We start from the raw sequence: 46,496 nt of genomic DNA on the forward strand, positions 1-46,496 counted from the left end.
GCCGAAGCCGAAGCCGAAGCCGAAGCCGAAGCCGAAGCCGAAGCCGAAGCCGAAGCCGAAGCCGAAGCCGAAGCCGAAGCCGAAGCCGAAGCCGAAGCCGAAGCCGAAGCCCGATCCCATGATATGCAGGCAGAACCGCCCAAACAGGAAACCACGCCCCGACGCGGTGGATTTCTGCCGGCCTTGATCGGCGGGGTGGTTGCCGCCGCGATCGGTTTTGCCGCCGGGCGCAGTGATTTGCTCTGGCCTGTCGGGTCGGACCCGTCCGAGGCCATTGCGGCGCTCGAGGCCAAGCTGTCCGGTCAGGCCGAGGAACTGGCCGCCTTGGGCAAGCAGCTGGCTGCAGCCCCGGACCCGACCGCCGAGATTGCCGCGCTGAGCGCCAAATTGGCGCCGATCGAAAGCGAGATCTCCACCATCAAATCCAGCCTCGACGCCCTGTCCGGCAAAATCGACCCGCTGGCCGAGCGGGTCGCCAAGCTCGAGGCGCGCCCATTGACCGAGGCGGCGTCGCCCGAAACGGTTGCCGCAGTCGAGGCCGAGCTGAAGAAACTGCAGGACTCTCTGGCCGGCCAACGCGCCGAGGTCGAAAAGATGGTGGCTGACGCCCAGGCGCAGGAAGCGCAGGCCAAGGCTCAGGCACAGGCGGCCGAAAACCTGGCGACGCTGGCCAAGATCCGGGGCCAACTAGACGCAGGTGGCCCGTATTCGGACCTGGTTGCCCAGTTGCAAGCCGGTGGTGTTTCCGTGCCGGATGCCCTTTCGGGACCGGCCGATGACGGCGTGGCCACCCTTGCCGATCTGCGCGATGGCTTCCCGCCCGCCGCCCGCGCGGCGCTGGCCGATGCCCGCGCGGCGGACAAGGGCACGGGCCTGATCGCGTTTCTGCAACGCCAGACCGGGGCGCGCTCGGTCACGCCGAAAGAGGGCAGCGACCCCGACGCCATCCTGTCGCGCGCGCAGGCCGCGATGGGCAAGGGCGATCTGGCGGCGGCCCTTACCGAGCTGGACGCGCTGCCCGAGGCTGCGAAACCGGCCATGGCCGAATGGATACAGGCGGCAAAGACCCGGCTGGAGGCCGAGACTGCCGTCAATGCGCTGGTTTCCGGCGTGAACTCGAACTGAAGGGCCTGTCATGCTGTGGTCATTGTTGAAGATCCTTGTTTTTGTTGTGATCGTCGGCCTGCTGGCGATGGGCGCCGGTTACCTGATGGAATCCAGCGGCGGCGTTCAGATCACCGCCCTTGGGCTGGAAATCACGCTTAGCCCGCTGCAGTCGGTCATCGCGCTGGGGGTTCTGGTCTTTGCCGTCTGGCTGGGGCTGAAGCTGTTGGGCCTGCTGATCGCCACGCTGAAATTCATCAATGGTGACGAAACCGCCCTGTCACGCTATTTCGACCGCAGCCGCGAGCAGCGCGGATACCAGGCGCTGGCCGACGGGCTGATGGCGCTGGCCTCGGGCGAGGGGCGCATCGCGCTGACCAAGGCTCGCAAGGCCGAGAAGCTGCTGAACAAGCCTGAACTGACCAACCTGCTGGTGGCCCAGGCGGCCGAGATGACCGGCGACACGAAAAAGGCGGCCGAGACCTACAAGAAGCTGGTGAGCGATCCGGCGACGCGTTTCGTCGGGGTGCGGGGCATTCTGAAGCAGAAGCTGGCCGAGGGGGACGAGAACACAGCCCGCAAGCTGGCCGAGAAGGCGTTGCAGCTGAAGCCGCGGCACGAAGAAACGCAGGACGTTCTGCTGAACCTGCAGACCAAGGCGCAAGACTGGGCCGGGGCCCGGTCGACCCTGACCGCCAAGCTGAAGGCGGGATACCTGCCGCGCGACGTCTATCGCCGCCGCGACGCGGTGCTGGCCCTGTCCGAGGCCAAGGACATTCTGGACGAGTCCGCCTCCGTCGAACAGCAGGAGCGTGCGATCGAGGCCAACCGCCTGTCACCCGATCTGGTGCCCGCCGCCGCGATGTCCGCGCGGGCCTATATCGCCAAGGGCAAGCCGCGCGCGGCGACCAAAATTCTGAAAAAGGCATGGGAGGCGCAGCCGCATCCCGACCTGGCCCATGCCTTTGCCGAGATCGCCCCGGACGAGACACCCGAAGAGCGGATCAAGCGCTTTGCCACCCTGACCCGCATCCACCCCGACCACCCCGAGACCCGCCTGATCCGGGCCGAGCTGAACATCGTGGCCGAGGATTTCCCCGAAGCCCGCCGTGTGCTGGGCGATCTGGTTGAGAAGGGCGCCGACGCGCGGGCCTATACGCTGATGGCCGCGATCGAACGGGGCGAGGGGGCGTCGGACGCGGTGGTTCAGGGCTGGCTGGCCAAGGCGCTGAACGCGCCGCGCGGGCCACAATGGGTCTGCGAGAACTGCCACGACATCCATGCCGAATGGGCGCCGGTCTGTTCCACCTGCCACAGCTTCGATACGCTGAGTTGGCAGAGGCCGAAAACGCCCGAGATTGCCACCGCGACCGGCGTTCACATGCTGCCGCTGATCGTGGGTGCGCTCGAGGATCAATCGAACGAGGTCGAGGAGGCCGAGATCGAAGATGCCGAAGCGCCAGAGGTCATCGAACCCGAGCCCGAAGGCGCGGCGGCACCGGACGAAGGCGGCGCAGAGCCGGTTCCTGAGAATACCGGCAAAACCTCCTAGCGGGCGGTTTCCACGTCGAAGGCGTCATTCCACAGGTTGAACAGTTCGGCCCGGCGGTTCGGGTCGCTGGCCACCAGCAGGGCGGGTGACAGGGGAATGAATCGGCGCGCGCTGGGCGCAAGGCCGGTTTCGGCCGCATCCATCCGCGCCACCAACCCCGATCGGGCCAGCAGATCCTGCGCCGTCGGCGACAGCAGGAAATCCAGCAGCCGCTGCCCGCCCGCGCTGTTGCCCGCGTTTCTCGGGATCATGAAGGCGCGGGACAGCACCAGCGTGTAATCCTCGGGCAGGATCACCCCAACCGCGGGGTCCTGCGCGTTGGCCACGTATGAGCCAAGCACGTTGTAGGCGATCAGGAACCGTCCCCGGGCCACGTCGCGGATGATCTCGGCCGAACAACAGGTGGCCACCGCGTCGATCCGGGCAAAGCCCTCTATCAACGAGCCAAAGGTGGTGGCCTCGAGACTGTCGCCATAGGCAAACAGGAAGCCCAGCCCCGAGGCCGCGATGTCATAGGTCGCTACCCGGCCGCGAAGCAGGTCGGGGCGGGTGCGCATCGCGTCCAGCAGGGCAAAGCGGCTGCGCGGCACCTCCAGATCGTCCAGACGGTCCTTGTTGTAGACGATGACGGCGGGTTCGGTGGTAATCCCCCACAGCTCGTCCCGCCAGCGCCGGGCCGGGGGCAGCGCCTGCGTCAGGGCCGAGCTGTAGCGATGGGCGCAGGCGGCATTGACCAGCCAGACCATCTGCTGAACGGCCGAGGAAAACACCGCATCCGCCGGGCTGTCGCCGGTCTTGCAGGCCGTCTTGCTGTGCTGAAACAGCGCGTTCGAGCCCCATTGTTCATAGGTGATGGTCAGGTCGGGGTTTTGCACCGCGAACTGCTCCATCACCGGGCGGATGATGCCGATATCCGTGGTCGAGCGCACCAGCAGGGGGGCAGGCCCGGTGCCGAATTCGGTCACCGCCTCCTGCGCTGCAGTGCGGGTAGCAGGCATCAGCAGACACAGGGCCAGCGGGATCAGAAACCGTATCATGCGCCTGTTCCTTCGGTGGCCGCCGGAAAGCTGAGCGATACGCGAAACCCGTCATCGGTGCGGGTCATCTCGACGGTGCCGTCAAAGGCCTCGGCGGTGGATTTGACGATCGACAGGCCCAGCCCGCTGCTGTCCTCGCCCGAGCCTGCGTTGCGGTTGAACCGGTCGCCCAGCCGGGCGGATACCGACTTGTCCGGCCCCGGGCCGCTGTCGCGCACCCACAGAACGGCGCGGCCACCGTCCAGGCTGGCCCCGATGCTGACCGGGGCCTTGCCATGGCGGAGCGCGTTGCCCAGCAGGTTCTTGGTGGCTTCGCCCAGCGAAAACGCATCGCCCCGCACCCAGACCGGGTCTTCCCCGATTTTCAGATGCACCTCGACGCCGGGGGCGATCACCTCGTGGTCGCTCTGCTCCAGCGCCTCGAGCGCCACTTCGCGCAGATCGACCGGCAAGCGCGGGGCGCTGTCGATGCGGTGGATGACCATCGCGCGCGACAAAAGCTGATCCAGTAGCGTGCCCAATGACCGGGTACGGGTCAGCAACCGGTCCAGCGCCCGGCGCCCGGCGGGGCTGTCGGGGTCGGCTTGGGCGATCTCTGCCTGCACCCGGATCGCTGCGACTGGGGTGCGCAACTGATGCGCGGTGTCGGCGATCAAGTTACGCATCGACAGAACCTGCCGGTCCAGCCGCCCCATGAACCGATTCATCGCCGCGATCATGACCTGCAGTTCGCGCGGCAGCCCGTCGCTGGCCACGGGCGTCAGGTCATAGGGGTCTCGGCGGATCAGGTCATCCGACATCGCCTCGAGCGGGTGCAGCGCCGAACGGGTGACGAACCACGACATGATCAGCAGCAACGCGCCGGCCACCGCCATCGGCAGCAGGGCATCCAGCATCAGGCCGGTGGTCATCGCGCGCCGTGCCAGCAAGGTCTGCCCGACCACGATTTCGACTTCGCCGGAAAAGTCCCGCTCGGCGAACAGGCGGGGCAGTCGGACGAACCGGGCCGGTTCCCCGTTCAAGTCGGCCGCGAAATACTGGGCCGACTGGTTGACGGGCTGCGGGGGCGCGATCACCGTGTCCGGGTCCAGCCCGGTGATAAAGCGCCCGTCGGGCCCGCGCACCGCGTAATAGATCCGGTCATCCGGGGCTTGGGCCAGCAGCTCAAATGCCGAAACCGGCAGGTCGACGATGGGCTGGCCGTCCTGGATGCGCACGGATTCGGCGATGTCGCTGGCCGCGCCCAGCAGCAGCCTGTCATAGGCCTGACGCGCCGCCAGCCGGCCGTTGGCCCAGATCGACAGGCCGACCAGCACGCCGCCCAGAACAAGGATCAGCATCACCGCGCTCAGCACCCGGGCGGTCAGGCTGTGGGGCAGGGGCAGCCTAACCATGCAGGCCGATCCGGTACCCGACCCCGCGCTGGGTGGTGATGGCCACGCCGCTACCCAAGAATTTCTTGCGCAGCCGGGCGATATACAGCTCGATCGCGTTCACGCCCACATCGGCATCCTCGAACCCATAGAGCGAGTCGTACAGTCGCGCCTTGGACAGGAACTGCCCCTCGTGCCGGATCAGGGCGTCCAGCACGGCGGCCTCGCGCGCGGTCAGGTTCAGGCGTTTGCCGCCCAGCGTGGCGCTGCGGTCCTTGGGGGCATAGACCAGCGGGCCCAGCGTGATCTGCTCGCTCTTGCGGTCAGCATCGCGGCGCACCAGCGCGCGCAGCCGCGCCTCGAGCTCGCGCTGGTCGAACGGCTTGCCCAGATAATCGTCGGCCCCTTTGTCCAGCGCGGCGACCCGGTCCTCGACTGCGGTCAGCGCGGTCAGCATCAGAACCGGCGTGCGGTCTCCGGCGGCGCGAATCCGGTCCAGAAAACCCAGGCCCGACCCATCGGGCAGATTGATGTCCAGCAGGATCGCGTCATAGGACTGGACCGCGCGGAAATCATGGGCCGCCTCGACCGAGGTCGCCAGATCGCACACCACACCGGACCGACCCAGATGGGCCACGACGCCCTCGGCCAGATCCTCGGCATCCTCGATCATCAATACACGCATGGCCTCCCCCGATCGCCCGTCGCACCGTGACAGGTTCGTGACAGCATTATTCGGTAAAGAAAACCAACCTGCAAGAAAGGGCTGCGCCACGCGGCCCCTGCGGGGATCGGTTTCGGCCGCACACAAGACGGCCAGAATGACCTGAGGAGGAGAACCGAATGAAACTGTTTGGAACCGGCGGCGTCGTAGCCGCCGCAGTCTTTGCCCTGACTGGCTTTGCCGCCAACGCGACGGAATGCATCGCTCCGGCCAACCCGGGTGGGGGTTGGGACTTTACCTGCCGTCAGGTGGGCAAGTCGCTGCAGGATCTGGGCCTGATCGACCAGACCATGCAGGTGGTGAACCTGGCCGGTGGCGGCGGGGGCGTGGCCTTTGCCGAGGTGGTGAACAAGCGCAATGACGACAACGAACTGATTGTCGCCGCAAGCGCCGCAACCGCAACTCGTCTGGCCCAGGGCGCCTATCCGGGCAACACCATGGATCAGGTCCGCTGGCTGGCCGCGATCGGCGCCGATTATGGCGTGATCGCCGTGGCTGCCGACAGCCCGGTCAATACCCTGCCCGAGCTGCTGGACCAGATCAAAGCCGACCCGTCCTCGGTTTCGGTCGCGGGCGGCTCGGCCGTGGGCGGCTGGGACCACCTGAAGGTGCTGATCGCGGCCAACGCCTATGGCATCGACGATGTCCGCTCGGTCAAATACATCGCGTTTGACGGCGGCGGCGAGGCGGTGACCCAGCTGCTGGCCGGCTCGGTCCAGGCCTTCACCGGCGATATCTCCGAGGCCAAGGGCTTCGTGGATTCCGGCGACATCAAGGTGATCGCTGTTCTGGCGCCTGAACGTCTGCCCGGCGAATTCGCCGATTTCCCGACCGCCAAGGAACAGGGTGTGGACGCTATCGGTGCGAACTGGCGCGGTTTCTATGCCCCCGGCGGCATGTCGGACGAGGCCTACAATGACTGGGTGTCCAAGATCGGTCAGCTCTATGCCTCGGACGAGTGGAAAGAAGTGATGGCCGCCAACGGCCTGGCCCCGCTGGACCTGCAGGGCGATGACTTCCAGAACTTCGTCGCTGACTCGGTGGCCCAGATCCAGGCGATCTCGAAAGAGATCGGGATCATCAAGTAACCGCACCACTCACGTGCAGGCGGGTGCCGCAACCGTGTGGCGCCCGCACTTTTTCATCCCGAACAACAGGAGACACCGATGAGTGACCGCATCTTCGGGGTCGTCGGGCTGCTTCTCGCCATCGGATTCGCGATATCCGCCCTGGCGATCGAAGAAAGCTTTCTGTCCGATGCCGTTGGGCCCAAGGCCTTTCCTTTGATCATCGCCGCCATTCTGGGCGTGTCCAGCGCCATCATCGCGCTGCGCCCGGATGCCGAACCCGAATGGCCCGCGCTGGGCCGGCTGGTCGAGGTCGGCGCCGCCGTGGTCGTTCTGATCCTGTATGCCGAACTGCTGCCGGTGGCGGGGTTCGTCATCGCCACGGCCTTTGCCGCCACCTATCTGGCTTGGCGGCTGGGTTCGGGCCCGATCGAGTGCATCCTTGTCGGAATTGGCACTTCGCTGGGCATCTATGTCATTTTCCACCTGGTTCTGGGCCTGTCACTGGCCAAAGGGCCGCTGGGGTTCTAGGGGGGCATCATGGAAACTCTTGCATCCTTGGGCGATGGGTTCGCCATCGCGCTGACCTGGCAGAACCTGATGCTGGCCCTGCTGGGCTGCTTTCTGGGTACGGTCATGGGCGCGCTGCCGGGGCTGGGCCCGTCGAACGGCGTGGCTATCCTGATCCCGCTGGCCTTCACGCTGGGGCTGGGCGCGACGCCCTCGCTGATCCTGCTGACCAGTGTCTATTACGGGGCGATGTACGGGGGGCGGATCTCGTCGATCCTGCTGAACATCCCCGGTGACGAGCCCGCGATGATGACCTGTCTTGACGGGCACCCCATGGCCAAGAAGGGCCTGGCGGGCGAGGCGCTGTCGTTGTCGGGAATCGCCTCGTTCGTGGGTGCGTTCCTGGCGACCTGGGGCCTAATCGTGCTGGCGCCGCAGCTGGTCAAGATCGCACTGCTGTTCGGCCCGGCTGAATATTTCGCCCTGTTCGCGCTGGCCTTCATGACGTTGGGCGGCGTGTCTTCGACCAACCAGGCGAAATCGGCCTTTGCCGCCGCGCTGGGCCTTGGGCTTGCGACCATCGGGGTGGACACCCAGACCGGCGTGCCGCGCTTTACCTTCGGCGAAGTGCATCTGTATGACGGGCTGGATTTTCTGGTGGCCATCGTCGGCCTGTTCGCCCTGTCCGAGGTGTTCATCTTTCTGGAACATCGCCATGGAGGGTCCGATGCCGAGGGCCGCAAGCTGAACATCGGCAAGCTGTATCCGCCGATGTCGATGATCAAAAGCTGCACGCCCACGATGCTGCGCACCTCGTTTCTGGGCTTCATCGCGGGGGTTCTGCCGGGCGCGGGCGCCTCTTTGGGGTCGTTCATTTCCTACACGATGGAAAAGCGGCTGGTGGACAAGGAGAACACCTTCGGCACCGGCGATCCGCGCGGCGTGGCCGCGCCCGAGGCCGGCAACAACGCCGCCGCCGGGGGCGCATTGGTGCCGATGCTGGCGCTGGGCGTGCCGGGGTCGGGCACCACGGCGGTGCTGCTGGCGGTGCTGCTGGCGTTGAACATCACGCCGGGGCCGCTGCTGTTCACCCAGAACCCGGATGTGGTCTGGGGGCTGGTGGCCGCGCTGTTCATCGCCAACTTCATGCTGCTGGCCATGAATATCCCGATGGTGGGCCTGTTCACCCGCGTGCTGATGATCCCGTCGCGCATCCTGATGCCGATCGTGGCCATGGTCAGCTTTGTCGGCATCTACGGCATTTCGGGGTCCACCTTCGATCTGCTGGTGATGATCGGGTTCGGCGTGATGGGCTGGGTCCTACGCAAGCTGGACGTGCCGCTGGTCCCGATCATCCTGGGCACCCTGCTGGGCAACGCGATGGAGAACAACCTGCGCCGCGCCGTGACCATCGACAATGGCAACTGGTGGACCCTGATCGACAGCCCGTTGTCCATCGGGTTGTGGACCATCGCCGTGATCGGCTTCATCCTGCCGCTGATCGTGGGTGCGCGGGTCAAGGCCCGGATGCACCAGCGCCGCGACGAAGAAGGCGCGATCAGCGACTGACCGCCGCGCCATCCCGCCCTCCGCCCATCCGGGCGGGCGGCGGCCCTCGGGGGTCGGGTTGCGCTGTTGACGATTTTCTCGTGCAGGTTAGGCAGGACGGGTCCGCAGACGCAGGCAGCAGGCGAAGCCAGTGCCACAGGCAGCGCAGATTCTCGAATTGGAACAGTGTCTGACGGTCCGCCCGGATGACCGTCAGGCCATCCACCAACTCGTCACCGCGCTGGAATTCGCGCCTCCGGGTATGGTGCCTGTCGGGCCATATTCGGACGCACAGGCCCAACTTGCGGCCCTGCGGGGCCCCGACTGCCACGAGGACCTGCTGGTGCCCGACCCGCCTGAACAAACGGTGAGCCGAGTGGATGCGGATCCTGTCGGCGCACGGTCTGCACCACGCGGTTTCGATCGGGCAGGTCATTTCGGGCCGGGTTCTGACGATCAACGGAACGGTTGCGGGCTCGGTGCTGCTGTTTGTGCTGGGGCCCGTCAGCTACCTGGCCCCGGTGACTGGGTTGGGCATCCTGCTGGCCACTTTCACGTCGTCGATGCCCCAGTTCGGCCTGCTGGCGCTGCCGGTGCTGATCGTGATGAACCTGCTGTCGGGCAGCACGACCCCGATGGAAAGCATGCCGGACTGGCAGCGCATGGCGATGTAGGTGTCTCCCTCGACCCATTTCGTGGGTTTTGCCCAGGCCATCCTCTATCGCGGGGGCGGTCCTGCGATTGTCTGGCCGCAGATGGCGATCATGGCCGGTCTGGGGGCGGCCTTCTTCGCGCTGGCCTTGCGCCGGTTTCGTCAGTCGATGCCCTCGGCCCGTTAACCCGGCTCCGAGCCGAACCGTCCTGCGGAATGGCCGAGACCAATGTGTCCCACCGCGCGATCTGCCGAGTATTCTTGGTTCCAAAGAAGAATGGTGCCGGTGAAGGGACTCGAACCCCCGACCCCATCATTACGAATGACGTGCTCTACCAGCTGAGCTACACCGGCATCCTTCTTGCGTCATGGGCCGTGATGGCCCTGCGGATCCCTGCACCTTGTCCGACCGGGGCAATTGTGACCCGACGCGTCGGTGGAGGCGACCTCGGGGCGTCCCTTAAACCAAGGCTTGCCGCCTTGCAAGAGCGATTGGCGGCCTGACCCGCGACCTTGGGTCGGTGGCGCGGCGCAATCGGCCGCTTGATGAAAGACGCCCGGATTCAGGCGCGCCGTTCACCTATCGAAGCCACACCCAGCACCGATAGAACCTTGGCCTCGATATGCTCGGCGTTCATGCCTGCGACTGCGTACATGTCGGTGGGGCTGGCCTGGTCGATGAAAATGTCCGGCAGCACCATCGAGCGGTATTTCAGGCCGCGATCGAACACGCCCTCATCCGCCAGCAGTTGCGCCACGTGGCTGCCGAACCCGCCGATGGCGCCTTCCTCGATGGTGATCAGCGCCTCGTGGTTGGCGGCCAGGTCCAGGATCAGGTCGCGGTCCAACGGCTTGGCGAACCGGGCGTCGGCGATGGTCGGGGTGATACCGCGGGCGGCCAGCGATTCTGCGGCCTTCTGCACTTCGGCCAAGCGCGTCCCGAAGGACAAGATCGCCACCCGCGCCCCCGACTGGATCAGGCGGCCCTTGCCGATTTCCAGAAGCTGCCCACGTTCGGGCAGATCGACCCCCACGCCCTCGCCCCGCGGATAGCGGAATGCGATGGGGCCGTCGTCGTGGGCGGCGGCTGTGGCGACCATGTGCACCAGCTCGGCCTCGTCGGCGGCGGCCATCACCACCATGCCCGGCAGGTTGGACAGGTACGCGATGTCGAACGACCCGGCATGAGTCGCGCCATCAGCACCCACCAGCCCCGCGCGGTCGATGGCAAAGCGCACTGGCAGGCGCTGGATCGCCACGTCGTGCACCACCTGGTCATAGCCGCGCTGCAAAAACGTGGAATACATCGCGCAGAACGGTTTCAGCCCGCCCGCCGCCAGCGCGGCCGAGAACGTGACCCCGTGCTGCTCGGCAATCGCCACGTCGAAACAGCGCGATGGGTAGCGTTCGGCGAACAGGTTCAGCCCGGTACCGTCGGGCATCGCCGCGGTCACCGCCACGATCTTGTCGTCGCGGCTGGCCTCGTCCACCAGGGTCTTGCCGAAGACCGAGGTGTAGGACGGCGCGTTCGACGGCGCCTTCTGCTGCTTGCCGGTGACCACGTCGAACTTGGCGGTGGCATGGCCCTTGTCGCGGGCCTGCTCGGCCGGGGCATAGCCCTTGCCCTTTTTGGTCAGCGCGTGGATCAGTATTGGCCCGGTCGCCCGCGCCTTGACCGTGCGCAGAACCGGCAGCAGCTGGTCCAGGTCATGCCCGTCGATCGGGCCAACATAGGAGAATCCCAGCTCTTCGAACAGGGTGCCGCCCACCGCCATTCCTTTGAGCATTTCTTTGGCGCGCTTGGCGCCTTCGCGGAACGGTTCGGGCAGCAGAGACACCGCCCCCTTGGCCGCTGCTTTCAGATCGTGGAACGGCTCTTCGGCATAGATGCGCGAGAGATAGTTTGACATCGCACCCACGGGCGGGGCGATGCTCATCTCGTTGTCGTTCAGGATCACGATCAGGCGTTTTTTCAGGTGGCCGGCGTTGTTCATCGCCTCGAAGGCCATGCCGGCCGACATCGACCCGTCGCCGATCACCGCGATCGCGTCGCCCAGCCCCTCGGGTGTGACCCCGCCCAGTTCGCGGGCCACGGCAAAGCCCAGCGCCGCGCTGATCGAGGTCGAACTGTGCGCCGCGCCGAATGGGTCATAGGGGCTTTCGCTGCGTTTGGTGAACCCGCTGAGGCCGCCTTTCTGACGCAGGGTGCGGATACGGTCGCGCCGCTCGGTCAGGATCTTGTGGGGATAGCACTGGTGCCCGACATCCCAGATGATCTTGTCGCGCGGCGTGTCGAACACCGCGTGCAGGGCCACGGTCAGCTCAACCACGCCTAGCCCCGCGCCCAGATGCCCGCCGGTCACCGACACGGCCGAGATCGTCTCGGCCCGCAACTCGTTTGCCAGCTGATGCAACTGCGCGTCCGAAAACTGCTTGAGATCCGCCGGGCGGTTCACAAGGTCCAGAAGCGGGGTGTTCGGACGGTCTGACATGGCATCCCTTACGGTTCAGCTTTCACGCGCAATAACGAAGCGGGCGGCTTCCTTCAAGGTTTCAGCCCGCTCTCCGTAACTGTCGAGGGCGGCGCAGGCTTCATCCACCAGCTCGGCCGCGCGCGCCTTGGCCGCATCCAGACCCAGCAGCGAAACGAAAGTGGCCTTGCCCGCCTTGGCATCCTTTTGCAGGCGCTTTCCCGCCTTTTCGGCATCGCCCTCGACATCCAAGATGTCGTCGGCGATCTGGAAAGCAAGACCCAGCGCCCGGGAATAACGACGCATGCGTTCGGGATTTTCGCCGGCCAGCCGGGCCCCGGCGCAGCCGGACCATTCGATCAAGGCCCCGGTCTTGCCCGCCTGCAGCCGGGTGATTTCCGCAAGCGACAGGGGTCGCTGCGCCGTTTCGGCGGCGATGTCCAGCGCCTGTCCCAGCACCATGCCCTGCGCGCCCGCGGCCTGCGCCAGCGTCAGGGTCAGGTCTGCGCGGATCTCCGCCGGCCCTACCTCTGGCCGGGCGCACAGCTCAAAGGCCAGCGTCTGTAGCGCGTCACCGGCCAGAACCGCGATGCCCTCGTTCCATTTCACATGCACCGTCGGGCGGCCGCGCCGAAGGTCGTCGTCGTCCATGCAGGGCAGGTCGTCATGCACGAGGCTGTAGGCATGCAGCGCCTCGATGGCCGTCGCGGGCCAGATCGCCGAGGTTTCGTCGATGCCATGCAGGCGCGCGCTTTCCAGCACCAGGAATCCGCGCAACCTTTTGCCGCCTTCGGTGGCATAGGCCATCGCCCGCGTCACATCGAGATCGTCGTAGGCGCCAAGAACCAGGTCGAACTGCGCCTGGATCTGCCTGGCGTCCCGCGCCAACTGTTCCCGAAACATCAGAGATCTTCGACGGGCTTGGTTCCGGTGGGCTGGCCATTCGCGTCCAGCGTGATCGCGGCCACTTTTTCTTCCGCGCGCTTCAGCTCGTCCTCGCAGCGCTTCTTCAGCTTGGCGCCGCGCTCGTACAGGGCGATCGATTGGTCCAGCGCCACGTCGCCGCGCTCCAGTTGGCCGACCACGGCCTCCAGCTCTTTCATCGCCTGCTCGAATGTCATCTGTTCAACGGGGGTCTCGGTCATCGGGCTGCCTTCATCAGTTCTTCAACATGGGCGCGTGTGGCTTTGGCCAGTGCGTTCAGATCATACCCACCTTCCAGAGTCGAGACGATACGGCCGTTACACAGCTCGTCGGCGATCCGGCAAAGCTGAGCGGTGATCCAGGCGAAATCGTCGGTGGACCAGTTCAGATTGGCCAGCGGATCGTCCTGATGGGCGTCGAAGCCGGCAGAGATGATGATCAGCTCGGGCTTGAACGCGCGCAGCCGGGGAAAGGCCTGTGCCTCGTAGGCCGCGCGCATCTCGGCCCCGCCGGTGCCGGGGGCCAGCGGGATGTTCACGATGGTGTCATGCGCCCCGGTTTCATCCGGCCGTCCCGAGCCCGGCCACAGCGGCATCTGCTGGCTGGTGATCACCAGCGCGCGGGCCTTTTCCCACAGCAGATCCTGCGTGCCATTGCCGTGATGCACGTCGAAATCCACCACCGCGACCCGACCCAGACCGTGATGATCCAGCGCATGCTTCGCCGCCAAAGCGGCATTGCCGAACAGGCAGAATCCCATGGCGGTTTCCCGTTCGGCGTGGTGGCCCGGCGGCCGAATGGCGCAGAACGCATTCGGCGCCTCACCGCCCAGCACCATGTCCACCGCCCGAACAACGGCCCCCGCCGCCCGATAGGCCGCATCGACCGAGCCGGGTGACATGAACGTATCCCCGTCGATCTGGCGGAACCCCTCGGTCGGGCGGCTGTCACGGATTTCGCGGATATAGCTCTCGGGATGGATACGCAGCAGGTCGTCATCCGCCGCCAGCGGCGCCGCCACCCTGTTCAGATCCAGCGGTTGCAGCACGTGCAGGATGTGCTCCAGCCGCGCGACGCGCTCGGGGTGACCATCTGGTGTGACATGCCCGAGGCAATCTGCATGGGTCAGAAGTGCAGTTTTCATGGCTGTCCCCTGTTCATCTGGCCAACAAATATCCTCGCCGAAGGCAAGAATCGCCGCGCAGCGGCAAAATCAATCCGGCGCCAGCATATAGCCCGCGCCCCGCACCGTCTGCAGATAGCGCGGCTGCTTGGGGTCTTGCTCGATCTTGCGGCGCAGGCGCGTGATCTGCACGTCCACCGCACGCTCCTGCGCCTGCCCCTTGTCGCGCCCCAGATCCTCGACCAGCTTCGACCGGCTGATCGGCTCGCCCGGCTGGGCCGAGAAGATCTTCATCAACTGACTTTCGGTGGCGGTCAGCCGCACCGGCTCTTCGCCCTGCCACATCTCGCCGCGTTCGATGTCATAGCGGATCGGCCCCAAATGCAGGATCTTGGTGGCCGTGTCCTGCGCTGTGGTTTCCGGCATCCGCCGCAGGATCGCGTTGATCCGCAGCAGCAGTTCCTTGGGTTCGAACGGCTTGGCCAGGTAATCGTCTGCTCCGGCTTCCAACCCGGCGATCCGGTGCTCGGTCTCGCCGCGTGCCGTCAGCAGCAGAATCGGCGTGTCATGCGTCTCGCGCAGGGCACGGGTCAGGCTGACACCATCCTCGCCCGGCATCATCACATCCATCACGATCAGGTCGAAATCCAGCCCCGACAGGACCCGCCGCGCATGGGCGGCATCACGCGCCGCGGTCACAAGAAATCCGCTGCGCATCAAGAATTTCTTGAGCAGATCACGGATGCGTTCGTCGTCATCGACGATCAGAAGATGGGCGTCCACGTCGCTCATGAAGTTGAATCCCGCAGTTTCGTGTAAGCCCGACGCATATCAGCATCCATCATCGCTTCAAGAACCTTGCGGAACCCGGCAACCGCCTCGGGGCCGGCTTCCTTGTAGGCCGCGCGCATCCGGGCGCGCTGGGCGTCCGACAGCTGCGCCTCGAGCGCCTTGCCCTTTTCAGTCAGGTACAGGTGGCGTTCGCGCTTGTCGACGGTGCCGACCCGGCTCTCGACAAGGCCGTCGTCGATCAGCGTGCGCAGCACCCGGTTCAGCGACTGCTTGGTCACCCCCAGGATCGCCAGCAGGTTGTTCACCGTGGTGCCCGGCGCACGGTTGATGAAATGGATCGCCCGGTGATGCGCCCGGCCATAGGCCATTTCGCTCAGAATGCGGTCGGGGTCGGCGGTAAAGCCGCGATAGGCAAAGAACATCGCCTCGATCCCCTGCCGAAGCTGTTCATCCGTCAGAAACAACAGGCTTTCTCCGCCAAAGACCGGGGCGGGGCGGATCTCGGACATATCGGGCCTCATTCGTTACACGCTCCGACTTTAAGTCAGCGTTATTGACATTCCAAGGGCGGACAGGTATCGAATCGCAGTTTTTGCGCAATTTTGTGTCCGGGTCGGACCTAAGTGGCGCAACAATCGGAAATGTGACCCGGGTCAGGAGGTTTCGGATGGCGGGATATGACGATCGTGACGGTGTCATCTGGATGGATGGCGAATTTGTGCCCTGGCGCGATGCCAAGGTGCATGTCCTGACCCATGCGATGCACTATGCCAGCTCGGTCTTCGAAGGCGAGCGTGCCTATAACGGCAAGATCTTCAAAAGCCGCGAACATTCCGAGCGGTTGATCAAATCGGCCGAGGCGCTGGACATGCCGATGCCTTACACGGTTGATCAGATCGAGGCGGCCAAGGCCGAAACGCTCGAGAAAAGCGGCCTCAAGGACGCTTACGTGCGCGCGCTGGTCTGGCGCGGCTCCGGCGAGGATATGGGCGTAGCCTCGGCGCGCAACCCGGTGCGCATGGCCATCGCGGTCTGGCCCTGGGGCGCCTATTATGGCGATGCCAAGATGCAGGGCGCCAAGCTGGACATCGCCGAGTGGAAGCGGCCCAGCCCGGAAACCATCCCGGTCCATGCCAAGGCGGCGGGGCTGTACATGATCTGCACCATCTCCAAGCACAAGGCCGAGGCCAAGGGCTGTTCCGATGCCTTGTTCATGGATTACCGCGGCTATGTGGCCGAGGCGACCGGCGCCAACGTGTTTTTCGTAAAGGATGGCGAAGTGCATACGCCGCTGGCCGACTGCTTCCTGAACGGCATCACCCGCCAGACGGTGATCCAGATGCTGAAAGACAAAGGCATCACCGTACACGAACGCCACATCCTGCCCGAGGAGATGGCCGATTTCGAACAGTGCTGGTTGACCGGCACCGCGGCTGAGGTCACGCCGGTGGGCCAGATCGGCGAGTACACCTTCGAGGTCGGCGACCTGACCCGCGAGATCGCCAACGACTACGAACAGCTGGTCCGCAGCTGATGCATACGAAAAACGGGCGCCGTTGAAGGGCGTCCGTTTTTTCTTTCGCGTCGAAATATTCAGAAATCAATGCCGCGCTGGGCCTTGATGCCGGCCTGAAACGGGTGCTTTTCCTCGGTCATTTCGGTGACCAGATCGGCATAGTCACGCAGCGCCTGCGGCGCGTCGCGCCCGGTCAGAAACACGCTGGTCCGGTCCGAGCGCGCCTTCAGCCCCTCGATCACCGCGTCCACCGACAGGTATTCATAGCGCAGAGCGATGTTGATCTCGTCCAGCACCACAAGGTCATAGTCGCCGCTGGCCATCAGGTCGCGCGCCTTGTCGAAGGCGGCGGTGGCGGCGGCGATGTCGCGGTCGCGGTCCTGGGTGTCCCAGGTGAAGCCTTCGCCCATCGTGTGCCAGGTGACCAGTTCGCGCTCTTCGAAGAACCGCCGTTCGCCAGTCTTCCATTTGCCCTTGATGAACTGCACCACGGCGACCTTCTGGCCCCAGCCCAATGCGCGGATCACCACGCCGAACGCGGCCGAGGATTTGCCCTTGCCCTTGCCGGTGTTGATCAGCACCAGCCCGCGGCCGGGATCCACGGCCTCGGACACTTTCTTGCGGTGCTGGGCCTGCACCTGTTGCATCTTCTGTTTGTGGTCCTGTGCGTCGCTCATGGCAAAACCTCGTTGATTGTCCGTGCCAACCTAGGCGATGGGCGCGAAAGGTAAAGTCAGGGTTTGTGATCGGTCAGCGACCGCGCCTTGCCGCGTTCCAGACCCAGCTGGTGTTCGCGCCAGATCACCACCGCATTGCCGGCGATCACCAGCGCCGCCCCCAGCAGGATCGCCAGGGTCGGCAGTTCGTCAAACCAGACATAGCCGATGAAGATGGCAAACAGCATCGATGTATAGTCATAGGGCGCCAGCATCGAGGCCTGCCCGAACCGGTAGGACGAGGTCACCAGAATCTGCGCGACGCCGCCGATCAACCCCATCGTGATCAGTATCAGCAGCTGGTTCAGGGTGGGCGCGGTCCAGCCCCAGAACACGGTCAGCGCCGACAGCAGCGTGGCGGTCATCGAGAAATAGAAGACGATCGCGGCGGGATGGTCGACCTGCACCAATTGCCGAATGTGGATCTGCACGAAGCCGCGGGCCACGGTCGCGCCCAGCACGCACAGCGCGCCGATCGTGGCGCCGGTGCCCAGATCGGCCGAGCCCAGCCGCGGCCAGATCATGATCAGCACGCCCAAAAGCCCGATCGCCACCGCGCCGATGCGGATCAGGCGGATGCGCTCGCCCAGCAGCAGCGCCGCCAGGATCAGGGTGAAGATCGGGGTGGCATAGCCGATCGCCGTAACCTCGGGCAGGGGCAGCAGGCTGAGCCCGGTAAAGGTCAGACCCATGGCGGTGGTGCCCAGCACTCCGCGCCAGAAATGGCCCATGGGCTTCCTGACGACAAAGCCCTGCGCGAGTTCCCCGCGCGAGATCAGCCAGGCCACGATCACCGGCACCGCGAACAAGGAACGAAAAAAAACCATCTGGCCCGGCGGGAAATCGGCTGACAGCGCCTTGACCAGCGCCGACATCGCCGTGAACAGGAACAGGGCGCTGAGTTTCAGCGTCACGGCAAGCACGGGGCGGTGAGAGGTCAGGGATTGGGCCATCGGCGCGACCCTGCGCCTTTGCGCGGCAAAGATCAACGGGTCGGATTGGGGCGTGTCCAGCTGTCGGGCAGGGGGCTGCCGATCTCTTCGGCGAATTCGGTCAGAAACCGGATCATGCGCCGGACCCGTTGCTGCGCGATCTGCCGTCCGGCCTCGGTCAGCATGTCGTCGGGCAGGGCCAGCAGCTTCACCTTCCAGTGGTCGATCGAATAGTGCAGATCGTCCAGCGGCCGGTGGGCTGCGAACGGATCGGCCGGATCATAGAGCGTCCGCCCCAAAGCGCCGGACACCGAGAAATTCCGCGCGATCCCGATAGCGCCCAGCGCATCCAGCCGGTCTGCATCGCGCAGGATGCGCGCCTCGGGCGTCTCGGGCGGGATGTTGGCGGAAAAACTGTGCGCCTCGATCGCGTGGCGGGTGGCGTCGATCTGGGCGTCGCTCAGGCCTAGTTCCCGCAGAACAGGCTCGGATTCCGCGGCCGACCGGCGCGAGGCCAGGTGCCGGTCGGGGTCGTTCTTGGGCAGGTTGACCAGATCGTGCAGATAGCAGGCCGCCAGCAGTACGGTCCTGTCGGTTTGCGCATCGGCGATGGTGCGGGCATTGACCCAGACACGGTCTAGATGGGCCAGGTCATGGGCCGGGTCGGTGATCATCCGTTGCGCGACGACCGCGCGCAGGCGGTCGCGCAGCTCAGCCAATCCGTCCACGGTTTTCACCGATCTGGCCGCGATGCAGCAGCAGGTGGTCCAAGATCACGCAGGCCATCATCGCCTCGCCCACCGGAACGGCGCGGATGCCGACGCAGGGGTCGTGGCGGCCCTTGGTGATGATCTCGGTCTCTTCGCCCGATTTGGTGATGGTCTTGCGCGTGGTCAGGATCGATGAGGTGGGCTTGACCGCGAAACGTACCACGATGTCCTGCCCGGTCGAGATGCCGCCCAGGATGCCGCCCGCGTGGTTCGAGCTGTATTGCGGGCCGTCTTGGCCCATGAAGATCTCGTCGGCATTGGCCTCGCCGGTCAGCTGGGCGGCGGCCATGCCTTCGCCGATTTCCACGCCCTTGACAGCGTTGATCGACATCATCGCCGCGGCCAGATCGGTGTCGAGCTTGCCATAGACCGGCGCGCCGAGGCCCGCGGGGACGCCGCGCGCCACCACTTCGACCACCGCGCCGACCGAATTGCCGGATTTGCGCAAATCGTCCAGATAGGCTGCCCAGTCCTCGGCGGCTTTTGCATCTGGGGTCCAGAACGGGTTCTGTTCGATCTGCGCCCAATCAAAGTTGGTCCGGTCGATCCGGTGCGGGCCGATCTGGGTCATGTAGCCGGTGATCTGGACGTTGGGCGCGATCTGCTTGATCGCCTCGCGCGCCAGCCCGCCCGCGGCCACCCGCGCCGCCGTTTCGCGGGCCGAGCTGCGCCCGCCGCCGCGATAGTCGCGGATGCCGTATTTCTGCCAATAGGTGATGTCAGCATGGCCGGGGCGGAACTTGTCCATGATGTCCCCGTAATCCTTCGAGCGTTGATCGGTGTTCTCGATCATCAGCTGGACCGGGGTGCCGGTGGTCTGGCCCTCGAACACGCCCGACAGGATTTTCACCTGATCGGGCTCGCGCCGCTGGGTGGTGAACTTGTTCTGCCCCGGTTTGCGCTTGTCCAGCCAGTGCTGGATCATGCCCTCGTCGATCCGAACGCCGGGCGGGCAGCCATCCACAGTGGCGCCCAGCGCGGGGCCGTGGCTTTCACCCCAGGTGGTGACGCGGAAAAGGTGTCCAAAGCTGTTCATCGACATGGGGCATGCTCCTTTGAGGGTCGTGATTAACGGCGAGAGCCTGCCGCCTCAAGCGGATTTGCGGTTGGGGCTCCGCTGCCCCAACCCAGTGTGCCTAGGCCGCACGGGTCAGTGCGGCGCGGGTTTCGATGATTTTCAGCGCCGCCCGGGCTGCCTCGCGCCCCTTTTCCACGAAATGCGCGCGGTAGATAGCGTTGTGATGGTCGGTTTCCTGGTACTGGTGCGGCGTCAGCGACACCGACAGGACCGGCACGCCGCTTTCGAGCCCTGCGCGCATCAGCCCGTCAACGACGGCCTGCGCCACGAAATCGTGCCGGTAGATGCCGCCATCGACGACAAAGGCCGCGCAGGCCACGGCGGCATAGCGGCCCGTCTGGGCCAGGTCGCGGGCCAGCAGGGGCATTTCGAACGCGCCCGGCACGTCGAACACATCGACCTGATCGGCGGGGATCAACTCCAGAAATCCGTCCAGCGCGCGGTCGACGATATCGGCATGCCAGTTGGCTTTGACGAAAGCATAGCGGGTGTGTGTCATCATGATCTCCTTTCAGCTTGGTGGCCTGCTGGCGGGTGCGAATGGTTTCGCGGCCAGCGCGGCATGACACGTCACCCAAGGCGATCACGGACAGACGCGCCCTTGGCGGGGCGCGCTGCTCGTTCTCTTTCATCCGGACTGTAACCGTCGGCTCTGGCCTCTCACCAGATCTGCTGACACTCTGCCGGTTGGACGGCAGAGCCGCTCGCGGGCTGGCGGGCCTGGGCCCGCATACCGCCGGTGGGGAATTCCGCCCCGCCCTGAGAACGGCGCGACCTTGCCAAGCGCACGCGCGATCTGCAAGACCTGTCGACAGGAGGACGGCCATGCACCCCAACCCAGCCTTTCGCGCCGAGGACCGCGCGCGCCATGTGGAGTTTGCCCGCAGTCGGGGATTCGGCGTACTGGCGCTGTCGATCGACGGCCCGCCATTGATCAGCCATGTGCCCTTTCTGCTGTCCGAGGATGGCGCGGTGGCCGAGCTGCATCTGGTGCGGTCGAACCCGATCGTGCGGGTGCTGGCCGACCCGAAGGAGGCGCGGATCGCGGTTCAGGGCCCCGACGGCTATGTCTCGCCCGATTGGTACGGGGTCGCGGATCAGGTACCCACATGGAATTACGTGGCGGTCCACCTGACTGGCCGGCTGGAATTGCAGCCCCAGGACCGGCTGCGCGATCTTCTGGATCGGCAATCGGCCTTTTTCGAAGAGCGGCTGAAGCCCAAGCCGCTCTGGCGCGCCGACAAGATGGACCCGGCAGCGCTGGAGCGCATGATGCGCATGATCGTGCCCTGCCAGCTGCAGATCACTCAGATCGACGGCACCTGGAAACTGAACCAGAACAAGCCCGAGGCGGCGCGGCTGGCCGCCGCCGGGCATGTCGAGCAATACGGGATCGGCACCGAGCTTGGTCAACTGGCCGCCCTCATGCGCGAAGTCTGATCCGATTTCGCTTCAGTCGCTGAACTTGGCCAGATAGGCGGCGATGTCCTCGGCGCCTTGCTTCAGCTTGATGCTCATGTTCGGGCGGGCGGTGTCGTCGTTCAGGAAGTCCCGGATGAACCCGATCGGGTCGCGGGCGTAGGCGGCGATGTTCTCTTGCGTCCAGACCAGGCCGTTTTCACCAGCGCGGATCATGTCATCGGTGAACATGCCGATGGGCAGCCGTTCACTGCCGTTCAGATAATCGTTTTCGGTTCCTGCGGTTCTGCCGACCACGCCATAGAGATTCGGGCCCGTGATGCCGCCTTTGACCAGAACCTCGCCATCCTTGATGATGGCGTGGCAGGGCGAGCAGCGGTTGTAGAGTTTCTCGCCGCGCGCGGGGTCGCCTTCAGCCCAGGCTTGATGGGTGGCGGCGACCGTGACCAGCAGGACGGCGGTTCTGAATAATGTCATGGGACTCCTCGATCACTGCGTTCGCGCGCGCGCCGAATTGCGTCAAATCTGACTGGTCCGCAACCCAAAAATGCGCGCCATGGTTGTTGAAAAAATGACTTGAAAATAAAAATTTGGCGGATTCTCGGTCGGCCACTGCCCCGGATGCTCGAGGGCCTGCCGGTCCGTATGGTGATGCCCGGCGCTCATTGTGCGCGGGCCCGGATCACCGCCCGGCCGGAGCGACGACGCCCCGGGATTCGCCTGCCGCGTGATTCGCGCGTTCACCCAGGGATTTCCGCCGTTTCGGGGCAAAGATCTTGAAAAATGACCCCCGCATTGTGACATGAATGCCCAGATGCGGCGTAGTGCGCGCCTATGACCGCTGGACGAACCGTTTTCTCCCGGCTAGATACCCGCGATGAGACGCCGCTTTGATGCGGTGCTGATGCATGTTTGCCCGAAAGCCGGGCGCTGGAATCGGAGAAAACCTCGTGTCCCACGCAGAAGACCACGAAGGCACCCGCAGAGATTTCCTCTACTACGCCGCCGGCGGCGCAGGTGTCGTTGCGACGGGTGCCGCCGTATGGCCCCTGATCAACCAAATGAACCCCTCGGCGGACGTTCAGGCGCTGTCCTCGATCCGCGTGGATGTCAGCGGTGTCGAGGTCGGCACCCAGATCACCGTCAAATGGCTGGGCAAGCCGGTGTTCATCCGCCGCCGTACCGAAGAAGAAATCCAGCTGGCACGCGAAGTGTCGCTGGACGAGTTGCCGGATCCGATCGACCGCAACGCCAACAAGCCGGGCCTGCCGGCCACAGACGAGAACCGCACCTTGGACGAGGCTGGCGAATGGCTGGTGATGATGGGGGTGTGCACTCATCTGGGCTGTGTGCCGCTGGGTGACGGTGCAGGCGACTTCCAAGGCTGGTTCTGCCCGTGCCACGGGTCGCACTATGACACCGCGGGCCGCATCCGCAAGGGCCCGGCCCCCGAGAACCTGCATGTTCCGGTTGCCGAGTTCCTCGACGAAACCACCATCAAGCTGGGTTAAGGAGGCGCGCTGATGTCCGGTATCCCGCACGACCATTACGAGCCGAAGACCAAGGGCGAAAAGTGGCTGAACAGCCGCCTGCCCATCGTCGGCCTTCTATACGACACCCTCATGATTCCCACACCCAAGAACTTGAACTGGATGTGGATCTGGGGGATTGTGCTGGTCTTCTGCCTGGCACTGCAGATCATCACGGGTATCGTCCTGGTGATGCACTACACCCCGCATGTCGATCTGGCCTTTGCCAGCATTGAACACATCATGCGCAACGTAAATGGCGGCTTCATGTTGCGGTACCTGCACATGAACGGCGCCTCGCTGTTCTTTGTGGCCGTCTATATCCACATTTTCCGCGGTCTGTACTACGGTTCCTACAAGGCCCCGCGCGAGGTGACCTGGATCATCGGCATGCTGATCTATTTGCTGATGATGGCCACCGCCTTCATGGGCTATGTTCTGCCTTGGGGGCAGATGTCCTTCTGGGGCGCAACCGTGATCACCGGCCTGTTTGGCGCGATCCCCTTCGTTGGCGACGCGATCCAGACCTGGCTGCTGGGCGGACCCGCCGTGGACAACGCCACGCTGAACCGTTTCTTCTCGCTGCATTACCTGCTGCCCTTCGTGATTGCGGGGCTGGTCATCGTGCATGTCTGGGCCTTCCACACCACCGGCAACAACAACCCCACCGGGGTTGAGGTTCGTCGTGGATCGAAAGCAGAGGCCGAGAAAGACACCTTGCCGTTCTGGCCCTATTTCGTGATCAAGGACCTGTTTGCGCTGGCTGTCGTGCTGGTCGTGTTCTGGGCAATCGTCGGCTTCATGCCGAACTACCTGGGCCACCCGGACAACTACATCGAAGCCAACCCGCTGGTTACGCCCGCGCACATCGTGCCCGAATGGTACTTCCTGCCGTTCTACGCGATCCTGCGTGCCTTCACCAGCGAAGTATGGGTCGTGCAGTTCGCCAGTTTCATCACCGGTGGCATCATCGACGCCAAGTTCTTTGGTGTTCTGGCGATGTTCGGTGCAATCCTGGCCATGGCGCTGGCGCCCTGGCTGGACACTTCGAGTGTGCGGTCGGGCAAGTACCGCCCCATGTTCAAATGGTGGTTCTACCTTCTGGTCATCGACTTCTTTGCCCTGATGTGGCTGGGAGCCATGCCCGCAGAGGAACCCTATGCGACCTTCTCGCTGATCGCCTCCGCCTACTGGTTCGCCTATTTCTTCGTGATCCTGCCGATCCTCGGCGTGATCGAGAAGCCCGAGCCGCAGCCGGAAACCATCGAAGAAGACTTCAACGCGCATTACGGCAAGGCTGACGCCGAAGCCACGCCGGCCGAGTAAGAAGAGGGACGGGAAACCATGTTCAAGAAACTTGCAATCGGCGCCGCGTTTGCCATCGCTCTTGCTCCTGCTGCGGTTTCCGCAGCCGGGGGCGGCGAACAGCACATCGAAGACTTCGCGTTCTCGTTCGAAGGGCCATTCGGCACCTGGGATCAGAACCAGCTGCAGCGCGGCCTGCAGATCTATACCGAGGTCTGCGCGGCCTGCCACGGCCTGAAATACGTGCCGCTGCGCGATCTTACGGCGTTGGGTTACTCGGAAGAAGAAGTCATCGCCTATGCGGCTGGAACCTTTGAGGTGTTCGACCCCGAGCTGGACGATTTCCGTCCGGCCAAACCGACAGACCATTTCCCCGAAAATGACGGTGTGGGCGCACCAGACCTGAGCCTGATGGCCAAGGCGCGTGCGGGCTTCCACGGGCCTTACGGTCTGGGAATCAACCAGCTGGTCAAGGGCATGGGTGGTGCGGAGTACATCGCCTCGTTGCTGGACGGTTATACCGGCAAGGAAAAGGAAGAGGCCGGGACGGTTCTGTATGAAAACACTGCCTTCCCCGGCGGCTGGATCTCGATGGCCCCGCCCCTGTCGGACGATCAGGTCGAATTCGCCGATGGTCACGAAGCCACCGTCGAATCCATGTCACAGGACGTTGCTGCGTTCCTGATGTGGACGGCCGAGCCGAAGATGATGGAGCGTAAGCAAGCCGGCTTTGTCGGCGTGCTGTTCCTGACCATCCTGTCGGTGCTGTTGTACCTGGTGAACAAGCGCCTGTGGGCGCCGGTCAAGGGTAAGAAATCCGCCTGATCCGTCAGGGACCATACCAAAGACACCAAGGGCCCCGCGCATCGTGCGGGGCCCTTTTTCTTGCCGGTCCGTTGGCAAGTTCCTGCCGTCAGCGTCGGCTTATCCCGGCCATCTAAGCCCAAAGAATATGGTGCCGCGTGCCACCTGCCGGCAGTTTCCGTTTAGCGCCGGACTGCATGGCGCGTTCACCTGAACCGAGGAGACCACCACATGAAATTCCCTTTCATCGCAGCCGCTTTGCTTGTTGCCGCCCCCGCGCTGGCCGCCGATCTGGCGCCCGACATGGAACTTGGCAAAACCGAAGACGCCGTGCGCAGCGCACTGACCGAGCTTGGCTATGACGTGCGCAAGATCGAGGAGGAAGACGGCGAGATCGAAGCCTATGTCGTCAAGGACGGCGAAATGGCCGAGGTCTATGTGGATCCGGCAACCGGCAAGGTCTCGAAGGTCAAGGGGTGAAGTCGGACATGCCCGGTTTCAACCTGGCCGAGGGTGGGCGCGACAGCGTCCGCCTGGTGCACGTTTGGGACCCGTTGGTGCGCGTGATTCACTGGTCTGTGCTGGCCGGTGTGTTGTTGAATGCGGTCGTCACGGACCCCGAAGGGGACCTGCATGAAATCATTGGATATGCCACCCTGGGTCTTGTCTTGCTGCGGCTTGTCTGGGGTTTTCTGGGGGTCCAGACGGCGCGGTTCACGGCGTTTCCGCCCAACCCCCGGGCCGCGCTGGCCCATACGGGCGAGATCCTGCGTGGAGACCGGACCGTTCACCTGTCGCACAACCCGCTGGGGGCGTGGATGGCCTACAACATCTGGGCCACGCTGATTGTGATCTGCATCACGGGGATCATGATGGGCACCGTTCAGTTCTTTGGGTTCGAATGGGTCGAAGAACTGCACGAGCTTGCGTTCAACTGGCTGATGGTCTCGGTCGTACTGCACGTCTGCGGGGTTGTGCTGGACCAACGCAGGACCGGTGTTGCTTTGGTCAAAGCCATGATAACAGGAAGCAAGAACATTCCTGATGGAATTTCGACAAAATGAAGAAACACATTCTCGAAACTCTTTGGCCCGGGGATACGGATGTGCGCCGGGCCAAGATTCTGACCGCGATGATCATTGTCCAGGTCTTGTGTGCCACGTTCTTTCTGATCGATGTCATTCTCGATTTCGATGCGGGCGGGCACCCGACGCATCTGGCGCTGGAAACCTTCGTTGCGGTTGTTCTGGGCGCTGGAATCTGGGTTCTGATGGTCGAACTGCGGGCGCTGCTGGTTCGGATGGAGCAGGCAAGGCAGGGCTTGCGCGTGGCACGGGGGGAATTGGCCCAAGTGATCGATGGCTTCTTTGATCGCTGGGGCCTGACCGGCGCGGAACGTGACGTTGGCCTGCTGATCCTCAAAGGATTCGACAACGAAAACATCGCGCGTATCCGGGGCCGGGCGGTCGGAACCGTGCGCGCGCAATCCGCGTCAATTTATGCCAAGGCAGGTGTGGATGGCCGGGCCCAGTTGATCAGCGTGTTCTTCGAAGAGCTTCTGGCCAATGATACCCCAACCGGGGACGCCGGTCAGGCGGTCAGCCGTTGACCATCCAGTCCGATGATCCGGGCCGTCACGATCTGTCCTTCGGGTTGCGGAGTCGTGAATGAAACCTCGGTGAACTGCTCGGTCCGGCCCATGTGGGGATTCTCCATCAGGATGTGATGGGTCTTGCCCAGCTGTGCCGCCAAGTGCTTGGCAACCTGCGCGTCGCCGGCCGCCCGTAGCCGCGCGGCACGATCCTTGATGACGGCGCCGTTGACCTGCTGCGGAATGCGCGCGGCGGGGGTGCCTTCGCGTTTGGAATAGGGAAAGACGTGCAGCCAGGTCAGGTCGCAGTCGGTCACCAGTTTCAGCGAGTTCTGGAAATGCGCCTCGGTTTCCGTCGGAAAGCCCGCGATGATGTCGGCGCCAAAGGTGATCTCGGGGCGCAGTTTGCGGACCTCTTCGGTGAACCGGATGGCATCGTCGCGCAGGTGGCGGCGCTTCATCCGTTTCAGGATCAGGTCGTCGCCATGCTGCAGGGACAGGTGCAGATGCGGCATCAGGCGCGGCTCGGTCGCGATGGCCTGCATCAGATTCTCGTCCACCTCGATCGAATCGATCGAGCTGATGCGCAGGCGCGGCAGATCGGGCACCAGTTTCAGGATGCGCATGACCAGATCGCCCAGCTTGGGGCTTGCGGGCAGGTCGGCCCCCCAGGATGTCAGGTCGACGCCAGTCAGCACGACCTCGTTATAGCCCCGGTCCACCAGCCGCTTGATCTGGTCCACCACCACGCCCGCCGGGACGCTGCGCGAGTTGCCGCGGCCATAGGGGATGATGCAGAAGGTGCAACGATGGTCACAGCCGTTCTGGACCTGCACATAGGCGCGCGAGCGGGTGCCGAACCCGTCGATCAGGTGGCCGGCGGTTTCGGTGACCGACATGATGTCGTCGACCTGAACCGCCTCGGTTTCGCCGATGAAATCGGCGGCCATGCCCTTCCAGGTCTCGGGGCGCATCTTTTCGGTATTGCCGATCACCGCATCGACCTCATCCATCGCGGCAAAGGTCTGCGGTTCGGTCTGCGCGGCGCAGCCGGTGACGATCAGCCGGGCGTTCGGGTTCTCGCGGCGCAGCTTGCGGATCTCCTGCCGGGCCTTGCGCACGGCCTCGGCGGTGACGGCGCAGGTGTTCACGATCACCGCATTCGTCAACCCTGCCTGTTGCGACAGCTCCTTCATCGCCTCGGTCTCGTAGGCGTTGAGCCGGCAGCCCAGCGTGGTGAATTTCGGCGGGTTCATCCCAGCGTCCTCAGGAATTCGGGCGTCAGCGTGCCCGAGAAGACATGGCAGGTGGGGCCGGTCATCCAGACGCCGTCCTCGCGCCAGTCGATCCAGATGGTGCCGCCGTCCAGCTCGATCTGCACCTTGCGCCCGGTCAGGCCACGCCGCGCCGCCGCCACGGCCGTGGCACACGACGACGAGCCCGAGGCCAGCGTGATGCCCACGCCGCGCTCCCACACCCGCATGCGGATGTGATCCGGGCCGATGATCTGGGCGATTTGCACATTGGTGCGCTGCGGATAGAGCGGGTGATGCTCATAGCGCGCGCCGAATTCCTCCAGCGGAATCGCATCGGCATCCTCGACGAAGAAGGTGCAATGCGGGTTGCCCATGCCGGTGGCCACCGGTCCGCCTTCGATCGGCAGTTCCAGCGTATCCACTTCTTCGGCCAACGGAATATCGGCCCAGTCCAGCTGCGGGTGCCCCATGTTGACCGAGGTCAGCCCGTCGCCTGCGTCCCGCGCCAGCAGCGTACGGTGGCTGGTGGTCAGCGTCAGTTCGGATTTGCCGCTTTCCTGCATCAGGAACCGGGCGATGCAGCGGGTGGCGTTGCCGCAGGTGGCCGAGATCGACCCGTCGGCATTGTAGAACACCAGATGCGCATCCGATTCGCCGTTTTCGATGACGGCCAGCTGGTCGAATCCGACCCCGAATTGCCGGTGTCCGATCCCGCGCGCCAGCGCCGGCGTGATCTGCACCGGATGCGCGCGCGCGTCCACAATGACGAAGTCATTGCCAAGCCCGTGCATCTTCATGAAGGGCAAACCAGTGTCGGGTCGCTGTTGCATGGCGGGCATATAGCCTTGCCGCAGACATGAATCCAGCCCGGCGCGAAGATTCCTGAAAAAAGGGGTTGACCCCCCGCCGCCTCAACCCTAATTAGGCCGCCTATCGGGACGCCGGGAACACACTGATTTCAGGCGGAACGCGGTGCAAAAAAGGGCTTGTACCCGGTGGGGAAAATGCCTTAGACAGCGCCACGGATCACAACGATCCAATGAAAAGAGTGGGCCGTTAGCTCAGTTGGTAGAGCAACTGACTTTTAATCAGTGGGTCGCAGGTTCGAATCCTGCACGGCTCACCACTTTTTCCTAAGACTGACCAGGACGCCGCGTGGCGTGGTTACTTCTTTTCGAAGAACAGCACGACTTCGCCCAGCCGGATGCCAAAGCGCGACACGTAGGCGCGGTTCAGCAGGCGGTCATCGTCCAGCAGCCACATCCAGTCATCGAAATCGACGCGCATCGTTCCGTCTTTCACCGGCAGGTCGATGCGGTATTTCCAGTTGAACGTATCGCCGCGCTCGGTTCCCGACGCGGTGCCCAGAACGCCGGGCGCGGTGCCGGTCCAAGTATCCTCGCCAGTTTTGGTCAGGGTCCAGATGCGCTGTTCAGTGGCGCCGTCGTCATAGACGAAATCTTCGACCAAGGTCAGCGTCTGGCCGTCCCATGTCCCGTTGATGTCGACCGTGAACCGACGGGGGATGTTGCCTAGTACGTCCTGGAACTGCCCATAGGCCACGGTGTGGCCCGAAAAGAACTCTTCGAGGTTCAGCTGGCGGTCCGACAGAAAAGTGGTCGGAACTTTTGGTTTGAAGGCGCAAGCCGCCGTCAGCAGCAGGCACGCGAAGGCCAGTCGTTTCATGAGACGGGTCATTGCAGGGTCCTCGGGTCGGCGGTGCGGGCATGACCGTTTGCGCCGGGCACATGCGCCGTCTTTTCTGGCGGGGCGGGGCGCATCGTGGCGACCAGCTCGGCCACCTTCAGGCCGAACTTGCGCATCTCCGAGCGGTTCATGATCGCGCCGCTTTCGGTCAGGTACATCCAGTCGGTGACGTCCAGGGTATGGCCCCCGGCATCTTCGGGCAGAACGATGCGATAGGTCAGCCTGACCGTTGCGCCCGAGATCACGCCGCGGCCTTCGCCGACGATGTCGTCGGCGGTTGCGGTAAAGCTGTTGCCTGCGCCCATGGTCAGGTACCATTTTCGGTTCATCTGCTTACCGTTCGAATAGGTGAAATACTCGGTCAGAGTGCCGGAACTGCCGTTCCATTCCCCGATCATCCGCGCCACGAAGCTGTTCGACATCTTGCCAGTCGGGCCATAGATCAGCCCTTCGGACAGGATTTCCCCGTTCAGATTGTCCTTCAACGAGAAATCGGGGCCGGTTCCGGCATAGTCCGACGGCGATTGCGAGCGAAAGCTGAGAAGGCGGGCTTTGACCGTGATCAGGGCCAATACGGCCAGTGAGGCAATCAGGAGGAATGTCATTTTGCGGGTACCTCTGTAGGCAGCGTCAGGACCATTCCGAACGCGCCGAGTTTCAGGATGCAGGGCAGCACGGCATAGGCGAGGTTGAGCGTTTCCAACGCCTGCGCCGAATTCGCCTGACCGGGCACAAAGCCGCTGCGTTCCAGCAGCGGAAGGGTGAAGAATGCGGCCAGAGCCAGCCCCAGTTTGCCGGCGAAAGACCAGATGCCGAATGCGGCCGAGGCATTCAGCCCCGCGCGTGTCAGCACCACGGAGAACATGGCCGGCAGAACCACCATGTCCGCCCCCAGCGCCGCCCCCGACGCCAGGCAGATCACCGCGAACCCGACCAGGTTGCCGGGCGCCAGCATGGCCGCGCCGACAAAGCCCAGAATGGCCAGCGGCATCGCAATGATCAGTGTCTGTTTCGGGCCAATCCGGTTGCTGAGTCGCGCCCAGAGCGGCACTGTGGCCCCGGCGCTGAGGAAGAACAGGATCAGCAGTGGCCCGGCCTTGCCCGGCAATTGTAGCCGGTCCTCGACGAAGAACAGGAACAGGGTCGAGGTGATCGCAACCGGCAGGCTGTTGACCAGCGCCAGCGCCAGCAGACGCAGGGCCCCGGCCTGACCCAGCCCGTCGAACGAAAGCCCCTGCCCGGTGATGGGCGCGCGCCGCCAGATCGGCAATGTCAGCACCATCGTGGCCACTGCCAGCCCGCCCAGAAACAGCCCGAAGGCCGGGTAGCCCTGCGCGCCCGCGCCCAGGGCCACGAACAGCGCCGGAGCACTGGCGGCCAGGACCACGCCGGCCAGTTGCCCGCCTTCACGAAAGGCGGCGAGGGTCATCAACTCGCGCGGCGTTGCCTGTTTGGCCAGCGTCGCGCTGCGACCATAAAGCAGGATGGTGCCTAGGCTGTAGGCGGAAAACAGCAGGATCAGGATCGCCACGAGGCCTCCGACGCTCGCCCCCTGCGGCAGTGAGAACAACAGTGGAAAACCGACCGCCAGACCCCCTGCGGCCAAGACGGCAAAACCCATCTGTGCGCCGGGCCAGCGGTCAATGGCCCAGCCGATCAGCGGGTCTTGCACCAGATCCACCAGCCGGATCAGCAGCAGAACCGTGCCGATCATGCCCAGGCCGATCCCGAGGTTCACCGCTGCGAAACGCGGCAGGTGGATGTAGAGCGGGATACCCGCCGCAGCAAGCATCAGCGCATAGAGGCTGACACGCGGATACAGCATCACTGACCCCGCAGCTGTCGCGTAAAGGCGGCGGACCGGGTGTTGTTGCCCAGGAAGATCGACATGAAACTGCGCTTGATCCCCGGATGGGACAGGGTGCAGGTCTTGCGCCCGTTGCGCCAGAACTCGATCGCGTCGGGGCCTTTGGTGACAGCTACATAGCTGTCACCGGCACCGACCGCCTGATAGCAGGTTTTCAGCTGCGCCTCGATCGGGGCGCTGTTGCCTTGCCGGGCCATCTCGTCCAGCGTGGAGTCGATCAGCGCCTTTTGCTTCAGCGATTTCCGATAGGTCAGCTTCAGCCCGAAATCCTGCGACCAGTTCAGCGGACCGCCGCCTTTGGTGAACAGCTGCGCATCATAGATCGGCAGGCCGAGGAACCGGAAGGTGGCGGTGCCACGCTGTTCGGCATCGGGCAGCACGTTGGTGACGGGCGTGGCCGCCAGCCCGGCAGGGGCCAGCAGAACCAGGCTCAGGATCGCTGCGTTACGGGCTGGCCGTAACTGGGACAGCGACGCTTGGATCAGGTCTCGCATTTTCAGCTCCGATGGTTTGCGGATCGCCGTTCAACAGCCCGACCACATGCATCGCGCTGGCGATTCCGTCTTCGTGGAACCCATGCCGGTTGTAGGCGCCGGCGAACCAAGTCCGATTGCGGCCCTGCATCTCGCGGATCTGGCCCTGCGCCTTCAGCGCGGCCTTGTCGAACACCGGATGGGCGAATTCCACCTCGTCATAGATCTTGTCGGGTGCGATGTCGGTGGACGGGTTCAGGGTGACGAACAGGGGGTCGCTTTCGGGGATGTTCTGCAACCGGTTCATCCAGTAGGTCACGCCCACCTTCCCCGCCTGCGAGCGGTAGGTCCAGCTGGACCAGCAGGCGCGGCGGCGCGGCATCTGGCTAGGATCGCAATGCAGCACCGCGCGGTTGGGCTGATACCGGATCGCGCCCAGCGCCGCGGCCTCGTCGGCGGTGGCGTTCTGGCCCAGAATGGCCAGCGACTGGTCGGAATGGGTGGCCAGGATGATCTCGTCATATTGATCCGAGCGTCCCTGCGTCTGAACGGTCACGCCCAAGGCGTCGCGTTCGACGCTCGAGACCGGCGCGCCCAGGCGGATGTCGCAACCCCGGCCGCGCAACGCGGATTCGAGCCGCCGGACATATTCGATGCTGCCACCCTTGACGGTCCACCACTGGTGCTGGGCGCCGCGTTTGCTGGACAGCAAGGCGTGGTTGCGGAAGAACTGCACCAGCGACCGCGCCGGGAACTGATCGACGAACTCCACCGGAGTGGACCAGATCGCGCCGCACATCGGCATCAGATAGTTGTTGCGGAACCAGTGGCCCAATCGCATCTGGTCAACCAGTTCACCAATCGTAGTGTCATCATCCCGAGCGGCCTCGGGCGCTTCTTTGCCAAAGCGCAGGATGTCGGCGATCATCTTGTAATAGGACGGCCGCACGAGGTTGCGCTTCTGCGCGGTGATGGTGCGCAGGTTGTTCAGGCCATATTCGATGCGTCCATTGTCGATGGTGGCGCCAAAGCTCATCTCGCTTTTCATGACCGGCACGTCCAGTTCACCGAACAGCTTGGTCAGATAGGGATAGGTGGCATAGTTGAATACGATGAACCCGGTATCGACCGGTTGGTCGCCGTTGCGGCCTGCCATCACAGTGCGCGCGTGTCCGCCCAGACGGGGTTCGGCCTCATATAGGGTGACGTCGTGACTTTCTGACAGGTAATAAGCCGCTGATAATCCTGAGATGCCTGCGCCTACAATTGCGATTTTTTTCCGTACGCCCCGGGTTTCGTCGAACATGCCATCCTCTTTATGCGACATTTTACAATAGGATACGCAGGGTAGGCCGGAGCGGATCAAATCCGCGCCATGTTTTTCCCTGATTCCCGCTGATCGGTGGGCAGTGCGTCAGGATTGCATCAATCGCGGTTGTTGGTGATCCGAGGCCCGCCCGTCCGCGTAATGAGCAATGTTATGATCGAGACAACCCAACCCAAAACCGCGGCTGTTCACGCTTCGGCATATGCGAGCCGCCCGGCATGAGCAGTTTTGACCGAAAAACCTACTGGATCGTAGGCGCCAGCGAAGGGCTGGGCAGGGCGCTCGCCGAGGCCTTGGGCGGTCAGGGCGCACACCTTGTGCTGTCCGCGCGCAGGGCCGAGCGGTTAGAGCAGATCTGCGCCGCGCTGCCCAATGCTCGCGCGGTGCCGCTGGACGTGACCGATCTGGCGCAGGTGCGCCGCGCCGTCGCCGAGATCGGCCCGGTGGACGGTCTGGTCTACAACGCCGGGGCCTATGAGCCGATGCGCGCGCAGGACTGGCAGACCGAAGCCGCGCTGGCCATCAGCGACGTGAACTATTCAGGCGCGCTGCGGGTTCTGGGGGAAACCGTGCCAGCCATGGTGCAGGCGGGGCGCGGGGACATCACTCTGATCGGGTCGCTGGCGGGCTATCACGGACTGCCTGCGGCGATCGGGTACGGGTCCAGTAAGGCGGCGCTGATATCGCTGGCCGAAACGATGCGGCATGACCTGGCCGGAACCGGGGTGACGGTGCGCATCGTCAATCCGGGGTTCATCAAGACCCGGCTGACCGACAAGAACAGCTTCAAGATGCCAATGCTGATGGAGCCCGAAGACGCCGCGCAGCGCGTGCTGCGCGCAATGGCGCGCCGGCGCTTCCGTACCGACTTTCCAGCGCCGTTCTCGTGGGTCATCCGGCTGATCGACTACCTTCCGGATCTTCTGGTCTATCGCGGAAAATAGACTCTAACTAAAGCGCCCTTGGCAGAACCAGCCTGCCGACATGGTGCCGCCATGGCCGTAGAACAGCCATAGCCGCTCGCCCTGCTCGGTCACCACCACCCAGTAATCGCGCACGCCGCTGCGCCAGTTGGGGTCATCCAGCCACCATTCCGGCGCGATCCGTTCCGGGCCGGTGGCCTGCGCCAGTTGCCAGTCGCGCCCGCGCCAGCGGAAGCTGGTGGGCACATCCGGGTGGTCGGGGGCCATCACCGGCTCGGGCCGCCACATCAGCAGGGGGCGCGGGCGCGGCGGGGCGGGCCAGTCGCGCGCCGGTTCCGACCAGGCCGCCGCCAGCGTCTGGGCGGTTTTCTCGGGGATGTGCGAGGCCGCCGGGTGTTGCCGCGTGATCGCCTCGAGCCCCACACGCGCGCCCAGTTTGCCGATCAGATCGTCCAGCGCGGTGTTCCCCTCCAGCCGGTTGCGGACGGCGCGGCTGGCCTCGGCATGGCCGGTCAGGGTGCGGGCATGAACCGGCTCGGTCTGCACCGCCGCAAGGCGCAGCATGTCGATGCCATAGCCTGCGTCGATCTGATCGATTTTCATCTCTAACAAAGGGCGAATGCGGTGTTTGTCATGGCTCGGGCGGGCCAGCCCGATCTCGACGATCTCGGCCGCCTGATCGGTGCGGTGCGCCTCGAGCCGCAGGGTCCGTGCCCCGCGCGCCTTTTCCTCCAGCCGCGCGCACAGGGTCGGCAGCATCCGGTCGATGGCGGCCATCACGTCCTCGGTCAGGCCGATCGGGTTGGGCAGGGTCATCCGCACCGCAAAGTGATGCGGGGGCCGCGCGGGCGAGACCGGCTCGGGCGCGCTGCCCATCGCCTGATCCAGCCGCAGAACCAGACCGCGCCCGAACCGGCGGGCCAAACTGGTACGCGGCTGGCCCAACAGGTCGCCGATCCGCCGCAGGCCCAGCCGGTTCAGCTGCGCCACGGTTTGGTCGTCCAGCCGCAGCGCCGCGATGGGCAGGGGGGCGAGCGCGCCATAGGCCTGCCCCGGTGGCGCGATCCGGGCCCCGCCGCCCACGGCCACCACCTGCGGCGCGGCGCCGCCCTTGGTCCAGTGCCGCCGCTTGCCAGCCCGGGCGCGGGTGGCGCGGGCCTCTTGGGAAATGGCGTCGCCATTGCGGTCCGAGGTGGCCTCTTGCCCGGCATAGCGCGCCAGCGCCCAGGCTGCGCCCAGCGTGTCGGCGATACCCATCTGCACGCTCAGCCCCATGTCGGCGCAGTCGGTCTCGATCACGTCCAGCAGCGCCTCTTCGCCGCCGAACAGATGGGCGCAGCCCGACAGATCGACGATCAGGCCATCGGGGGCCTCTTCGGCGACCCAGGGGCTGAACTTGCCCGCCCAGCGGCGCAGCGCGGTCAGAAAAGCAGCCTCGGCCGGGGCGTTGCGGGGGCGGGTGACAAGGGCCGCGCACATGGCATGCGCATCGCGCACCGGCTGGCCCACGTGCAGCCCGGCGGCCTGTGCCTCGGTATTCAGCGAGGTGATGACCTGCATGTTCGACTGTTCGGCCACCACCGCCAGCGGGCCGGACTGCAGGCCGCGGGCGGCGCGGATCAGCCGTTCGGCCCCCAGACGTGGAAACCACAACGAGAGTATTCGGCGTTTGGGCATCGGGCAGACATCAGATTGTTCTTACTTTGTTCCTATCTGAGAATCATGCGCCGAGTCGAGTCCGCCCTTATCCGCAGGTCAGCCGCTGAATGACTCCGGCTCCGTTCACATAGACGTTCAGCCGGTCGATACGGTAATCCTGCGTGGCGATGTCATCGGGGCCCAGAACGCGGCTCCGTTCCGGCAGGCTGGCCTGAATGGTCGAGACCGGCTGCCCCACGGACTGGGCAAAGGGTTCGCCTTTGCAGAAGGCCAGATCCACCGGCGCGGCTTCGGGTTCCAGCGGGGCGGGCTCGGGTAGGTCGGTTTCCGCGCAGGCGGTCAGCAGGATCAGGATCGGGATCATGCGGTACATTGGCGCTCCTCTTTTCGGCAATGTCGTTTCTGAAATATCAATGGCTTGCAGAGCCTGCCATGAAAGCGCAGTTGAAAACACCCTGCAATTGACGCAGGGTCGTGCGAAATTGACAGGGAGACATAGCAACATGCGTACTCGTGCCGCCGTTGCCCTTCAGGCGGGCAAGCCCTTGGAAGTGATGGAGGTGAACCTCGAAGGCCCCAAGGCCGGTGAGGTTCTGGTCGAGATCAAGGCCACCGGCATCTGCCACACCGATGAATTCACCCTGTCGGGGGCCGACCCCGAGGGGCTGTTCCCGGCCATTTTGGGCCATGAAGGCGCCGGCGTGGTGGTTGAGGTGGGCGAGGGCGTGACCAGCCTGAAGCCGGGCGATCACGTGATCCCGCTCTACACTCCCGAATGTCGCGAGTGTGAATACTGCCTGCACCCCAAGACCAACCTGTGCCAGGCCATCCGCGAGACGCAGGGCAAGGGCCTGATGCCCGACGGCACCTCGCGTTTCTCGACGCTGGACGGGGATCCGATCCTGCACTACATGGGCTGCTCGACCTTCTCGAACCATACGGTTCTGCCCGAGATCGCGCTGGCCAAGGTGCGCGAGGACGCGCCGTTCGACAAGATCTGCTATATCGGCTGCGGCGTGACCACCGGCATCGGCGCGGTGATCAACACCGCCAAGGTGGAAATCGGCAGCCGCGCCATCGTGTTCGGCCTGGGCGGCATCGGCTTGAACGTGATCCAGGGTCTGCGTCTCGCCGGGGCCGACCAGATCGTCGGCGTCGACCTGAACCCCGCCAAGCGCGAGATGGCCGAGAAATTCGGCATGACCGATTTCGTCAACCCCGCCGAGGTCGAGGGCGATCTGGTGCCCTATCTGGTGAACCTGACCAAGGGCGGCGCGGATTACACCTTTGATGCCACCGGCAACGTACAGGTGATGCGCGCGGCGCTGGAATCGGCGCACAAGGGCTGGGGCGAATCCATCATCATCGGCGTGGCGCCTGCGGGGGCCGAGATCTCGACCCGTCCGTTCCAGCTGGTCACCGGCCGGTCGTGGCGCGGCACCGCCTTTGGCGGCGCACGCGGGCGCACGGACGTGCCCAAGATCGTCGACTGGTACATGGAAGGAAAGATCGAGATCGACCCGATGATCACCCACACCATGGGTCTGGACGACATCAACACCGGCTTCGACCTGATGCACAAAGGCGAAAGCATCCGGTCTGTGGTGATCTACTGACAATCGGAAATTGCAAGGGCGGGGTTCAAACCGCCCTTTTTGCCTCTTATCTTCAGAGCATTGATAAATACCTGAATAGAGAGATTAAATTGACTACTGAAGCAACGGAACGCCTGGCCGTTCTGATCGACGCCGAAAACGTCCCGGCAAAACACGTCGCCGAAATTTTCGAAGAAGTCGCCACATTGGGAGAGGCGAGCCTGCGCCGGATCTACGGCGATTTTTCCGGCGGTATCCCGCAGGGTTGGAGCGCCGAGAAACTGGCGGAATACGCCATCGTACCGCACCAGCAATTCGCCAACACAACCGGCAAGAACGCCGGAGACATCGCCTTGGTGATAGACGCGATGGACATTCTGCATTCGGGCCGTTTCGACGGGTTCGTGCTGGTGTCCTCGGACAGTGATTTCACCCGGCTTGCCAGCCGCATCCGCGAGCAGGGTTTGAGGGTCTACGGCATTGGTGAGCGCAAGACCCCGAAGGCTTTCGTGGCGGCCTGCAACCGGTTCATTCTGATCGAAAACATCAAGAAAGAAAGCGCCGGCGGTGAAAAGACCAAGAAGGCTCCGTCGAAAAAAGACCTGAACCATGCCTACCAGCTGATCCGCAATGTCGTGCTCAAATCCGACGAGCCGGATGGCTGGGTCACCCTGGGCTGGGTCGGCCGCCAGCTGAGCATGAATTACCCGGATTTCGACACGCGGACCTACGGATTCAACCGACTGAGCGATCTGGTTCGTGGAATCGGAAAGTTCGAAGAATCTGGCGAGAACGGAAATATCAAGATCCGCTGCAAAGAGAGGTAACGCGACCGCCCAGCCGCGTGGCGGCTCTAGGACCCTGGCCGCGCCGAGGCGCCGGTGTCAGAGCGCGGCGAACGCACGCGCAGAACCGGTTTGTTCGGCGATACATTGGCCCGGCTCTCACGCCAGACAACGAATACTCCGGACGCGATGATGATACTGGCCCCGACTGCGACCCAGACATCTGGGCGTTCGCCAAAGAAAACCATACCAAAGATCGTGGCCCAGATGATCTGGCTGTACTGGCTGGGTGCGACCACGCCAGCGGGCGCAGCCCGATAGGCCAGAATGATCAGGTGCTGGGCGATCACCGAAAACACGCCGACCAGCGCCATCATGGCCAGATGAAGCAGGGACGGCGGCTGATAGACGGCTGGTTGGGCCAGGCTCATGACCACGATCGCCAGCAGCATCGGATACAGGATCAGCACCGCCGAGCGTTCCTCGTTTCCGATCTTACGCACCAGCACGGATGCGAACGCGCTGCAGAACGCAGCCGTCAGGGCGGCAATGTGGCCCAGGGTGATTTCGGTCGCGCCGGGGCGCAGGACGATCAGCACCCCGATCAGGCCCACGCCCACCGCGGCCCAGCGTTGGGCGCGCACGACCTCGCCCAGTATCGGGATCGACAGGACGGTGACGATCAGCGGAAAGGAAAACAGCAGCGAGTAGACTTCGGCCAGTGGCAGGACTGAGAAGGCGTAGAAGGCACAGGACATACCCGTGACCATCAGCCCCGAGCGCAGCATGACCAACCATGGATGGCGAGGCAGGAAGTTTCCAGTGGCCTTGTCCGCCAGAATCGTGACCGCCATCGGCACAAAGGAAAACAGCGTGGCGAAAAAGATGATCTGCAGCACCGAATAAGTGCCGCCCAGCGTCTTGATCAGCGCGTCATGGGTGGCAAAGACGGCAAAACCGAGAAAGGCAAAGCCAAGTCCCTGAACGGTGGAGTTCTGTGTGCTCATATGGCTGGCCCCGGGCGGTTGGATGCAGTGGTAGGTGTCTGAGGCCTGATTAAACCCAATCGGCAGAGTCGGATAGCCCAAACTTTACCGCTAACATTCCTGCGGGACCGGCCGTTCAGCGCAAGATCGGCGGTACCCCGGCCGGTTGGCGGGCGGCCGCGACACCGGCCTGCATTCCCGCCCCGATACGGCGGGCCAGCGCCACCCAAGGAGTGGCCGTTTCCGGGGGCAGGGTGCCGTGGGCGACCTTTTCGAACAGGTCCAGCCAATGGGCGAACATCTCGGGTTTCACGTCCGGACGCTCGATATGCACGCGCTGCGGATTGCCGCTGTAGCCGCGCTCAAACAGGATGGCGTTGCGCCAGAAAGCGGCGATCCGGTCCTCATGTGCGGGCCAGTCGGTGACGTAACGGTTGAAGATCGGGCCCAGCAGGGCGTCCTGCCGGACGCGGGCGTAGAATGCGGTGACCTGCGCCCGGATCTGGTCGGGCGTGGCGAGAAAACGTGGGGGTAGCACGGGCCGGGACATGGTCGGGGCTTTCAATTCAGGCTCTGTTCCGAGCCGATACCGCGTTTTCCGGCCCGGATGCAGGGGCGGAATTGTCGCGCTGCCCCGGCGTCAGCAGGTGCCGCAGCAGGGCCACGGGATGCGCCCGCAGGCTGAGGCGGGTGGCGACGTAATCCTCGACCACCTGTTCGCCCAGCGACATCTGCGGCAGATGGGCGGCGGGCTCGTCCAGCGCCTCACCTTCCAGATCCTGCGCGAACAGGGGCAGAGGCCGGGCGGTGGCGATCGCCTTGGCCTGCCACAGCGCCTCGCGCCGGGTCAGGCCGCAGGCGGCAAAGGCATCGGCCTCGGCCAGACGTTCGATCACCGAGGGGCCAAGCCCCGCGCGGCGCCAGACGTCGTCAACCTGGTGGTAGCCGTTGCCGCGCGCGGCGGTCAGCCAGCTGGCGTCCTCCTCGCTTAGGCCCTTGATCTGGCGAAAGCCCAGCCGCAGGGCCAGCCCGCCATGGCCGTCGGGCTCCATCACGTTGTCCCAGAAGCTGGCATTGATGCAGACCGGACGCACCTGCACGCCATGCTCGCGCGCATCGCGCACGATCTGGGCGGGGGCATAGAAGCCCATCGGCTGCGAGTTCAGCAGCGCGCAGGCAAAGATGCCCGGGTGGTGGCACTTGATCCAAGCGCTGGCATAGACCAGCAGCGCAAAGCTGGCCGCGTGGCTTTCGGGGAAGCCGTAGGAGCCGAACCCCTCGATCTGCGAGAAGCACCGCTCGGCAAATTCGGCGTCATAGCCGTTGCGCTGCATCCCGCGCAAGAACAGGGTGCGGAATTCGCTGACATTGCCATGCTTCTTGAAGGTCGCCAGCGACCGCCGCAGCCGGTCGGCCTGTTCCGGGGTGAAGCCCGCGCCGACGATGGCGATCTGCATCGCCTGCTCCTGAAACAGCGGCACGCCCAGCGTCTTACCCAGCACCTCGCCCAGTGCGTCCGAGGGGAAGCTGACCTCCTCCTCGCCATTCCGCCGCCGGATATAGGGATGCACCATGTCGCCCTGGATGGGGCCGGGGCGGATGATGGCGACCTCGATCACCAGGTCATAGAAATTGCGCGGCCGCATCCGGGGCAGGAAGTTCATCTGCGCTCGTGATTCCACCTGGAACACGCCCACCGAATCCGCGCGGCACAGCATGTCATAGACCGCCGGGTCTTCGGGCGGCAGGGTGGCGAGCGTATAGCTGGTCTGGTGGTGCTGGGCGATCAGGTCGAAGGCCTTGCGGATGCAGGTCAGCATGCCAAGGCTCAGGACATCGACCTTGAGGATGCCTAGGGAATCGATGTCGTCCTTGTCCCAGCAGATGACGGTGCGGTCCTCCATCGTGGCGTTTTCGATGGGCACCAGCTCGTCCAGACGGCCCTCGGTGATGATGAACCCGCCTACATGCTGGGACAGGTGGCGGGGGAAGCCGTTGATCTGATGTACCAGTGTTAGAGTCTGTTTTAGTCGGCGATCCTCGGGGTCGAGGCCGATCTCGCGCATCCGCTCGGCCTCGAGACCCGCGGTCGAGAAGAACCCCCACAGCTGCGAGGACAGGGCGGAAATCGTGTCCTCGGTCAGGCCCATGGCGCGGCCCACCTCGCGGATGGCGCGCTTGCCGCGATAGTGGATCACCGTGGCGCACAGCCCCGCGCGGTGGCGGCCATAGCGTTCATAGATGTGCTGGATCACCTCTTCGCGGCGTTCATGTTCGAAATCGACGTCGATGTCGGGCGGCTCGTCCCGCGCCTCGGAGACGAAGCGTTCGAACACCATGGTGCCCATCTCGGGGCTGACCGAGGTGACGCCCAGGCAATAGCAGACCACCGAATTGGCCGCCGAGCCGCGCCCCTGACACAGGATCCCGCGGCCGCGGGCGAAATGCACGATGTCGCGGACGGTCAGGAAATAGGGCTCGTATTTCAGCTTGCCGATCAGGGTCAGCTCATGCGCCAGCATCGCCTTGACCTTTTCGGGCGCGCCGGCGGGATAGCGCCAGGCCAGCCCCTCGTGCGCCAAACGGTGCAGGCGCTGGGCGGGGGTTTCGGTGCCGCTGACCTCGCTGGGGTATTCATAGCGCAGCTCGTCCAGCGAGAAGGTGAGTTCCTGGCTGAGCGCATACGCGCGGGCCACGGCGCCTTCGTGCCCCTTGAAGATGCGCAGCATCTCGGCCTCGGACCGCAGGCGCTGTTCGCCATTGGCCAGCGCGTGGCGGCCCAGATCGTCCACCTTGCGGCGCAGCCGGATCGCGGTCAGCACATCGGCCAGCCGGCGGCGCGACCCGTGATGCATCATCGGCGCGGCGCTGGCGATGGTGGGCAGGCCCAGATGGCGCGATTCAGTCTCTAACACTTGGAAAAATGCCGTATCCGCCCCGTCATAGCGGGGATGCATCAGCAGGTGCATACGCCCGGCAAAGCGGCGCGTCAGCTGTTGCGCCTGTGTCCGCCATCCGCTCGCGCCGCCGGTCGGACGGCCCGCCTGTGGCCAGAGCAGCAGGTGCAGACCGTCGGAAAACTCCAGCAGGTCGGACAGGTGCAGGATGCAGTCGCCCTTGGCCGCGCGCAGCCGTCCGGTGGACAGGAGGCGGCACAGGTTGGCCCAGCCCTGCCGGTTGATGGGCAGGGCGGTGACGGGCGGGGCATCGGTAAAGATCAGCCGTGCCGCCGGGATCAGGCGCGGCACCGCATGCACCGGGAACGAGGGCGGTTTCGGGATGTGATTGGGGCAGGGCGGGCCGATGGGCGTGTTCCGCTCCTCCCACGCGCGGCGTTCACGCACCTTGCGGGCGATCTCGCGCGCCTGGGTGTGGGCGCGGACGATGCCGGCCACCGAGTTGTCATCGGCGATGGCGATGGCGGGCAGGCCCAGGGTGACGGCGCGCTCCATGTACTCCTCGGGGTGCGAGGCCCCGGTGAGGAAGGTGAAGTTCGACGTGATCGACAGCTCGGCATACATGGCGAGTCGTCATTATATTCTCGTTTTGTTCTTTTTCGAGTCCTTGTCTGCATTGCGCGGGAATTGGGTTGTCGATTCAGGTGCGGTGAAGTTCTGGTTCGAGCTCAACGTAGACGGTATCCTCGCAGAGAAAAACCGCGACATGTCTAAGATCGGAAAGCGCTGCTCAAGGTGACGCACACTGCACTATGAACTAAAAGTGTGAAATCGGCGTTAGAAAACCCGATCAATTATAAGACCATAGGTCAAGGAGACTCTAATGTGACTGCTTCATTGTTGTGGGTAATTGAAAGGCGCCGCCGCGATCATAAATGGATCGCTGTGTCGTCGGATTTGAGTTTTGGCGATAGTCTTTCCTCGATTCCAAAACAACCGAAAACATCGGCTGTTAGAATATTTGAAGAGTACGACGACGATTGGATGGGTATGGTCACTGGGATTTCCCCCAGATCCGCCGATCGTGTAGTGAGAGAGACGCGCTTCGGTGGGATTTGGGAAGAGGCAGGCGACTACCGTCCTCGTATCACTGAACCGGGATTGCCCTACGATTGCTCAGAGTTTGCGAGATGGCATCTAGGGGATTGGATGGATCACGACGACAACGAGGGCTTGAAGGACTATCCCGAATGCCAAGGATACTTGTTGTACGAAACTTTTTGGAAGCTCAATCAATCAACTGCATTCAGTAGCGAACAGTCCCGCGTAATTCAGCGGTATTACAGTGCGTTTGTTGACATGCTGGTAGGCGCCGACAGCATCGATTGTGACACACTTCTCGAAGTGCCAGGTTCGAATAGAAATGGCGGCAAAAAAAATACACCGCTTGTCTTCACTGCGGAGCTAGGCCTCCATCACGTCCGAGGTCCAAACAAGGAAGCCGCGCCCGAGCTAAAGCCTATTGATATCGAAACCGTACGACTAATTTTCGCCGCCCAAGCCTAGGGATGTTACTCTCCTTGCCATTAGCGCGAGCAAACTCACAACTGGCAAGGGATCTTAGTCCGCAACGCAGCCATACAAGGGTGGTGCGACGAATGGCCTTATGCTGTTCGGAAAAAAACTTCACCTGCCCAGGCCAAATTGGCACGGGGCCTCGTCACAACTTGACCCGGTGCAGACCCCGGCGCGGCTGGTCCTGATCGTCGGTCGGGGCATCGTCGGCGCGCGAGGAGGTGAGGGCAAGGAACACGTCCTCGAGATCGGCCTCTTCGGTGCGCACGTCGCGGATGCGGATGCCGGCCTGCCGGACCGCCTCGAGCACCTGCTCGGCGCTGGTTTCCGGGCTGCGGTAGTGCAGCGCGAGGCTGCCGTCGTCGCGCAGGCTGGCCTGAACGCCGGGGGCGGCGGGCAGGGCGGTCACGGGGGCCTCGGGGGTGATGACCATGGTGCGGCCGTCCATGCGGCCCAGCAGGTTGGCGGTGCTGTCCTGCGCCACCTTTTCCCCGTGGTTGATGATGGCGATCTCGTCGCACATCTCCTGCGCTTCTTCCAGGTAGTGGGTGGTCAGGATGATGGTCATGCCCTGCTGGTTCAGCTTGCGCACATTGGCCCACAGCATTTGGCGCAGTTCGATGTCCACGCCGGCGGTGGGTTCGTCCAGCACCAGGATTTTCGGGTGGTGCACCAGCGCCTTGGCCAGCAGCAGCCGCCGCCGCATCCCGCCCGACAGCGTGCGGGCATAGGCCTCGGCCTTGTCGCTGAGGCCGACCAGTTCGAGGATCTCGTCGCTGCGCCGCTGCGATTTGGGAACGCCGTAAAGTCCCGCCTGCACCTCGAGCGCGCCGCGGGGGGTGAAGAACGGGTCGAGGTTCAGCTCCTGCGGCATCACCCCGATGGCCGCGCGGGCCTGGCGCGGGTTGCGGTCCTGGTCATAGCCCCAGATCGTAACCTGGCCGGCGGTCTTGAGCACCAGCCCTGCGAGAATGTTGATCAGGGTCGATTTGCCTGCGCCGTTCGGCCCCAGCAGGCCAAAGACCGACCCGCGCGGGATATCCAGGTCAATGCCCTTCAGCGCGTGTTTCTCGGGCTGGCCCTTGCCGCCGCGATAGGTTTTGCGCAGGCCGCGAAGGCTGATCGCTGCATCGGTCATTGCTGGCTCTTGCCCCCGGTTTCTTGATCGCTCATAAACGCACCTAATGCATGCCCGCGAGGCCGACAACCAGTGAAGGATCGCACGCCGTGACAATCGAAGCTCCGGAAACCAAGATCGTCGAGACAAGCCGCGTCGCCTGCGATGGCGGCGAGGGCGCGCTGGGCCATCCGCGCGTCTGGTTGCAGATCCCCGAAGATCAGGGCTGGGTCGAGTGCCCCTATTGCGACTGCAAATATGTTCTGAAGGACGCACAGCAACACTGATTGCCCGCCCAACCGCAGTCCGCCCAAATCTCGCCGCGATTTTCATCCAGTGCGTTGGTGTGACAAACGTGGGTGTGAATGATGACCGATATGACTGCTGCTGATTCCGGGAGTCCGGTTTTTGGATGGGTTGGCTTTTGCCTTGCGGCACTGGCCCTGTTCGCAGCCCTGTTCGTGTTCTGGGCAGGGCCATTCGCGCCGCAGCAATCCACCGGCGTGACGCTGGGCGAACTGGCCGCCGAGTTGGGAAAATCGACCCTGCGGGCCGCCGCGGGGATGGAGCAGCCCGCGCCGGTCGCGCCCACCCGCGATCTGGATGACTTTCTGCAGATCGGTGTCGCCATGCTGGGCGGGTTGGCGATCGTCGTCTCGGTCATCGGCATCCTGCGGCACGAAAAACGCCGCCCGGCCATTGCCGGTGTGGTCATCGGAACCGGCGCGATCCTGTTCCAGTTCTTCGCAATGGCGTTTTTCGCGTTCCTCGGCGCGCTGGTCATCATGGCGCTGCTGAACAGTTTCTCGGATGTTTTCACCGGTCTGTTTGGCGGCTAGGGCGCGTTCCTGACTGGTCACCCGGCTGCCCCTGTGGCAGAACCGTCCCTGACTGACGGGGAGAGCGCGCATGAGCACATTCGGAAAAGGCTGCCATCTGCATCTGATCGACGGATCAGCCTTCATCTTTCGCGCCTATCACGCCCTTCCGCCGCTGACGCGGAAATCGGACGGGCTGCCGATTGGCGCCGTTTCGGGCTTTTGCAACATGTTGCAGCGTTACGTGGATGGCGACCACGGCCCCGATGCGCCGACCCATCTGGCGGTGGTCTTCGACAAGGGCTCGCACACCTTCCGCAATGACTTGTACGACCTCTACAAGGCCAACCGCGAGGCGATGCCCGAGGATCTGCGCCCGCAGATCCCCCTGACCCGGCAGGCGACCGAGGCCTTCAACATCCCCTGCAAAGAACTTGAGGGGTACGAGGCCGATGACATCATCGCCACGCTGGCCTGTCAGGCGCGCCAGACCGGGGGCCGGGTGACCATCGTCAGTTCCGACAAGGACCTGATGCAGCTGGTGGGCGACGGCGTCGAGATGCTGGACGCCATGAAGAACAAGCGTATCGACCGCGAGGGGGTGTTCGAGAAATTCGGGGTCTACCCCGAGCGCGTCGTGGATGTGCAGGCGCTGGCCGGTGACAGCGTCGACAACGTGCCGGGCGCGCCGGGGATCGGGATCAAGACGGCGGCACTGCTGATCAACGAGTTCGGTGACCTGGAGACGCTGCTGGACCGGGCCGAGGAGATCAAGCAGCCCAAGCGTCGCCAGACCCTGATCGAGAAGCGCGACCAGATCGAGCTGTCGAAGAAGCTGGTGCAGCTGGATTGCGATATGCCGCTGGATTTCACGCTGGACGATCTGGAGCTTCGCGACCCCGACCCGGACAAGCTGTTGTCGTTCCTGGCCGAGATGGAGTTCCGCACGCTTTCCAAGCGGATCGCCGAGAAGC

General features: G+C 64.2%; 50 protein-coding genes, 2 tRNA genes and 1 riboswitch. Of the genes, 23 read left to right on the forward strand and 29 right to left on the reverse strand.

The features are described from left to right. Together AC2FMN_RS16165 and AC2FMN_RS16170 are read left to right on the forward strand one after the other, a co-directional pair. Nucleotides 1-1,125: COG4223 family protein (locus tag AC2FMN_RS16165; protein ID WP_496689424.1), on the forward strand; the 1,125-nt coding region annotated here is incomplete at its 5' end. Nucleotides 1,126-1,135: 10 nt separating this feature from the next. Beyond that, on the forward strand, nt 1,136-2,656 hold the full coding sequence (locus AC2FMN_RS16170; RefSeq protein ID WP_496689426.1) for a heme biosynthesis protein HemY: 1,521 nt from the start codon (nt 1,136-1,138) through the stop codon (nt 2,654-2,656). Here AC2FMN_RS16170 and AC2FMN_RS16175 read toward each other — a convergent pair. From AC2FMN_RS16175 to AC2FMN_RS16185, 3 genes are read right to left on the reverse strand one after another with little or no spacing between them, the layout of a single operon-like run. Beyond that, the gene (locus AC2FMN_RS16175; RefSeq protein WP_496689428.1) at nt 2,653-3,693 is read right to left on the reverse strand and encodes an ABC transporter substrate-binding protein; all 1,041 of its coding nucleotides are present in this window, start codon (nt 3,691-3,693) and stop codon (nt 2,653-2,655) included. The two genes, AC2FMN_RS16170 and AC2FMN_RS16175, sit on opposite strands and share 4 nt — an antisense overlap. Beyond that, entirely contained in the window at nt 3,690-5,087 is a 1,398-nt protein-coding gene (locus AC2FMN_RS16180; protein ID WP_496689430.1) for a sensor histidine kinase, read from the reverse strand. The genes AC2FMN_RS16175 and AC2FMN_RS16180 overlap by 4 nt, the downstream gene beginning before the upstream one ends. After that, complete coding sequence (locus tag AC2FMN_RS16185) at nt 5,080-5,751, reverse strand: response regulator transcription factor (protein ID WP_496680140.1); 672 nt, start codon at nt 5,749-5,751, stop codon at nt 5,080-5,082. The genes AC2FMN_RS16180 and AC2FMN_RS16185 overlap by 8 nt, the downstream gene beginning before the upstream one ends. A 158-nt stretch (nt 5,752-5,909) precedes the next feature. Here AC2FMN_RS16185 and AC2FMN_RS16190 point away from each other — a divergent pair, with 158 nt between their 5' ends. The 5 genes from AC2FMN_RS16190 (at nt 5,910) to AC2FMN_RS16210 (ending at nt 9,754) form a co-directional block, all read left to right on the forward strand. After that, a complete protein-coding gene (locus tag AC2FMN_RS16190; RefSeq protein WP_496689432.1) occupies nt 5,910-6,878 on the forward strand; it encodes a Bug family tripartite tricarboxylate transporter substrate binding protein in 969 nt (322 codons plus the stop codon). A 78-nt stretch (nt 6,879-6,956) separates the two neighbouring features. Beyond that, nucleotides 6,957-7,388 (forward strand): tripartite tricarboxylate transporter TctB family protein, encoded by a 432-nt coding sequence (locus tag AC2FMN_RS16195; protein ID WP_496680137.1) that lies wholly within the window; start codon nt 6,957-6,959, stop codon nt 7,386-7,388. Between the two features lie 9 nt (nt 7,389-7,397). Continuing rightward, nucleotides 7,398-8,936, forward strand: coding sequence for a tripartite tricarboxylate transporter permease (locus tag AC2FMN_RS16200; RefSeq protein WP_496680135.1), 1,539 nt, complete (start codon nt 7,398-7,400; stop codon nt 8,934-8,936). 359 nt (nt 8,937-9,295) lie between these two features. Next, complete coding sequence (locus AC2FMN_RS16205) at nt 9,296-9,589, forward strand: ABC transporter permease (protein WP_496689434.1); 294 nt, start codon at nt 9,296-9,298, stop codon at nt 9,587-9,589. Continuing rightward, on the forward strand, nt 9,590-9,754 hold the full coding sequence (locus tag AC2FMN_RS16210) for a hypothetical protein (protein ID WP_496680133.1): 165 nt from the start codon (nt 9,590-9,592) through the stop codon (nt 9,752-9,754). 91 nt (nt 9,755-9,845) lie between these two features. Here the strand turns inward: AC2FMN_RS16210 and AC2FMN_RS16215 are convergent. The 7 genes from AC2FMN_RS16215 to AC2FMN_RS16245 all read right to left on the reverse strand — a co-directional run bounded on the left by AC2FMN_RS16215 (nt 9,846) and on the right by AC2FMN_RS16245 (nt 15,386). Then, a tRNA-Thr gene (locus tag AC2FMN_RS16215) sits at nt 9,846-9,921 on the reverse strand. A gap of 209 nt (nt 9,922-10,130) precedes the next feature. Then, the gene (dxs, locus tag AC2FMN_RS16220; RefSeq protein WP_496689436.1) at nt 10,131-12,059 is read right to left on the reverse strand and encodes a 1-deoxy-D-xylulose-5-phosphate synthase; all 1,929 of its coding nucleotides are present in this window, start codon (nt 12,057-12,059) and stop codon (nt 10,131-10,133) included. 15 nt (nt 12,060-12,074) lie between these two features. Next, the gene (locus AC2FMN_RS16225) at nt 12,075-12,941 is read right to left on the reverse strand and encodes a polyprenyl synthetase family protein (RefSeq protein WP_496689438.1); all 867 of its coding nucleotides are present in this window, start codon (nt 12,939-12,941) and stop codon (nt 12,075-12,077) included. Continuing rightward, the gene (locus AC2FMN_RS16230; protein ID WP_496689439.1) at nt 12,941-13,183 is read right to left on the reverse strand and encodes an exodeoxyribonuclease VII small subunit; all 243 of its coding nucleotides are present in this window, start codon (nt 13,181-13,183) and stop codon (nt 12,941-12,943) included. The genes AC2FMN_RS16225 and AC2FMN_RS16230 overlap by 1 nt, the downstream gene beginning before the upstream one ends. Further along, a complete protein-coding gene (locus AC2FMN_RS16235; RefSeq protein WP_496689441.1) occupies nt 13,180-14,106 on the reverse strand; it encodes a histone deacetylase family protein in 927 nt (308 codons plus the stop codon). Before AC2FMN_RS16235 ends, AC2FMN_RS16230 begins: the two co-directional genes overlap by 4 nt. Before the next feature lie 69 nt (nt 14,107-14,175). Further along, nucleotides 14,176-14,877 (reverse strand): response regulator, encoded by a 702-nt coding sequence (locus tag AC2FMN_RS16240; RefSeq protein WP_496689442.1) that lies wholly within the window; start codon nt 14,875-14,877, stop codon nt 14,176-14,178. Beyond that, complete coding sequence (locus AC2FMN_RS16245; RefSeq protein ID WP_170391323.1) at nt 14,874-15,386, reverse strand: MarR family winged helix-turn-helix transcriptional regulator; 513 nt, start codon at nt 15,384-15,386, stop codon at nt 14,874-14,876. The genes AC2FMN_RS16240 and AC2FMN_RS16245 overlap by 4 nt, the downstream gene beginning before the upstream one ends. 158 nt (nt 15,387-15,544) lie before the next feature. Here AC2FMN_RS16245 and AC2FMN_RS16250 point away from each other — a divergent pair, with 158 nt between their 5' ends. After that, nucleotides 15,545-16,411 carry a branched-chain amino acid aminotransferase gene (locus AC2FMN_RS16250; RefSeq protein WP_170340845.1) on the forward strand — a complete coding sequence of 289 codons (867 nt, stop codon included), beginning with the start codon at nt 15,545-15,547 and terminating at the stop codon, nt 16,409-16,411. A 59-nt stretch (nt 16,412-16,470) separates the two neighbouring features. On the opposite strand, the gene cobO is transcribed toward AC2FMN_RS16250, so the two are convergent. From cobO to AC2FMN_RS16275, 5 genes are all read right to left on the reverse strand, one after another. Then, nucleotides 16,471-17,070: a cob(I)yrinic acid a,c-diamide adenosyltransferase gene (gene cobO, locus AC2FMN_RS16255; protein WP_496689444.1), complete on the reverse strand. Its 600-nt coding sequence runs from the start codon at nt 17,068-17,070 to the stop codon at nt 16,471-16,473. Nucleotides 17,071-17,126: 56 nt separating this feature from the next. Continuing rightward, entirely contained in the window at nt 17,127-18,062 is a 936-nt protein-coding gene (locus tag AC2FMN_RS16260; RefSeq protein ID WP_496680121.1) for a DMT family transporter, read from the reverse strand. A 32-nt stretch (nt 18,063-18,094) separates the two neighbouring features. After that, nucleotides 18,095-18,769: an HD domain-containing protein gene (locus tag AC2FMN_RS16265; RefSeq protein ID WP_496689446.1), complete on the reverse strand. Its 675-nt coding sequence runs from the start codon at nt 18,767-18,769 to the stop codon at nt 18,095-18,097. After that, nucleotides 18,753-19,853: a chorismate synthase gene (gene aroC / locus AC2FMN_RS16270; protein ID WP_496689448.1), complete on the reverse strand. Its 1,101-nt coding sequence runs from the start codon at nt 19,851-19,853 to the stop codon at nt 18,753-18,755. The genes AC2FMN_RS16265 and aroC overlap by 17 nt, the downstream gene beginning before the upstream one ends. 94 nt (nt 19,854-19,947) lie before the next feature. Next, the gene (locus AC2FMN_RS16275) at nt 19,948-20,388 is read right to left on the reverse strand and encodes a 6,7-dimethyl-8-ribityllumazine synthase (protein WP_496689450.1); all 441 of its coding nucleotides are present in this window, start codon (nt 20,386-20,388) and stop codon (nt 19,948-19,950) included. Nucleotides 20,389-20,505: 117 nt separating this feature from the next. Beyond that, nucleotides 20,506-20,660, reverse strand: a riboswitch (FMN riboswitch). A 54-nt stretch (nt 20,661-20,714) separates the two neighbouring features. Between AC2FMN_RS16275 and AC2FMN_RS16280 the strand changes: the two genes are divergently transcribed. Further along, on the forward strand, nt 20,715-21,329 hold the full coding sequence (locus AC2FMN_RS16280; RefSeq protein WP_496689452.1) for an FMN-binding negative transcriptional regulator: 615 nt from the start codon (nt 20,715-20,717) through the stop codon (nt 21,327-21,329). A 12-nt stretch (nt 21,330-21,341) separates the two neighbouring features. On the opposite strand, the gene AC2FMN_RS16285 is transcribed toward AC2FMN_RS16280, so the two are convergent. Continuing rightward, complete coding sequence (locus AC2FMN_RS16285; protein ID WP_496689453.1) at nt 21,342-21,785, reverse strand: c-type cytochrome; 444 nt, start codon at nt 21,783-21,785, stop codon at nt 21,342-21,344. A 473-nt stretch (nt 21,786-22,258) separates the two neighbouring features. Between AC2FMN_RS16285 and petA the strand changes: the two genes are divergently transcribed. The 6 genes from petA to AC2FMN_RS16315 all read left to right on the forward strand — a co-directional run bounded on the left by petA (nt 22,259) and on the right by AC2FMN_RS16315 (nt 26,555). Further along, a complete protein-coding gene (gene petA / locus AC2FMN_RS16290; protein ID WP_496680112.1) occupies nt 22,259-22,819 on the forward strand; it encodes a ubiquinol-cytochrome c reductase iron-sulfur subunit in 561 nt (186 codons plus the stop codon). A gap of 12 nt (nt 22,820-22,831) precedes the next feature. Beyond that, nucleotides 22,832-24,163, forward strand: a complete 1,332-nt coding sequence (gene petB / locus AC2FMN_RS16295) for a cytochrome b (RefSeq protein ID WP_496689455.1) — start codon at nt 22,832-22,834, stop codon at nt 24,161-24,163. A gap of 18 nt (nt 24,164-24,181) precedes the next feature. After that, nucleotides 24,182-24,967: a cytochrome c1 gene (locus AC2FMN_RS16300; RefSeq protein WP_496680110.1), complete on the forward strand. Its 786-nt coding sequence runs from the start codon at nt 24,182-24,184 to the stop codon at nt 24,965-24,967. Between the two features lie 210 nt (nt 24,968-25,177). Then, nucleotides 25,178-25,426, forward strand: coding sequence for a PepSY domain-containing protein (locus AC2FMN_RS16305; protein ID WP_496689457.1), 249 nt, complete (start codon nt 25,178-25,180; stop codon nt 25,424-25,426). An 8-nt stretch (nt 25,427-25,434) separates the two neighbouring features. Further along, nucleotides 25,435-26,010 carry a cytochrome b/b6 domain-containing protein gene (locus tag AC2FMN_RS16310; RefSeq protein WP_496689459.1) on the forward strand — a complete coding sequence of 192 codons (576 nt, stop codon included), beginning with the start codon at nt 25,435-25,437 and terminating at the stop codon, nt 26,008-26,010. Next, a complete protein-coding gene (locus AC2FMN_RS16315; protein WP_496689461.1) occupies nt 26,007-26,555 on the forward strand; it encodes a helix-turn-helix transcriptional regulator in 549 nt (182 codons plus the stop codon). Before AC2FMN_RS16310 ends, AC2FMN_RS16315 begins: the two co-directional genes overlap by 4 nt. Here the strand turns inward: AC2FMN_RS16315 and mtaB are convergent. Both mtaB and dapF read right to left on the reverse strand, forming a co-directional pair. Next, complete coding sequence (mtaB, locus tag AC2FMN_RS16320; protein ID WP_496689463.1) at nt 26,537-27,793, reverse strand: tRNA (N(6)-L-threonylcarbamoyladenosine(37)-C(2))-methylthiotransferase MtaB; 1,257 nt, start codon at nt 27,791-27,793, stop codon at nt 26,537-26,539. The two genes, AC2FMN_RS16315 and mtaB, sit on opposite strands and share 19 nt — an antisense overlap. Beyond that, the gene (dapF, locus tag AC2FMN_RS16325) at nt 27,790-28,632 is read right to left on the reverse strand and encodes a diaminopimelate epimerase (protein ID WP_496689465.1); all 843 of its coding nucleotides are present in this window, start codon (nt 28,630-28,632) and stop codon (nt 27,790-27,792) included. The genes mtaB and dapF overlap by 4 nt, the downstream gene beginning before the upstream one ends. Nucleotides 28,633-28,843: 211 nt before the next feature. Between dapF and AC2FMN_RS16330 the strand changes: the two genes are divergently transcribed. Then, a tRNA-Lys gene (locus tag AC2FMN_RS16330) sits at nt 28,844-28,919 on the forward strand. Between the two features lie 38 nt (nt 28,920-28,957). On the opposite strand, the gene AC2FMN_RS16335 is transcribed toward AC2FMN_RS16330, so the two are convergent. From AC2FMN_RS16335 to AC2FMN_RS16355, 5 genes are read right to left on the reverse strand one after another with little or no spacing between them, the layout of a single operon-like run. Continuing rightward, nucleotides 28,958-29,479, reverse strand: a complete 522-nt coding sequence (locus tag AC2FMN_RS16335; RefSeq protein WP_496689489.1) for a DUF3833 family protein — start codon at nt 29,477-29,479, stop codon at nt 28,958-28,960. Between the two features lie 8 nt (nt 29,480-29,487). Next, nucleotides 29,488-30,105, reverse strand: coding sequence for a DUF3833 domain-containing protein (locus tag AC2FMN_RS16340; protein ID WP_496689467.1), 618 nt, complete (start codon nt 30,103-30,105; stop codon nt 29,488-29,490). After that, the gene (locus tag AC2FMN_RS16345; protein WP_496689469.1) at nt 30,102-31,325 is read right to left on the reverse strand and encodes an MFS transporter; all 1,224 of its coding nucleotides are present in this window, start codon (nt 31,323-31,325) and stop codon (nt 30,102-30,104) included. The genes AC2FMN_RS16340 and AC2FMN_RS16345 overlap by 4 nt, the downstream gene beginning before the upstream one ends. After that, nucleotides 31,325-31,861 carry a hypothetical protein gene (locus AC2FMN_RS16350; RefSeq protein WP_496680094.1) on the reverse strand — a complete coding sequence of 179 codons (537 nt, stop codon included), beginning with the start codon at nt 31,859-31,861 and terminating at the stop codon, nt 31,325-31,327. Before AC2FMN_RS16350 ends, AC2FMN_RS16345 begins: the two co-directional genes overlap by 1 nt. Further along, complete coding sequence (locus AC2FMN_RS16355; protein ID WP_496680092.1) at nt 31,812-33,146, reverse strand: NAD(P)/FAD-dependent oxidoreductase; 1,335 nt, start codon at nt 33,144-33,146, stop codon at nt 31,812-31,814. The genes AC2FMN_RS16350 and AC2FMN_RS16355 overlap by 50 nt, the downstream gene beginning before the upstream one ends. A gap of 239 nt (nt 33,147-33,385) precedes the next feature. On the opposite strand from AC2FMN_RS16355, the gene AC2FMN_RS16360 reads away from it, so the two are divergent. Beyond that, on the forward strand, nt 33,386-34,111 hold the full coding sequence (locus AC2FMN_RS16360) for an SDR family NAD(P)-dependent oxidoreductase (RefSeq protein ID WP_496689471.1): 726 nt from the start codon (nt 33,386-33,388) through the stop codon (nt 34,109-34,111). A gap of 3 nt (nt 34,112-34,114) precedes the next feature. Here the strand turns inward: AC2FMN_RS16360 and AC2FMN_RS16365 are convergent, their stop codons facing one another. Together AC2FMN_RS16365 and AC2FMN_RS16370 are read right to left on the reverse strand one after the other, a co-directional pair. Beyond that, a complete protein-coding gene (locus AC2FMN_RS16365) occupies nt 34,115-35,767 on the reverse strand; it encodes a DUF6504 family protein (RefSeq protein ID WP_496689473.1) in 1,653 nt (550 codons plus the stop codon). Nucleotides 35,768-35,834: 67 nt separating this feature from the next. Beyond that, on the reverse strand, nt 35,835-36,122 hold the full coding sequence (locus AC2FMN_RS16370) for an I78 family peptidase inhibitor (protein ID WP_496689475.1): 288 nt from the start codon (nt 36,120-36,122) through the stop codon (nt 35,835-35,837). 130 nt (nt 36,123-36,252) lie between these two features. Between AC2FMN_RS16370 and AC2FMN_RS16375 the strand changes: the two genes are divergently transcribed. Together AC2FMN_RS16375 and AC2FMN_RS16380 are read left to right on the forward strand one after the other, a co-directional pair. Further along, nucleotides 36,253-37,365, forward strand: coding sequence for an S-(hydroxymethyl)glutathione dehydrogenase/class III alcohol dehydrogenase (locus AC2FMN_RS16375; RefSeq protein ID WP_496680086.1), 1,113 nt, complete (start codon nt 36,253-36,255; stop codon nt 37,363-37,365). A gap of 89 nt (nt 37,366-37,454) precedes the next feature. Continuing rightward, on the forward strand, nt 37,455-38,171 hold the full coding sequence (locus AC2FMN_RS16380) for an NYN domain-containing protein (protein WP_496689477.1): 717 nt from the start codon (nt 37,455-37,457) through the stop codon (nt 38,169-38,171). Between the two features lie 26 nt (nt 38,172-38,197). Here the strand turns inward: AC2FMN_RS16380 and AC2FMN_RS16385 are convergent, their stop codons facing one another. The 3 genes from AC2FMN_RS16385 to AC2FMN_RS16395 all read right to left on the reverse strand — a co-directional run bounded on the left by AC2FMN_RS16385 (nt 38,198) and on the right by AC2FMN_RS16395 (nt 42,636). Beyond that, on the reverse strand, nt 38,198-39,136 hold the full coding sequence (locus AC2FMN_RS16385) for a DMT family transporter (RefSeq protein WP_496689478.1): 939 nt from the start codon (nt 39,134-39,136) through the stop codon (nt 38,198-38,200). A 115-nt stretch (nt 39,137-39,251) separates the two neighbouring features. Further along, a complete protein-coding gene (locus AC2FMN_RS16390) occupies nt 39,252-39,653 on the reverse strand; it encodes a group III truncated hemoglobin (protein ID WP_496689480.1) in 402 nt (133 codons plus the stop codon). Nucleotides 39,654-39,681: 28 nt separating this feature from the next. Next, nucleotides 39,682-42,636 (reverse strand): error-prone DNA polymerase, encoded by a 2,955-nt coding sequence (locus AC2FMN_RS16395; protein WP_496689482.1) that lies wholly within the window; start codon nt 42,634-42,636, stop codon nt 39,682-39,684. Nucleotides 42,637-42,897: 261 nt separating this feature from the next. Between AC2FMN_RS16395 and AC2FMN_RS16400 the strand changes: the two genes are divergently transcribed. Continuing rightward, nucleotides 42,898-43,578 (forward strand): hypothetical protein, encoded by a 681-nt coding sequence (locus tag AC2FMN_RS16400; RefSeq protein ID WP_496689484.1) that lies wholly within the window; start codon nt 42,898-42,900, stop codon nt 43,576-43,578. A gap of 154 nt (nt 43,579-43,732) precedes the next feature. On the opposite strand, the gene AC2FMN_RS16405 is transcribed toward AC2FMN_RS16400, so the two are convergent. Next, nucleotides 43,733-44,725 carry an ABC transporter ATP-binding protein gene (locus tag AC2FMN_RS16405; RefSeq protein WP_496689485.1) on the reverse strand — a complete coding sequence of 331 codons (993 nt, stop codon included), beginning with the start codon at nt 44,723-44,725 and terminating at the stop codon, nt 43,733-43,735. Between the two features lie 89 nt (nt 44,726-44,814). On the opposite strand from AC2FMN_RS16405, the gene AC2FMN_RS16410 reads away from it, so the two are divergent. The 3 genes from AC2FMN_RS16410 to AC2FMN_RS16420 form a co-directional block, all read left to right on the forward strand. Beyond that, the gene (locus tag AC2FMN_RS16410; protein WP_005980050.1) at nt 44,815-44,991 is read left to right on the forward strand and encodes a zinc-finger domain-containing protein; all 177 of its coding nucleotides are present in this window, start codon (nt 44,815-44,817) and stop codon (nt 44,989-44,991) included. Nucleotides 44,992-45,072: 81 nt separating this feature from the next. Further along, nucleotides 45,073-45,543: a hypothetical protein gene (locus AC2FMN_RS16415; protein WP_496689486.1), complete on the forward strand. Its 471-nt coding sequence runs from the start codon at nt 45,073-45,075 to the stop codon at nt 45,541-45,543. Between the two features lie 70 nt (nt 45,544-45,613). After that, on the forward strand, nt 45,614-46,496 hold an 883-nt coding region (locus tag AC2FMN_RS16420; RefSeq protein ID WP_496689487.1), incomplete at its 3' end, for a 5'-3' exonuclease.

The sequence above is a fragment of the Ruegeria sp. BHSC037 genome (assembly GCF_059613045.1).

Bases quoted from the DNA above. Each gene is read 5' to 3' on its own strand.
- AC2FMN_RS16415 (WP_496689486.1), top strand. From the start codon at position 45,073: ATGACCGATATGACTGCTGCTGATTCCGGGAGTCCGGTTTTTGGATGG.
- AC2FMN_RS16205 (WP_496689434.1), top strand. From the start codon at position 9,296: ATGCGGATCCTGTCGGCGCACGGTCTGCACCACGCGGTTTCGATCGGG.
- mtaB (WP_496689463.1), bottom strand. From the start codon at position 27,793: ATGAACCCGCCGAAATTCACCACGCTGGGCTGCCGGCTCAACGCCTAC.
- AC2FMN_RS16305 (WP_496689457.1), top strand. From the start codon at position 25,178: ATGAAATTCCCTTTCATCGCAGCCGCTTTGCTTGTTGCCGCCCCCGCG.
- AC2FMN_RS16360 (WP_496689471.1), top strand. From the start codon at position 33,386: ATGAGCAGTTTTGACCGAAAAACCTACTGGATCGTAGGCGCCAGCGAA.
- cobO (WP_496689444.1), bottom strand. From the start codon at position 17,070: ATGAGCGACGCACAGGACCACAAACAGAAGATGCAACAGGTGCAGGCC.
- AC2FMN_RS16170 (WP_496689426.1), top strand. From the start codon at position 1,136: ATGCTGTGGTCATTGTTGAAGATCCTTGTTTTTGTTGTGATCGTCGGC.
- AC2FMN_RS16230 (WP_496689439.1), bottom strand. From the start codon at position 13,183: ATGACCGAGACCCCCGTTGAACAGATGACATTCGAGCAGGCGATGAAA.
- AC2FMN_RS16405 (WP_496689485.1), bottom strand. From the start codon at position 44,725: ATGACCGATGCAGCGATCAGCCTTCGCGGCCTGCGCAAAACCTATCGC.
- AC2FMN_RS16240 (WP_496689442.1), bottom strand. From the start codon at position 14,877: ATGAGCGACGTGGACGCCCATCTTCTGATCGTCGATGACGACGAACGC.
- AC2FMN_RS16275 (WP_496689450.1), bottom strand. From the start codon at position 20,388: ATGACACACACCCGCTATGCTTTCGTCAAAGCCAACTGGCATGCCGAT.
- AC2FMN_RS16370 (WP_496689475.1), bottom strand. From the start codon at position 36,122: ATGTACCGCATGATCCCGATCCTGATCCTGCTGACCGCCTGCGCGGAA.
- dxs (WP_496689436.1), bottom strand. From the start codon at position 12,059: ATGTCAGACCGTCCGAACACCCCGCTTCTGGACCTTGTGAACCGCCCG.
- AC2FMN_RS16365 (WP_496689473.1), bottom strand. From the start codon at position 35,767: ATGCCCAAACGCCGAATACTCTCGTTGTGGTTTCCACGTCTGGGGGCC.
- AC2FMN_RS16260 (WP_496680121.1), bottom strand. From the start codon at position 18,062: ATGGCCCAATCCCTGACCTCTCACCGCCCCGTGCTTGCCGTGACGCTG.
- AC2FMN_RS16200 (WP_496680135.1), top strand. From the start codon at position 7,398: ATGGAAACTCTTGCATCCTTGGGCGATGGGTTCGCCATCGCGCTGACC.
- AC2FMN_RS16340 (WP_496689467.1), bottom strand. From the start codon at position 30,105: ATGACATTCCTCCTGATTGCCTCACTGGCCGTATTGGCCCTGATCACG.
- AC2FMN_RS16385 (WP_496689478.1), bottom strand. From the start codon at position 39,136: ATGAGCACACAGAACTCCACCGTTCAGGGACTTGGCTTTGCCTTTCTC.
- AC2FMN_RS16355 (WP_496680092.1), bottom strand. From the start codon at position 33,146: ATGTTCGACGAAACCCGGGGCGTACGGAAAAAAATCGCAATTGTAGGC.
- AC2FMN_RS16250 (WP_170340845.1), top strand. From the start codon at position 15,545: ATGGCGGGATATGACGATCGTGACGGTGTCATCTGGATGGATGGCGAA.
- AC2FMN_RS16195 (WP_496680137.1), top strand. From the start codon at position 6,957: ATGAGTGACCGCATCTTCGGGGTCGTCGGGCTGCTTCTCGCCATCGGA.
- AC2FMN_RS16245 (WP_170391323.1), bottom strand. From the start codon at position 15,386: ATGTCCGAGATCCGCCCCGCCCCGGTCTTTGGCGGAGAAAGCCTGTTG.
- AC2FMN_RS16180 (WP_496689430.1), bottom strand. From the start codon at position 5,087: ATGGTTAGGCTGCCCCTGCCCCACAGCCTGACCGCCCGGGTGCTGAGC.
- AC2FMN_RS16310 (WP_496689459.1), top strand. From the start codon at position 25,435: ATGCCCGGTTTCAACCTGGCCGAGGGTGGGCGCGACAGCGTCCGCCTG.
- petB (WP_496689455.1), top strand. From the start codon at position 22,832: ATGTCCGGTATCCCGCACGACCATTACGAGCCGAAGACCAAGGGCGAA.
- AC2FMN_RS16185 (WP_496680140.1), bottom strand. From the start codon at position 5,751: ATGCGTGTATTGATGATCGAGGATGCCGAGGATCTGGCCGAGGGCGTC.
- aroC (WP_496689448.1), bottom strand. From the start codon at position 19,853: ATGTCGATGAACAGCTTTGGACACCTTTTCCGCGTCACCACCTGGGGT.
- AC2FMN_RS16395 (WP_496689482.1), bottom strand. From the start codon at position 42,636: ATGTATGCCGAGCTGTCGATCACGTCGAACTTCACCTTCCTCACCGGG.
- AC2FMN_RS16280 (WP_496689452.1), top strand. From the start codon at position 20,715: ATGCACCCCAACCCAGCCTTTCGCGCCGAGGACCGCGCGCGCCATGTG.
- AC2FMN_RS16345 (WP_496689469.1), bottom strand. From the start codon at position 31,325: ATGCTGTATCCGCGTGTCAGCCTCTATGCGCTGATGCTTGCTGCGGCG.
- AC2FMN_RS16190 (WP_496689432.1), top strand. From the start codon at position 5,910: ATGAAACTGTTTGGAACCGGCGGCGTCGTAGCCGCCGCAGTCTTTGCC.
- AC2FMN_RS16350 (WP_496680094.1), bottom strand. From the start codon at position 31,861: ATGCGAGACCTGATCCAAGCGTCGCTGTCCCAGTTACGGCCAGCCCGT.
- AC2FMN_RS16235 (WP_496689441.1), bottom strand. From the start codon at position 14,106: ATGAAAACTGCACTTCTGACCCATGCAGATTGCCTCGGGCATGTCACA.
- AC2FMN_RS16175 (WP_496689428.1), bottom strand. From the start codon at position 3,693: ATGATACGGTTTCTGATCCCGCTGGCCCTGTGTCTGCTGATGCCTGCT.
- AC2FMN_RS16315 (WP_496689461.1), top strand. From the start codon at position 26,007: ATGAAGAAACACATTCTCGAAACTCTTTGGCCCGGGGATACGGATGTG.
- AC2FMN_RS16300 (WP_496680110.1), top strand. From the start codon at position 24,182: ATGTTCAAGAAACTTGCAATCGGCGCCGCGTTTGCCATCGCTCTTGCT.
- AC2FMN_RS16225 (WP_496689438.1), bottom strand. From the start codon at position 12,941: ATGTTTCGGGAACAGTTGGCGCGGGACGCCAGGCAGATCCAGGCGCAG.
- AC2FMN_RS16285 (WP_496689453.1), bottom strand. From the start codon at position 21,785: ATGACATTATTCAGAACCGCCGTCCTGCTGGTCACGGTCGCCGCCACC.
- AC2FMN_RS16335 (WP_496689489.1), bottom strand. From the start codon at position 29,479: ATGAAACGACTGGCCTTCGCGTGCCTGCTGCTGACGGCGGCTTGCGCC.
- AC2FMN_RS16375 (WP_496680086.1), top strand. From the start codon at position 36,253: ATGCGTACTCGTGCCGCCGTTGCCCTTCAGGCGGGCAAGCCCTTGGAA.
- dapF (WP_496689465.1), bottom strand. From the start codon at position 28,632: ATGCCCGCCATGCAACAGCGACCCGACACTGGTTTGCCCTTCATGAAG.